At 72.8% G+C, this 57,671-nt stretch carries 44 protein-coding genes, 1 tRNA gene and 1 pseudogene (1 of these 46 running past the window's edge); 39 read left to right on the forward strand and 7 right to left on the reverse strand.

Annotated features, from left to right (window positions below; translation table 11 throughout):
- A partial coding sequence (locus tag DEI91_RS13460) for a TPM domain-containing protein (protein ID WP_111052785.1) occupies positions 1–1,943 on the reverse strand: 1,943 nt, incomplete at its 3' end.
- A gap of 223 nt (positions 1,944–2,166) precedes the next feature.
- On the opposite strand from DEI91_RS13460, the gene DEI91_RS13465 reads away from it, so the two are divergent.
- On the forward strand, positions 2,167–2,370 hold the full coding sequence (locus DEI91_RS13465) for a hypothetical protein (protein ID WP_110825128.1): 204 nt from the start codon (positions 2,167–2,169) through the stop codon (positions 2,368–2,370).
- Between the two features lie 93 nt (positions 2,371–2,463).
- Positions 2,464–3,165, forward strand: coding sequence for a 4'-phosphopantetheinyl transferase superfamily protein (locus DEI91_RS13470; protein ID WP_110890839.1), 702 nt, complete (start codon positions 2,464–2,466; stop codon positions 3,163–3,165).
- Here the strand turns inward: DEI91_RS13470 and DEI91_RS13475 are convergent.
- The 4 genes from DEI91_RS13475 to DEI91_RS13490 all read right to left on the reverse strand — a co-directional run bounded on the left by DEI91_RS13475 (position 3,162) and on the right by DEI91_RS13490 (position 9,434).
- The gene (locus tag DEI91_RS13475; RefSeq protein WP_181439609.1) at positions 3,162–4,478 is read right to left on the reverse strand and encodes a M1 family metallopeptidase; all 1,317 of its coding nucleotides are present in this window, start codon (positions 4,476–4,478) and stop codon (positions 3,162–3,164) included. The two genes, DEI91_RS13470 and DEI91_RS13475, sit on opposite strands and share 4 nt — an antisense overlap.
- Positions 4,479–4,486: 8 nt before the next feature.
- Positions 4,487–8,473 carry a Pls/PosA family non-ribosomal peptide synthetase gene (locus DEI91_RS13480; protein ID WP_111052786.1) on the reverse strand — a complete coding sequence of 1,329 codons (3,987 nt, stop codon included), beginning with the start codon at positions 8,471–8,473 and terminating at the stop codon, positions 4,487–4,489.
- Positions 8,474–8,650: 177 nt separating this feature from the next.
- Positions 8,651–8,722, reverse strand: a tRNA-Arg gene (locus DEI91_RS13485).
- A gap of 130 nt (positions 8,723–8,852) precedes the next feature.
- Positions 8,853–9,434, reverse strand: coding sequence for a hypothetical protein (locus DEI91_RS13490; RefSeq protein ID WP_111052787.1), 582 nt, complete (start codon positions 9,432–9,434; stop codon positions 8,853–8,855).
- Between the two features lie 73 nt (positions 9,435–9,507).
- On the opposite strand from DEI91_RS13490, the gene argS reads away from it, so the two are divergent.
- The 9 genes from argS (at position 9,508) to prmC (ending at position 21,255) form a co-directional block, all read left to right on the forward strand.
- On the forward strand, positions 9,508–11,178 hold the full coding sequence (gene argS / locus DEI91_RS13495) for an arginine--tRNA ligase (protein ID WP_111052788.1): 1,671 nt from the start codon (positions 9,508–9,510) through the stop codon (positions 11,176–11,178).
- 2 nt (positions 11,179–11,180) lie between these two features.
- Complete coding sequence (locus DEI91_RS13500) at positions 11,181–11,975, forward strand: hypothetical protein (RefSeq protein WP_111052789.1); 795 nt, start codon at positions 11,181–11,183, stop codon at positions 11,973–11,975.
- 67 nt (positions 11,976–12,042) lie between these two features.
- On the forward strand, positions 12,043–13,464 hold the full coding sequence (gene lysA / locus DEI91_RS13505; protein ID WP_111052790.1) for a diaminopimelate decarboxylase: 1,422 nt from the start codon (positions 12,043–12,045) through the stop codon (positions 13,462–13,464).
- 28 nt (positions 13,465–13,492) lie between these two features.
- Positions 13,493–14,800: a homoserine dehydrogenase gene (locus DEI91_RS13510; RefSeq protein WP_111052791.1), complete on the forward strand. Its 1,308-nt coding sequence runs from the start codon at positions 13,493–13,495 to the stop codon at positions 14,798–14,800.
- Between the two features lie 76 nt (positions 14,801–14,876).
- Positions 14,877–15,956, forward strand: a complete 1,080-nt coding sequence (gene thrC / locus DEI91_RS13515; protein ID WP_111052792.1) for a threonine synthase — start codon at positions 14,877–14,879, stop codon at positions 15,954–15,956.
- A 32-nt stretch (positions 15,957–15,988) separates the two neighbouring features.
- A complete protein-coding gene (gene thrB / locus DEI91_RS13520) occupies positions 15,989–16,978 on the forward strand; it encodes a homoserine kinase (protein ID WP_111052834.1) in 990 nt (329 codons plus the stop codon).
- A 129-nt stretch (positions 16,979–17,107) separates the two neighbouring features.
- The gene (gene rho / locus DEI91_RS13525; protein ID WP_111052793.1) at positions 17,108–19,267 is read left to right on the forward strand and encodes a transcription termination factor Rho; all 2,160 of its coding nucleotides are present in this window, start codon (positions 17,108–17,110) and stop codon (positions 19,265–19,267) included.
- Positions 19,268–19,270: 3 nt separating this feature from the next.
- Complete coding sequence (gene prfA, locus DEI91_RS13530) at positions 19,271–20,353, forward strand: peptide chain release factor 1 (protein WP_111052794.1); 1,083 nt, start codon at positions 19,271–19,273, stop codon at positions 20,351–20,353.
- A 5-nt stretch (positions 20,354–20,358) separates the two neighbouring features.
- Complete coding sequence (prmC, locus tag DEI91_RS13535) at positions 20,359–21,255, forward strand: peptide chain release factor N(5)-glutamine methyltransferase (protein ID WP_111052795.1); 897 nt, start codon at positions 20,359–20,361, stop codon at positions 21,253–21,255.
- Between the two features lie 111 nt (positions 21,256–21,366).
- On the opposite strand, the gene DEI91_RS13540 is transcribed toward prmC, so the two are convergent.
- Positions 21,367–22,014, reverse strand: coding sequence for an HAD family phosphatase (locus tag DEI91_RS13540; protein WP_258374433.1), 648 nt, complete (start codon positions 22,012–22,014; stop codon positions 21,367–21,369).
- 37 nt (positions 22,015–22,051) lie between these two features.
- On the opposite strand from DEI91_RS13540, the gene DEI91_RS13545 reads away from it, so the two are divergent.
- From DEI91_RS13545 to DEI91_RS13645, 21 genes and pseudogenes are all read left to right on the forward strand, one after another.
- Positions 22,052–22,726 (forward strand): L-threonylcarbamoyladenylate synthase, encoded by a 675-nt coding sequence (locus tag DEI91_RS13545; RefSeq protein WP_111052796.1) that lies wholly within the window; start codon positions 22,052–22,054, stop codon positions 22,724–22,726.
- Positions 22,723–23,970 carry an MraY family glycosyltransferase gene (locus DEI91_RS13550; RefSeq protein ID WP_111052797.1) on the forward strand — a complete coding sequence of 416 codons (1,248 nt, stop codon included), beginning with the start codon at positions 22,723–22,725 and terminating at the stop codon, positions 23,968–23,970. The genes DEI91_RS13545 and DEI91_RS13550 overlap by 4 nt, the downstream gene beginning before the upstream one ends.
- Positions 23,967–24,446 (forward strand): hypothetical protein, encoded by a 480-nt coding sequence (locus DEI91_RS13555; RefSeq protein WP_110825115.1) that lies wholly within the window; start codon positions 23,967–23,969, stop codon positions 24,444–24,446. Before DEI91_RS13550 ends, DEI91_RS13555 begins: the two co-directional genes overlap by 4 nt.
- A gap of 104 nt (positions 24,447–24,550) precedes the next feature.
- Positions 24,551–25,411, forward strand: coding sequence for a F0F1 ATP synthase subunit A (gene atpB / locus DEI91_RS13560; RefSeq protein WP_258367554.1), 861 nt, complete (start codon positions 24,551–24,553; stop codon positions 25,409–25,411).
- Positions 25,412–25,472: 61 nt separating this feature from the next.
- Complete coding sequence (gene atpE / locus DEI91_RS13565; protein ID WP_027465781.1) at positions 25,473–25,709, forward strand: ATP synthase F0 subunit C; 237 nt, start codon at positions 25,473–25,475, stop codon at positions 25,707–25,709.
- 9 nt (positions 25,710–25,718) lie between these two features.
- A complete protein-coding gene (locus DEI91_RS13570; protein WP_111052798.1) occupies positions 25,719–26,282 on the forward strand; it encodes a F0F1 ATP synthase subunit B in 564 nt (187 codons plus the stop codon).
- A 2-nt stretch (positions 26,283–26,284) separates the two neighbouring features.
- A complete protein-coding gene (locus tag DEI91_RS13575; protein ID WP_111052799.1) occupies positions 26,285–27,079 on the forward strand; it encodes a F0F1 ATP synthase subunit delta in 795 nt (264 codons plus the stop codon).
- 107 nt (positions 27,080–27,186) lie between these two features.
- Positions 27,187–28,815, forward strand: coding sequence for a F0F1 ATP synthase subunit alpha (gene atpA / locus DEI91_RS13580; RefSeq protein WP_111052800.1), 1,629 nt, complete (start codon positions 27,187–27,189; stop codon positions 28,813–28,815).
- Positions 28,816–29,718 (forward strand): F0F1 ATP synthase subunit gamma, encoded by a 903-nt coding sequence (locus tag DEI91_RS13585; protein WP_111052801.1) that lies wholly within the window; start codon positions 28,816–28,818, stop codon positions 29,716–29,718. It abuts the gene before it with no gap.
- A gap of 49 nt (positions 29,719–29,767) precedes the next feature.
- Positions 29,768–31,222 (forward strand): F0F1 ATP synthase subunit beta, encoded by a 1,455-nt coding sequence (atpD, locus tag DEI91_RS13590; protein ID WP_110825109.1) that lies wholly within the window; start codon positions 29,768–29,770, stop codon positions 31,220–31,222.
- Position 31,223: 1 nt separating this feature from the next.
- Entirely contained in the window at positions 31,224–31,487 is a 264-nt protein-coding gene (locus DEI91_RS13595) for a F0F1 ATP synthase subunit epsilon (protein ID WP_111052802.1), read from the forward strand.
- A 5-nt stretch (positions 31,488–31,492) separates the two neighbouring features.
- Positions 31,493–32,254, forward strand: a complete 762-nt coding sequence (locus tag DEI91_RS13600) for a YaaA family protein (RefSeq protein ID WP_111052803.1) — start codon at positions 31,493–31,495, stop codon at positions 32,252–32,254.
- 99 nt (positions 32,255–32,353) lie between these two features.
- On the forward strand, positions 32,354–32,944 hold the full coding sequence (locus DEI91_RS13605; protein ID WP_111052804.1) for a hypothetical protein: 591 nt from the start codon (positions 32,354–32,356) through the stop codon (positions 32,942–32,944).
- Positions 32,945–33,868: 924 nt separating this feature from the next.
- Entirely contained in the window at positions 33,869–34,696 is an 828-nt protein-coding gene (locus DEI91_RS13615) for a PP2C family serine/threonine-protein phosphatase (RefSeq protein WP_111052806.1), read from the forward strand.
- Positions 34,697–34,803: 107 nt separating this feature from the next.
- Positions 34,804–36,216 (forward strand): serine/threonine-protein kinase, encoded by a 1,413-nt coding sequence (locus tag DEI91_RS13620; protein ID WP_111052807.1) that lies wholly within the window; start codon positions 34,804–34,806, stop codon positions 36,214–36,216.
- The gene (locus DEI91_RS13625; protein ID WP_111052808.1) at positions 36,189–42,110 is read left to right on the forward strand and encodes an Ig-like domain-containing protein; all 5,922 of its coding nucleotides are present in this window, start codon (positions 36,189–36,191) and stop codon (positions 42,108–42,110) included. Before DEI91_RS13620 ends, DEI91_RS13625 begins: the two co-directional genes overlap by 28 nt.
- A 79-nt stretch (positions 42,111–42,189) precedes the next feature.
- Positions 42,190–43,161 carry a MoxR family ATPase gene (locus DEI91_RS13630; protein WP_111052809.1) on the forward strand — a complete coding sequence of 324 codons (972 nt, stop codon included), beginning with the start codon at positions 42,190–42,192 and terminating at the stop codon, positions 43,159–43,161.
- Positions 43,158–44,561, forward strand: a complete 1,404-nt coding sequence (locus DEI91_RS13635) for a DUF58 domain-containing protein (RefSeq protein ID WP_111052810.1) — start codon at positions 43,158–43,160, stop codon at positions 44,559–44,561. Before DEI91_RS13630 ends, DEI91_RS13635 begins: the two co-directional genes overlap by 4 nt.
- Before the next feature lie 59 nt (positions 44,562–44,620).
- Positions 44,621–46,984, forward strand: coding sequence for a transglutaminase domain-containing protein (locus tag DEI91_RS13640; RefSeq protein WP_111052811.1), 2,364 nt, complete (start codon positions 44,621–44,623; stop codon positions 46,982–46,984).
- A gap of 60 nt (positions 46,985–47,044) precedes the next feature.
- A pseudogene (locus DEI91_RS16925) lies at positions 47,045–47,113 on the forward strand (zinc-ribbon domain-containing protein); the annotation flags it as partial.
- A 69-nt stretch (positions 47,114–47,182) separates the two neighbouring features.
- Complete coding sequence (locus tag DEI91_RS13645; protein WP_220038092.1) at positions 47,183–49,102, forward strand: FHA domain-containing protein; 1,920 nt, start codon at positions 47,183–47,185, stop codon at positions 49,100–49,102.
- A 964-nt stretch (positions 49,103–50,066) separates the two neighbouring features.
- Here the strand turns inward: DEI91_RS13645 and DEI91_RS13650 are convergent.
- Entirely contained in the window at positions 50,067–51,053 is a 987-nt protein-coding gene (locus DEI91_RS13650; RefSeq protein WP_111052813.1) for an asparaginase, read from the reverse strand.
- Positions 51,054–51,148: 95 nt separating this feature from the next.
- On the opposite strand from DEI91_RS13650, the gene DEI91_RS13655 reads away from it, so the two are divergent.
- From DEI91_RS13655 to ispG, 7 genes are all read left to right on the forward strand, one after another.
- Positions 51,149–51,646 (forward strand): OsmC family protein, encoded by a 498-nt coding sequence (locus DEI91_RS13655; RefSeq protein ID WP_111052814.1) that lies wholly within the window; start codon positions 51,149–51,151, stop codon positions 51,644–51,646.
- A gap of 5 nt (positions 51,647–51,651) precedes the next feature.
- Entirely contained in the window at positions 51,652–52,620 is a 969-nt protein-coding gene (locus tag DEI91_RS13660; protein ID WP_146244301.1) for an FKBP-type peptidyl-prolyl cis-trans isomerase, read from the forward strand.
- A 5-nt stretch (positions 52,621–52,625) separates the two neighbouring features.
- Entirely contained in the window at positions 52,626–53,711 is a 1,086-nt protein-coding gene (locus DEI91_RS13665; protein WP_111052816.1) for a 1-deoxy-D-xylulose-5-phosphate reductoisomerase, read from the forward strand.
- Positions 53,712–53,842: 131 nt separating this feature from the next.
- Positions 53,843–55,171, forward strand: a complete 1,329-nt coding sequence (locus tag DEI91_RS13670) for an RIP metalloprotease (RefSeq protein ID WP_181439610.1) — start codon at positions 53,843–53,845, stop codon at positions 55,169–55,171.
- Positions 55,172–55,207: 36 nt separating this feature from the next.
- On the forward strand, positions 55,208–56,740 hold the full coding sequence (locus DEI91_RS13675) for a cytosine permease (RefSeq protein ID WP_111052818.1): 1,533 nt from the start codon (positions 55,208–55,210) through the stop codon (positions 56,738–56,740).
- Positions 56,737–57,345 carry a cysteine hydrolase family protein gene (locus DEI91_RS13680; RefSeq protein ID WP_258374434.1) on the forward strand — a complete coding sequence of 203 codons (609 nt, stop codon included), beginning with the start codon at positions 56,737–56,739 and terminating at the stop codon, positions 57,343–57,345. Before DEI91_RS13675 ends, DEI91_RS13680 begins: the two co-directional genes overlap by 4 nt.
- 66 nt (positions 57,346–57,411) lie before the next feature.
- Positions 57,412–57,671, forward strand: partial view of a flavodoxin-dependent (E)-4-hydroxy-3-methylbut-2-enyl-diphosphate synthase gene (ispG, locus tag DEI91_RS13685; RefSeq protein WP_111052819.1) — the 5' end (the start) only. It continues 871 nt past the right edge of the window; 260 of the gene's 1,131 nt are visible here — the first part of the coding sequence; its start codon is at positions 57,412–57,414; its stop codon lies beyond the right edge, outside the window.

The raw sequence follows: 57,671 nt of genomic DNA on the forward strand, positions 1-57,671 counted from the left end.
CCGCCGAAGCCGCCCCCGCCGAAGCTGCCGCCCCCGTAGCTCCCGCCGCGACCGCCGAGCAGTCCGCCGAGGACGAGACCGGTGACGAGTCCGCCGAGCTGCGGGCCGCCGCGACCGCCGCCCATGCCGCCGCCGGGCCACCCGGTGGTGTCGTCGTTCGCCTCGTCGATGGCGGCCGCCGCGTACTGCTCCGCGGCACGGGCGGCCTGCAGTGCCCGCTGCGGGTCGGTGGTGGCGAGGTCGAGCGCGTCGTCGAAGGCCCGCTCGGCCTCGGACAGGCGGGTGCGTGCGGCGGGGCCGACGGCTCCGCGGTGCACGGTGATGAACTCGCGCGCCTGGCCGATCCGGGAGCGGGCGTCCCGGAGGGCGGCGTCGAGGGCCTGGGTCGCGCGACGATGCTGCTCCTCGGCGGTGCGAGCGGTCGCGAGGGCGGCGTCGATGTCCGTGTTCGCCTTCGTGAGCGCGTCGACCGCCCCGACGGGGTCACGCGGGTCGACGTCGGCACGGAGGACCCGCTCCGACCGCGCGACCGCGGCCGCGAGGTCGGGGCCGCCGGTGCGGAGGGTGGCGGCCGCGGCGACGTCGCCCTCGATGTCGGCGCGCATCGCCTCGGCACGCTCGGCGGCGTCGGCGAAGGTGCGCTCCGCTGCCGTGACGGCGCCGGTGAGCTGCTGCACCTGGGCCAGCGCGTGCTGCCCGTCCCGGACCGCGACGACGGCCTCGCCCCGGTCGCCCGCGGCGAGCGCCGTCCGAGCGGCACCGGCACGCTCGTCGGCGTACGCGAGCACCTGCTCGGCCTGGTCGACGTTGTCGGCGACGGTCGCGAGCGTCCGACCGGTGTACGCCGTCCGGACGCGCTCCAGCGCCGCACGGGCCGCGGCCACGGCGGCGGGAGCGGTCCCGAGGGCGGCGGTCAGCTCGGCGGCGGCGGTGTCGACGCCCGCTTCGAGCGAGCGCAGCTGATCGAACGACTCGGTCTGCGACTCGATGGCCGCGTGCGCCTGCTCGCAGATGGCGATGATTTGGTTCGCCCACTCGGCGCGCTCCTGCGGCGTGTCCGGGACCTCGTCGTCGAGCTGCTGCTGGAGGGCGAAGGCCTTGCGGACCTCGCGCTTGGCGATCGACACGGTCTCGGCGAACGGGGCGGCGGCGTCCTCGCCGAACTGCGCCGCCGCGAAGCCGACCTCTTGTTCGGCCGTGCGCAGTTCGTCGTCGATCGTGACGAGGGCCCCACCGGCGCGTCGCTGGAGTTCGGCGAGGGACTGCTCCTGCTCGCGCCGGGCCGCGACGGTGCGCCGCCGGTTGCGGGCCCGGATGACGAGGACGGCGACGACCGCGGCCAGGACGGCGACACCGAGCAGCACCCACAGCCAGGTGAGGTCGGCGGGCTGCTGGCTCTGCTGGAGTCCGCCGGCGAAGGCCGTCGCCGCGGCGGCCCAGTCGCCCTGCTTGAGGCGGGGGAGCAGGTCGCCGTCGACCGCGCGCTCGACGTCGCTCGAGGTGATCGCCGTCTCGTTGGTCTGCTGGACGTCGTAGTTCCGCTCGTCGACCGCGACGGAGAGCAGGATGCTGTCGGTCTCGATCTGGTTCTGCTGCATGGTCGCGGCACCCCAGGCGGTGTGGTCGCTCGGGTCGGTGAAGGACGGCACGAAGACGACGAACAGCTGTGTCTGCGTCTCCTGGTACAGGTCCTGCACGGCCTGCTCGACGTCGGCCTGCTGGGCGTCGGTGAGGGCGTCCGCGTCGTCGAGGACGTACGCGCCCCTGAGGTCGACCGGCTCGGTGGCGTGCGCGGCCGGGACCGGGGCGACGACGAGCAGCGCGGCGACGGTGGCGGCGGCCGCGCCCGCCAGCAGACGCGCGAGCAGGGGACGTGGCGCCGCGTCGTCCCGGGCAGGCACCCCCGTCGACCCGGAGTCCGCCCTGACCTCGACCGTGCGCATCCGTCCTCCGTCCGTGGCCCTCGTCCAGCTGGTCCGTGGCCGTCGTCCGGAGTCTAGCCAGGCACCTCCTGGACGGGCCGGGGCTGTGGAGCGGGAGGGCGGGCCAGCGCCGGTTGTACCCCACCGGGATCGTCCGGGGCCCGCACACAGTGGACAGTGCTGCGGGCATGTCCCCCGAAACGGGGTAGAGTGATGGCGAGCCAATGAAGGAAGGGGAGCAGCAATGGAGCGAGCGACCACCGCAGAAGTCGTCCCACTCGAGGACGGGTACCACCGCGTGTCCACGCCGGCGAGCGGCGTGATCGGGTTCGTGCGTGAGCGTGACGGACGGTACGAGGTCCTCCGCGGACGCGTGCGTCAGGCGACCCGGTCCGAGGGCCGGTACGCGACGATGAACGTCGCACTCATCGCCCTCACCCACGCCTGACCCGCAGGACGACAGCACGGCCCCGGTCGGTCCCGACCGGGGCCGTCGTCCTGCCCGCACCGGCCGTCCCACTGCGGACCGTAGGCTGCTCGCGTGGGTGAGTCGGGCCTCCAGACCGTGTCGGTGCGGGTGGCCGCCGCAGGGGCGTCGCGAACGGCCGACCGGGAGGCCCTGGTCGCGTTCGTCGCCGAGGTCACCCGATCGGACCCGGCCCTGGTCTCCGTGCAGCAGCGCTGTCCACACTGCGGTGCTGCGGACCACGGCCGGCCGGGAGCCCGGGTCGACGGTCGTCCGGTCGGCGTCGGTCTGGCGCGGACCTCGGGGATCGTCGTCCTCGCCGTCGGGCCGGCGTCGCTCGGTGTCGACGTCGAGCGGGCGTCCCGGGTGACGGCGGCCCCGCTCGACGCCTTCACCGCGGGGGAGCGGCACCGCGCGGTCGCGTCCGGACCGGAGTGCGCGGGGGTGCACCTCACCGCGTGCTGGACGGTGAAGGAGGCGGTGCTGAAGCGTGACGGACGGGGGCTCCGGGTCGATCCCGCACGCGTGGAGGCCGTCCTCGGACGAGTCGGCGACGGGCAGGTGGACCGCGCGCGGTTCGACGGGATGGAGCAGCTCGTCACGGTCGTCGTGCTCGACGCGGACCTGGTCGTGGCCGTCGCCGCGGGCGGTGCTCCGGTCCGGGTCGAGGACCTCCGTGGACCGGGACCCCAGGACGGCGGGGACACCGGGACGACGCCGACGCCGCGACGGCACGGGCGCCAGGGCGGCGCCGTGTCAGGGCGGCGCCGGGGCTAGGGCAGCGGGGGGACGCCCGGTTCGTCGATCCAGGGTCCGAGCGCGCGCAGCACGTGCGCGGGGTCGGTACCGGCGGCCGTCGCGAACGCGCCCACGACGTCCGGCGTCGTCACCGTGCCGTGGTGGTGCCGTCCGGTCACCGTGCGGAGGCCGTCGGTGAAGGCGGCGTCGCCGATCGTCCGTCGCAGGGCGTGCAGGGCGAGCGCGCCGCGCTTGTAGACGCGGTCGTCGAACATGTCCCGGGCGCCGGGGTCCGCGACGACGAGGTCCTCCGGCTGGTCGAGCAGCCCGGCACGGTACGTCGCCGCCAGGTCGTCCGCGGTGGGGCCGCCGCGGTGCTCGGACCAGAGCCACTCGGCGTAGCAGGCAAAGCCCTCGTGCAGCCAGATGTCGCGCCACACGCCGAGCGTCACCGAGTTGCCGAACCACTGGTGCGCCAGCTCGTGGGCGATGAGCCGGTCGGTGCCGTGCTCCCCGTCGACGTGGTTCCGCCCGAAGACCGCGAGGCCGTGCGCCTCGAGCGGGATCTCGAGCTCGTCGTCGGTCACCACGACGCCGTACTCGGCGAACGGGTACGGCCCGAACCGGTCGGTGAACAGGGCGATCATGTCGGGCACCTGGCCGAAGTCCGTCCTCACGGCGGCGGTCAGGTCGGACGGGTGGTGCACGGTGACCGGCACGGCACCGCCGCGCAGCTTCGTCGCGCGGTACCGACCGATCTGCACGGTGGCCAGGTAGGTCGCCATCGGCTCGGTGACGGCGTAGGTCCAGCGCGTGCCACGAGCAGTGCGCTCCCGGCCGAGCAGCGCGCCGTTCGCGATGACCTCGTACCCCGCTTCGCACGTCACCTCGATGCGGTAGGTCGCCTTGTCGTCGGGGCGGTCGTTGCAGGGGAACCACGACGGTGCGCCGACGGGCTGGCTCGCGACGATCACGCCGTCGGTCAGTTCCTCCCAGCCGAGCGTGCCCCAGGGGCTCCGGAGTGGTCGGGGTGCGCCGCGGTACCGCACGTGCACGGTGAACTCGTCGCCGGCAGCGATCGGTGCGGCGGGTGTCACGGTCGTCTTGTGGGTCCCGACCGAGACCTTCTTCGCGCGCACGCCGTCGACGTCGACCCGGTCGACGCTCAGCCCGTGCAGGTCGAGCACGACCTTCTCGAGCGGCTCGTCGGCGGTCGCGCTGATCGTCGCGGTCGCGTCGAGCCGGTTCGTGGCGACGCGGTAGTCGAGTCGCAGGTCGTGGTGGCGGGTCGTCCACCGCCGGTCGCCGCTGTGCGGGGTGTACGGGTCGGCGGTGGGGTCGGTCTGCTTCACGGTGCCGGTCAGTCTGCCACGGCGCCGACCGGCCCCGGGTGCTCGGCGCGCTCGCCGGACCCACTGGCGTCGCGTGGTCCGTCGGCGTCGCCGGACCCGCTCGCCCCGTCGTGCCCGGTGGTGGACGCCGCGGTGCGCCACGGCGGGTGCTCCCACGGGCCGATCGGGTTGCCGGCCCAGAGCGTGCCGCCCGGGACCTGCTCGCCGCGCATCACGAGCGAGGCGGGCCCGACGGTCGCTCCCGGGCCGATGCCGGCAGCGGGCAGGACCACACCGTGCGGCCCGAGCGTCGCGCCGGCGTCGAGCGTCACGGTGTCGAGCTGCATGACGCGGTCGTGGAACAGGTGCGTCTGCACCACGGTGCCGCGGGCGACGGTCGCCCCGTCGCCGATCGTGACGAGGTCGGCCTCCGGCAGCCAGTAGGTCTCGCACCAGACGCCGCGGCCGATCGTCGCGCCGAGGCTCCGCAACCACGCCGCCAGGGCCGGGGTGCCGATGGCCTGCTCGGCGAACCAGGGGCGTGCGACGGACTCGACGAAGGTGTCCTGCACCTCGTTGCGCCAGACGAACGACGACCAGAGCGGGTGCTCGGTGGCGGTGATGCGCCCGACGAAGGCCCACTTCGCCACGGTCGAGACGGCCGCCGCGACCGCACCGGCGGCGATGAGGACCGGGCCGGCGAGCAGCACCGTCCAGCCGAGCCCCACCGTGGTCCACAGGGCCAGGAAGGTGGCGGCGACGGCCACCCCGATCGCGGCGGACACCATGGGTGCCACGAGACGCAGCACCTCCCACGCGCCGCGGGCGACCTTCAGCCGGGTCGGCGGCCGGAACGTGCGCTCCTCGTCGAACTGCGCCGCCGCCCGTCGGAGCCGGACCGGGGGACTGCCGAGCCACGAGGACCCGCGCTTGGCCTTCTTCGGCACGGCGGACAGCACCGCGACGAGGGCCTCGCGCGGCACCGACCGACCGGCGCCGGTCATGCCGCTGTTGCCGAGGAACGCCCGGCGGCCCACCTTCGACCGACCGATCCTCACCCGACCGCCGCCGAGCTCGTAGGTGGCGACCATGGTGTCGTCGGCCAGGAACGCCCCGGACGCGATCTGTGTCAGCGCGGGGATGAGCAGCACGGTGGAGATCTCGGTGTCCCGGCCGACCCGCGCGCCGAGCAGGCGGAGCCAGAGCGGGGTGACGAGGCTCGCGTACAGCGGGAACAGCAGCGTGCGGGCAGCGTCGAGGACCCGTTCGGTGCACCACACCTGCCACCCGGTCCGGGACCGCACGGGGTGCCGACCCTCGACGAGCCCGAGCCCGAGCAGCCGGACCGCGGCGACGACGAGGCCCGCGTACACGAGGCCCGCGACGACCGTGGCGAGCGGCACGCTCAGCAGCGTGGGGCCGACCGCGGCCCCGAGCGAGGTCGGGCGCCCGACGACGAGCGCCGCGACGGCCAGTCCGGCAGTGACGCCGACGACGGGGAGCCCGGCGACGGCGACCGACCCGGCCCCGTACGCGAGCAGCCACCGCTTCGGGGACGCGGGGCGGGCCTCCCGGCCGTGGCGTGCCGACCCGATGCGCTCGGCCGGCGAGCCCGCCCAGCGCTCACCCGCCGGGACCGCGCCGGCCACCGCCGAGCCGGCCTCGACCTCGGCGCCGTCGCCCACGTGTGCTCCGGGCATCAGGGTCGAGCGGCTGTGCACGACCGCGTCCGTGCCGACGTGCACGGGACCCAGGCGGAACACGTCGCCGTCCACCCAGTGTCCGGCGAGGTCCACCTCGGGCTCCACTGCGGCCCGCTTCCCGATCGTGAGCATCCCGGTGACCGGCGGCAGCGTGTGCAAATCGACGTCCCGGCCGATCCTCGCACCGAGGGCCCGGGCGTAGTAGCTGATCCACGGGGCACCCGCGGTCGACGGACCGTCCACGGCCTCCGCGATCCGTTCCGCGAGCCAGACCCGGATGTGCACCGAGCCGCCGCGCGGGTGGTCGCCGGGACGGACCCCGGCCAGGAGCAGGCGGGCGGCGACGACCGTGATCGTCATCTTGCCGGCCGGCGTGACGAACAGCACGAGGGCGATCACCAGGAGCGGCCACGGCAGCACGGGCAGGAACGGCATCGTGGTGGCGTGCAGCACCGCCGCGACGAGTGCCGTCCAGCTCAGCAGGCGCAGCCCACGGAGCACCTGGAGCGGCAGGCCGAGCACCGTCAGGAGCAGCCCGGTGCGCGGCGGCACCGGCCGGACGTCCCGTCGTGCCGCCGCCACCGGCCCGGACGCGTCGAGCGCTGCCGCGAGTGCGCCGATCCGCGGGTGGTCGTAGACGTCGGCCACGGTGGTCGTGGGGTAGCGCTCGCGGATCGCCGACACGAGCTGCGCGGCGGTCAGGGAACCGCCGCCGTGCGCGAAGAAGTCGTCGTCGACGTCGGCGACCGGGACACCGAGGATCGCCGACCACCGCTCGGCGATCCACGCGACGGTCGGCGGCAGGTCCGTCCCGATCGCGCCCGCGAGGGGCCACGGCAGCGCCGCCCGGTCGACCTTGCCGGACGTCCGCGTCGGCAGGGAGTCGACGACGGCGAGGAGCGGCACGAGCGCGGCGGGCAGTTCCTCGCGGAGACGGGTGTTCGCCGCGGCCGTGTCGACGACTGCGCCGGCGACCGGGGCGACGTAGCCGACGAGCACCTGGTTGCCCGCCGGGGTGCGCTGCACGACCGCGGCACCCGCGGCGACGTCGTCGAGGGACTGCAGGGCCGCGTCGATCTCGCCGAGTTCGATGCGCCGGCCGCCCAGCTTCACCTGGTCGTCGGCGCGACCCTGGAAGACGAGCCCCTCGGGGTCGTACCGGACCAGGTCGCCGCTCCGGTACGCCCGCTCCCACCCGAGCTGCGGGAAGGGCGCGTACTTCTCGGCGTCCTTCGCCGGGTCGAGGTACCGGCCGAGGCCGACGCCCCCGATGACGAGTTCGCCGACCTGCCCCGGCGCGACGCGCTGCCCCTCGGCGTCGACGACCGCGAGGTCCCACCCGTCGAGCGGCAGGCCGATCCGCACCGGGGTGCTGCCGTCGAGCAGGGCACCACACGCGACGACCGTCGCCTCGGTCGGGCCGTACGTGTTCCACACCTCGCGGTCCCGGGACGCGATGCGGGCGGCGAGCTCCGGCGGGCAGGCCTCACCGCCGAAGATCACCAGCCGCACGGACTCGAGCGCGTCGTCGGGCCACAGTGCCGCGAGCGTGGGGACGGTCGAGACGACGGTGATGCCGTGCGCGATGAGCCACGGGCCGAGGTCGACCCCGCTCTTCACGAGCGACCGGGGCGCCGGCACGAGGCAGGCGCCGTGTCCCCAGGCGAGCCACATCTCCTCGCACGAGGCGTCGAACGCCACGCTGAGGCCCGCGAGCACCCGGTCGTCCGGACCGAGCGGCGCGGCCTGCAGGAACATCCGGGCCTCGGCGTCGACGAAGGCCGCGGCGGAGCGGTGGGTGACGGCCACGCCCTTCGGCACGCCGGTGGACCCTGACGTGAAGATGACCCACGCGTCGTCCTCGGTCGTGGGCGCCTCGGCGCTCGCCGCGGGGTCGGTGACCGGCAGCGGAGCGCCCCGGCGGTCGCGGAGCACACCGCCGGCACCGATGACGCCGACCACCCGTGCTTCGCCGAAGACGAGGGTGGCGCGTTCCTCGGGGTCGTCGGCGTCGACGGGGACGTAGGCGGCGCCGGCGGCGAGGACGGCGAGGATCGACACGGACAGGTCCCGGCCACCGGAGGGGATGCGGATCCCGACCCGGTCGCCGCGTCGGACGCCGTGGCGGGCGAGGTCGGCGGCGCGCTCCTGCACGAGGGCGAGGAGGCCGCGGTAGTCGAGCGCACCCTCCGGCGTCTCGAGGGCGAGGGCGTCGGGGTGTGCCTCGGCGGTGGCGGTGAGGACGTCGAGCAGGGTCCTGGCCGGTGCGGCGCGGTCCCCGCGGTCGAGTTCCTGCTGCGTGGAGGTCGTCACGCCGCGTGATCCTAGGGCCCGGAGGTGTCCTGCTCGGGAACGCACGTGGCCAGCGACCACGGAGGGTCGCCGCGGCGGACGTCGTGCTGGTGCCCACGGGGGAAGGTCGCCGCAGGCGACGTCGCGCGCTGCCGACCGAGCGCAGCGAGGACGACAGCTTGCGCGGGGATGTGACTGTGCCCCCAGGAGGATTCGAACCTCCGCCCCTGCCTCCGGAGGGCAGTGCTCTATCCCCTGAGCTATGGGGGCCCGGGGTGTCACCAACCGTAGCAGGTCCGGACGCGCCTGACGGACGCCGGTGCGGCTCCCCGGGCGTGCCGTGCCGGACGGGAGGCTCGTCACCCGTCCACCCCGGGCCTCCCGTCCGCCGCGGTGCCGGTCAGGGCGTCGGTGACCCGGTCGGGGCGGTGGCGTCGGGTGCGACGGCCCGCCGGACGGCGTCGACGACGGGCTGCGCCGTGCCGGGCTCGGTGAAGAGGGAGGAGCTGGCGTGGATCCAGTAGGGCCCGGCGAAGGCGTCGGCGCGACCGGTGCCGGAGCGGAGCGAGTAGTAGCCCTCCACGGTGTAGGTCGGGACGGAGCCGCCCTGCTCGAACAGGGCGTCCTCGAGTCGGGTGATCTGCGCGCTCGGCAGGTGCGCGACCGCGACGGTCACGGTGGCGTCCTCGTCCACGCTGGACCGCCACGTGCACACGCGCCCGTCCTGCGCGGCGACCTGCGCGACGGGCGAGTCCGCCGGTGGGCGCGGCGTCCGCACCCGCTCGAACTCCTGCCCGTAGACGGAGAACGTCGTCGGCGGCACGAGGGTGTCGCAGTCCTGCGTGACGGGACGGCCGACCGCGGTGGCGCTGGGGGAGGCGGAGGGGCCGCCGCCGCCCGTGCCGGAGCAGGCCGCGAGCACGAGCGAAGCGGGGACGACGAGTGCGGCGAGTCCGGACGCCCGGAGACTGCGGGAGGTCATGACGGACCATGATGCTGCATCGCTCCCCACGTGGTCCGGGCGGTCGCTGGACGTCCCGGTAGACTCGACCGCCGTGACTCCTGCCGAACTCTCCGCCGCGTACCTGTCGATCCTCACGGGCATCGTCGAGCGCCGAGGCGCTGCCGACACCGTGACGGTCCAGGAGTCCCACGTGGCCCTGGAACGGCCGAAGAACCGGGCGCACGGCGACTGGGCGTCGAACGCGGCCATGCAGCTCGCGAAGCGCCTCGGGACCAACCCGCGCGAGCTCGCGACGGAGATCGCCGGCGAGCTGACCGAGCTCGACGGCGTGGACTCGGTCGACATCGCCGGGCCGGGCTTCATCAACATCACGCTCGAGGCCGCCGCGGCCGGCGAGGTCGCACGCACCGTGGTCGACCAGGGCGTGACCTTCGGGCACGGCGACCTCTACGACGGGGTCCGCATCGACCTCGAGTTCGTGTCGGCGAACCCGACCGGACCCATCCACATGGGCGGCGTGCGGTGGGCCGCGGTGGGCGACAGCCTGGCGCGCGTGTTCCAGGCGCAGGGCGGCCTCGTCACCCGCGAGTACTACTTCAACGACCACGGCAACCAGATCGACCGGTTCGCCCGCTCCCTCCTGGCGTCCGCGCTGGGGGAGCCGACGCCCGAGGACGGCTACGGCGGCGCGTACATCGGCGAGATCGCGGCCCGCGTGCTCGCGACGCTCGAGCCGGGTGTCGACGTCACGGGCATGCCGCGCGACGAAGCGCAGGAGCTGTTCCGGCGCGAGGGCGTCGAGTTCATGTTCACGGACATCAAGCGGTCGCTGCACGACTTCGGCGTCGACTTCGACGTCTTCTTCCACGAGAACTCGCTGCACGAGTCGAAGGCGGTCGACCGCGCGATCGCCCGGCTGCAGGAGCAGGGCCGGATGTACGAGGCGGACGGCGCCCTGTGGCTCCGGACGACCGACTTCGGCGACGACCGCGACCGCGTGGTCATCAAGTCGGACGGCGAACCCGCGTACATCGCCGGCGACCTCGCCTACTACCTCGACAAGCGCGAGCGCGGCTTCGAGCGGAACCTCATCATGCTCGGCGCCGACCACCACGGCTACGTCGGCCGGATGATGGCCATGTGTGCGGCGTTCGGTGACGAGCCGGGCGTGAACCTCGAGATCCTCATCGGCCAGCTGGTGAACCTGCTCAAGGACGGCCAGCCGCTCCGGATGTCGAAGCGCAACGGCACCGTCGTGACGATGGAGGACCTCGTCGACGCCGTGGGCGTGGACGCCGGCCGGTACGCGCTCGTGCGGTTCGCGAGCGACACGGCGATCGACATCGACCTCGACCTGCTGACCAAGCGCACGAACGACAACCCGGTCTTCACCGTCCAGTACGCCCACGCCCGGACGCAGTCCGTCGCCCGCAACGCCGCGGCGTCCGGCGTGGACCGCTCGGTGTTCGATGCGTCGCTGCTCACCCACGAGTCCGAGAGCGCCCTCCTCGGCGCCATCGCGGAGTACCCGCGGGTGGTCCGCCAGGCCGCGGAGCTCCGGGAACCGCACCGGATCGCCCGGTACATCGAGCAGCTCGCCGGCCTGTACCACCGCTGGTACGACTCCTGCCGCGTCACGCCGCTCGGTGACGAGCCGGTGTCGGACCTGCACCGCACCCGTCTCTGGGTGAACGACGCCACGGGCCAGGTGGTCCGGAACGGCCTCGGTCTGCTCGGCGTCAGCGCGCCCGAACGGATGTAGCGGTGACGTCCGCACCCGCCACCGGTCGGGGTCGGGAGCGTCGGGGCCGGAAGCGTCGGGGCCAGACGCGTCGGGGCCGGACGCTGGCGATCGTGCTGGTCGTCGTGCTCCTGGTCCTGGCGGTCGTCGTCGTGGTCGCCGAGTTCGTCCTCCGCGGGGTCGTCGACCGGACGATCGCGGACCAGGTCGAGCAGTCGCTGCCCGACGGCACGACCGGGACGGTGGACGCGCACGTGGACGGCGTCGTCATCCCGCAGCTGGTCGGCGGGACCTTCGACCGGGTGCACATCTCCTCGGACCGGTTGACGGTGGCGGGCATCCCGCTCGCGGCGGACGTGACCGCGCGCGACCTGCCGGTGGACGGCCAGGGCGCCGTGCACGACGTCGACGGCACGGTCCGGCTCGCGGCCGGGGCGGTCAAGGACCTGGCGGCCTACTCACCGCTGTTCGAACGACTCAGGCTCATCGACGGCGGCGTCGAGCTGCGGGGCACCACCTCGGTGCTCGGCTTCGACATCGGCTACGCGGCGGACGGCTCGGTCGCGGTGCAGTCCGACGGTCGGGGCGTCACGATCACGCCCGAGACCGTCCGCATCACCAACTCCTCGCTCGGGTTGGACCTCGACGACATCCCGGGCGTCTCGGACGTGCCCGTCCCGGTCTGCACGGCGCAGTTCCTGCCGGAGCAGCTCCGGGTCCGGTCGCTCCGGGTGACGGAGTCGGCGGCGACGGTGCGCGTCACCGCGGACGAACTCCCGCTCAGCGAGGACGGCCTGCGCACCACCGGCCGCTGCTGAGGACCCCGCGGGCGACGAGCGTCACATGCGCCGGGAGGCCCGTCCCGGCCGGATAGGATCGGGTCCCGTGAGCGAGAACCCCCTTGCGCCGCCGCGGCTGCGGTTCCCGACGGACGCGTCCGAACTCGTCGACCGCATCTGGCCCGCGTCCGCGACGCGGACCGACGACGGCATGCTGGCGATCGGCGGTGTCGCCGCGGACGCACTCGTGGCGCAGTACGGCTCACCCCTGTACGTCGTCGACGAGCGTGACGTCCAGTCGCGCGCCGTCCGCGTACGGAACGCCTTCACCGACGCATTCTCGCGGATCGGGACCCGGGCGCACGTCTACTACGCGGCCAAGGCCTTCTGGACGACGCACGTCGCCCGGTGGATGGCCGACGCCGACCTCCGTCTCGACGTCTGCACGATGGGGGAGATCGCCGTCGCGCTGGCCGCGGGCGTCGACCCGGCGCTGATGGGCTTCCACGGCAACGACAAGTCCGACGCAGAACTCGAGCGCGCGGTGTCGATCGGGCTCGGCACGGTCGTGCTCGACAGTCACGAGGAGATCGGCCGCGTCGCCCGCATCGCCGCCGAGGCCGGTGTCGTGCAGCGCGTGCGCATCCGGATCAACAGCGGGGTGCACGCCTCGACCCACGAGTTCCTGGCCACCGCACGCGAGGACCAGAAGTTCGGCATCCCGCTGTCCGAGGCCGTGCAGGCGGCGGCGGCCGTCCGTGCCGAGCCGTCCCTGGCGTTCGTGGGGCTGCACTCGCACATCGGGTCGCAGATCTTCGACGACAGCGGTTTCCGCGAGGCCGCCCGCCGGCTGATGGACGTGCACGCCACGCTCGTCGCCACCGGTCCGGTGCCGGAACTCAACCTCGGCGGCGGTTGGGGCATCGACTACACCGAGGCGGACTCGGCCCTCGCGCCCGAGGACGTCGCGGACGCCCTCGCCGCGATCGTCGCAGAGGAGTGCGCGTCCCGCGGCATCCCGGTGCCGGAGGTCGCGGTGGAGCCCGGCCGCTACATCGTCGGCCCGCCCGGCGTCACGCTGTACCGCGTCGGCACGATCAAGCCCATCACGGTCGAGACGGACGAGGGCACGTCGGCGACGCGCACCTACGTGTCGGTCGACGGCGGCATGAGCGACAACGTGCGGCCGGCGCTGTACGGCGCGGACTACACCGCACGCCTCGCCCGGACGTCGGAGGCCGACCCGGTGCTCACCCGCGTCGTCGGCAAGCACTGCGAGAGCGGGGACGTCGTGGTGCACGACGAGTACCTGCCCGGCGACGTGCAGCGGGACGACCTGCTCGCGGTGGCCGCGACCGGTGCCTACTGCTGGAGCCTCGCGAGCAACTACAACCACGTCGGTCGTCCGCCGGTCGTCGCGGTCGCCGACGGCGCGGCCCGTATCCTCGTGCGTGGCGAGACCGTCGACGACCTCCTCGCCCGTGACACCGGCGTCGCGCCGGTGCCCGACACCGGTGCCGCACGCTGACCACCCGACCCGGAGAGACACCCACCCGATGATCGAATACCGCAACGTCCGCGTCGCGCTGCTGGGAGCCGGCTCGGTCGGTTCGCAGGTCGCCCGACTCCTGCTCGAGCACGGCGAGGAGCTCGCGACCCGGGCCGGCGCCGGTCTGGAGCTGGTCGGGGTCGCGGTCCGCGACGTGGAGGCGCAGCGGGACGTCGACCTGCCGCGCGCGCTCTTCACGACCGACGCCGAGTCGCTCATCCTCGGGGCCGACATCGTCGTCGAGCTCATCGGCGGCATCGAGCCGGCGCGCACCCTCGTGCTGCAGGCGCTCCAGTCCGGAGCGGACGTCGTCACCGGGAACAAGGCGCTGCTCGCGACGCACGGCCCGGAGCTCTTCGCCGCCGCCGAGCAGGTGGGCGCACAGCTCTACTACGAGGCCGCGGTCGCCGGCGCGATCCCGATCATCCGACCGCTGCACGACTCGCTCGCGGGCGACCGCATCGAGCGGATCATGGGCATCGTCAACGGCACGACGAACTTCATCCTCGACCTGATGGACCGCGAGGGCGCGACCTTCGAGGACGCCCTGGCGACCGCGACGGAACTCGGGTACGCCGAGGCCGACCCGACCGCCGACGTCGAGGGCTACGACGCCGCGCAGAAGGCGGCGATCCTGGCCTCGCTCGCGTTCCACACCTCGGTCCCGCTCGCCGCCGTGCACCGTGAGGGCATCACCTCGGTCACGATCGAGCAGGTCCGCGCCGCCCGCAAGGCCGGCTACGTCGTGAAGATCCTCGCCACGTGCGAGCGTCTCACCGACGTCGACGGTCGCGAGGGCGTCAGCGCCCGCGTCTACCCGGCGCTCGTCCCCGAGTCGCACCCGCTCGCGAGCGTGCACGGCGCGAAGAACGCCGTCTTCGTCGAGGCCGAGGCCGCCGGCGACCTCATGTTCTACGGCGCGGGTGCCGGCGGGGTCGAGACGGCCTCCGCGGTGCTCGGCGACCTGGTGTCCGCTGCTCGTCGCCACGTGATCGGCGGTCCGGGTGTCGCGGAGTCGACCCAGTCCGCGCTGCCGGTGTTCCCGATCGGGACGGTGCGGACCCGCTACCAGATCGCGCTGCACGTGTCGGACGCCCCCGGCGTCCTGTCGACCGTCGCCGGGGTGCTCGCCGCGCACGGTGTCAGCGTCGAGACCGTCGAGCAGACCACGACGGGCGCTGCCGAGGGGACGGCGACGCTCGTGATCGGCACGCACCTGGCGCGGGAGGCCGACCTGGCCGACACCGTCGCCGCGCTCCGCGGCGAGGACGTCGTCCTCGACGTGACCAGCGTGCTGCGGGTCGTCGGCGTCTGACGCGACTCCGAGCCTCCCGACCGACCAGCCAGCCAGCCCAGACCAGACCGCCCCACCGGACAGAGAGAGAAGCCTGATGGCCCACCAGTGGCAGGGAGTCCTGCGCGAGTACGCCGACCGACTCGACGTGACCGACGCGACCCCGATCGTGACGCTCGGTGAGGGCGGCACCCCGCTCATCCCGGCGCGACGACTCTCCGAGCGCACCGGCGCCCAGGTGTACGTGAAGTACGAGGGCATGAACCCGACCGGCTCCTTCAAGGACCGCGGCATGACGATGGCGATCTCGAAGGCCGTCGAACACGGGGCCAAGGCTGTGATCTGTGCGTCCACCGGCAACACGAGCGCCTCGGCCGCCGCGTACGCCACGCACGCCGGCATCACCGCCGCGGTGCTCGTGCCCGAGGGCAAGATCGCGATGGGCAAGCTCAGCCAGGCCGTCGCGCACGACGCGCAGCTGCTGCAGGTGCAGGGCAACTTCGACGACTGCCTCGACATCGCGCGGGACCTGTCGGCGAACTACCCCGTGCACCTCGTCAACTCGGTGAACAACGACCGCATCGAGGGGCAGAAGACCGCTGCGTTCGAGGTCGTCGACGTCCTCGGGGACGCGCCGGACTTCCACTTCCTGCCGGTCGGCAACGCGGGCAACTACACCGCGTACTCACGCGGGTACCGCGAGGACGTCGCCTCGGGTCGTTCGTCGAAGATGCCGCGCATGTTCGGGTTCCAGGCGGCGGGGTCCGCTCCGATCGTCTCCGGCGAGGTCGTGCGGCACCCGGAGACCATCGCGTCCGCGATCCGGATCGGGAACCCGGCGTCGTGGCAGTTCGCGCTCGAGGCCCGTGCGGAGACCGACGGCTACTTCGGCGCGATCCCGGACGAGGCGATCCTGGCCGCGCACCACATCCTCTCCGCCGAGGTGGGCGTCTTCGTCGAGCCTGCTTCGGCCATCGGTGTCGCCGGACTCCTCGAGCGGTCCGACGCGGGCGTGGTCCCGAAGGGTTCGACGGTCGTCATCACGGTGACGGGGCACGGTCTGAAGGACCCGCAGTGGGCGCTCCGCACGCAGGACGGTGGCGAGGTCGCGCCGACGAGCGTGCCGGTGGACACCGCCGCGATCGCGGACGTGCTCGGACTGGTCAGCGCGCGGTGAGCGTCGACCGCTCGTCCGGACCGGGGGAGGGCATGATCGCCCGAGCAGCTGTACCGGCCGGACGGGCGGTCCGCGTGCGCGTCCCGGCGACCTCCGCCAACCTCGGCCCGGGGTTCGACTCCCTGGGGCTCGCGCTGTCGCTCTACGACGAGGTCGACGTCCGCGTCCGTGCCGAACCGGGCGCGATCGTGACGATCGACGGCGTCGGGGCCGGCGAGGTCGCGACGGACGACACGAACCTGGTCGTCCGGGCCGTCCGCCGTGGCTTCGAGCACGCCGGCGTCCCGCAGCCCGGGCTCGAGCTGCACGCGACGAACGCCATCCCCCACGGCCGCGGCATGGGGTCGTCCGCCGCCGCCATCGTCGCCGGGCTGATGGCCGCGCGCGGGCTCCTCGCCGGCGTGGTCGACCTGGACGCGTCCACGCTGCTGAGCCTCGCCACCGAGATGGAGGGGCACCCGGACAACGTCGCCCCCGCGCTCTTCGGTGGTCTGACGATCGCGTGGATGACCGCCGACGGTCCGGCGTACAAGCGGTTGCTCGTGCACCGCGGGGTGTCGCCCGTCGTCTTCGTCCCGACGTCGACGCTCTCGACGAAGCTCGCGCGGTCCCTGCAGCCGATGACGGTGCCGCACGAGGACGCGGCCTTCAACGTCTCGCGGTCTGCGCTGCTCGTGGCGGCGCTCATCCAGAGCCCGGAACTGCTGCTCGCGGCCACCGAGGACCGGCTCCACCAGGCCTACCGCGCCAGCGCGATGCCCGAGACGGACGCCCTGATCGGGCTCCTCCGGCAGCACGGTCTGGCGGCCGTCGTCTCGGGCGCCGGGCCGAGCCTCCTGGTGATGGGGAGCGACCCGGCACAGCGGCTCGCGGCGGCCGGACTGGTCGAGCGACACGCCGAGTCCACCTGGCGGGCGCTCATGCTGGCCGTCGACCTCGGTGGTGCTACAGTGAAGCCGCACCCGACGCTCGAAGCCGAACTCGCGGAGGCGTCGACCATCCCAGGTCGACCGCCACGCTGATCCGGTGCGTGGGGCACTCTCTCCAGATCACCGTTCCCGGTCCGTCGTCTGAACGACGGCCGTTGCACATCCGCAACGGGAACGGTGGAAACTCTCCGCGTTCTGCGGTCGGAAGGAACCATCAGCATCGTGACCGACGTCACCACCTCCACCGGTTCGGTGGAGATCCCCACTGACCTGCGCGCGCTCCGTCTCCCGGAGCTCCAGCGCATCGCCTCCTCCCTCGGGATCACCGGGCTCTCGAAGCTCCGCAAGGGCGACCTCATCGCCTCGATCGAGGACAAGCGTCCGGCCGAGGCACCCGCCACGGTCACGCCGACCCTCGACGGCGCCGGCACCGGCACCCCGGTCGCGGACACCACCGACCAGCCCGCGGCGGAGCCCGCACAGCAGGCGCCGGCGGAGCGCGACGAGCAGCCCGCCGAGCCGGTCGCCGAGGCCCCGGCCCGCGGCCGCCGCAACCGCCGTGCTTCCTCCGGTGGCACCGTCAGCGCCGAGCCGACCGCCGCGGCCGCGCACACGAACGCCGGTCACACCGGCACCGAGGACCTCCTCGCCGGGCTCGACCAGGTCCGCGCCGAGAAGGACGCGCAGGAGGCCGCGCAGACCGGTCAGCGTCGTGGTCGCGGTCGCGACCGCCAGGCGCAGCAGGCCGACGGCCAGGAGGCCCGGGGCGCCACCGCGGAGGTCCAAGTCCCGGCCGCGGACGCCGCCGAGCAGGGCGACCAGGACGTCGCGCAGCAGCACGACGGCCAGCAGGCCGACCAGTCCGACCAGGGCGACCAGGCCGAGGGTGGCTCGCGTCGCGGCCGTCGCAGTCGCGGTCGTGGTCGTGGTCGTGGTCAGAACGGCGACCAGGCCGAGCAGAACGGCCAGCAGCCCGAGGCCGACAAGGCCGAGCCGAAGCAGCAGCAGAACGGCAAGCAGCAGAACCCCGACAAGGGCGAGCAGAAGCAGAACGGCCAGCAGAAGCAGGCCGAGCAGCAGCGCGGCGACCAGCAGCGCGCCGACCAGCAGCGCGCCGCCGAGCAGGAGGCCGAGAACGGTCGCACCCGTCGGCAGCGTGACCGCAAGCGCGGTCGCGGCGGGCAGAACGACGAGTTCGAGCCCGAGGTCACCGAGGACGACGTCCTCATCCCGATCGCCGGCATCCTCGACGTCCTCGACAACTACGCGTTCGTGCGGACCACGGGGTACCTGCCGGGGCCGGAGGACGTCTACGTCTCCCTCGGTCAGGTCAAGAAGTACCACCTGCGCAAGGGCGACGCGGTCGTCGGCGCGATCAAGCAGCCGCAGGGTGGCGAGCAGCAGAGCCGGCAGAAGTACAACGCGCTGGTCAAGATCGACACGATCAACGGTCAGACCGCCGACGAGGCCGCGGCCCGCGTCGAGTTCCAGGACCTCACCCCGCTCTACCCGAACGAGCGTCTGCGCCTCGAGACGGAGCCGGCGAAGATCTCGACCCGCATCATCGACCTCGTGTCGCCGATCGGCAAGGGTCAGCGCGGTCTCATCGTCTCCCCGCCGAAGGCCGGCAAGACCGTCGTGCTGCAGGCCATCGCGAACGCCGTCTCGAAGAACAACCCCGAGGCGCACCTCATGGTCGTCCTCGTCGACGAGCGTCCCGAAGAGGTCACCGACATGCAGCGCACGGTGAAGGGTGAGGTCATCGCCTCGACCTTCGACCGTCCCGCCGAGGACCACACGACGGTCGCCGAACTCGCCATCGAGCGTGCGAAGCGCCTGGTCGAGCTCGGACACGACGTCGTCGTGCTGCTCGACTCGATCACCCGCCTGGGCCGCGCGTACAACCTCGCCACCCCGCCGTCGGGCCGCGTGCTCTCGGGCGGCGTCGACTCAGCCGCGCTCTACCCCGTCAAGCGCTTCTTCGGTGCCGCTCGGAACATCGAGAACGGCGGTTCGCTGACCATCCTCGCCACGGCGCTCGTCGAGACCGGGTCGAAGATGGACGAGGTGATCTTCGAGGAGTTCAAGGGCACCGGCAACATGGAGCTCCGCCTGAACCGGCACCTCGCCGACAAGCGGATCTTCCCGGCCGTCGACATCAACGCGTCCGGCACCCGTCGCGAGGAGCAGCTGCTCTCCGCCGACGAGGTCGCGATCACCTGGCGTCTGCGCCGTGCCCTCGCCGGACTCGACCCGCAGCAGGCGCTCGACGTCGTGCTCCGGAACCTCAAGGAGACGCAGTCCAACGTCGAGTTCCTCGTCCAGATCCAGAAGTCGGTGCCGGCGACCAACGGTCACCACGGCAGCGGCCACCAGGAGTAACGCGTGTTCGAGTCGGTGGCCGGGCTGCTGGCGGAACACGAGGAACTGACGCAGCAGCTGTCGGACCCCGCGCTCCACGCCGACGCAGCCCGGGCGAAGAAGGTCAACCGGCGGTACGCCGAGCTGAGCCAGATCAAGGCCGCGTACGAGGGCTGGCAGGCGGCGGGGGACGACCTGGCCGCCGCCCGCGAGCTCGCGCGCGAGGACGAGGCGTTCGCGGACGAGGTCCCCGGGCTCGAGGAGCAGCTCGCGGAGCGCCAGGAGCGTCTCCGTCGTCTCCTCATCCCGCGCGACCCGGACGACGGTCGTGACGTCATCATGGAGATCAAGGGCGGCGAGGGCGGCGAGGAGTCCGCGCTGTTCGCGGCCGACCTGCTCCGCATGTACTCGCACTACGCCGAGGGCAAGGGCTGGAAGGTCGAGATGCTCGAGCGCACCGAGTCCGACCTCGGTGGCTACAAGGACGTGCAGGTCGCGATCAAGTCGAACGCGACCGACCCGTCGCAGGGCGTGTGGGCACACCTCAAGTACGAGGGTGGTGTGCACCGCGTCCAGCGCGTCCCGGCGACCGAGTCGCAGGGGCGCATCCACACGTCGACGACCGGCGTGCTCGTCTTCCCCGAGGTGGACGAGCCGGAGGAGGTCGAGATCAACCAGAACGACCTGAAGATCGACGTGTACCGCTCCTCCGGTCCCGGCGGGCAGTCGGTGAACACCACCGACTCCGCTGTCCGCATCACGCACCTCCCGACGGGGATCACGGTCGCGATGCAGAACGAGAAGTCGCAGCTGCAGAACCGCGAGGCCGGCATGCGCGTCCTGCGGGCCCGCATCCTCGCGCGCCAGCAGGAGGAGCGCGACGCGATCGCATCCGACGCCCGCAAGTCGCAGATCCGCGGGATGGACCGTTCGGAGCGCATCCGGACGTACAACTTCCCGGAGAACCGGATCGCGGACCACCGAACCGGCTACAAGGCGTACGACCTCGACCGTGTCATGAACGGCGCACTCGAACCGGTCGTGCAGTCCGCCATCCAGGCCGACGAAGAGGCGCGCCTGGCCGCCCTCGGCGACCAGGACGCCTGATCGGCGTGTCCGGCCGGGAGGCCCGCCCCACCTCGGGTCCCCGGCCCGCGTTCACCGCCGACCGGCTCCTGCGCGAAGCGGCAGCAGCCCTGGCCGCGGCCGGCGTCCCGACACCGCAGGTCGACGCGGAACTCCTGCTCGCCTGGGCGACGGACACCTCGCGGGGTGCCGTACAGGCGCGTGCGATGACCGGGGGAGCGATCGCCGAGGGACACGTCGAGCGCTTCCGGCACGCGGTCGCCCGCCGCGTCACCCGTGAACCGCTGCAACACGTCACCGGTGAGGCGCACTTCCGCACGCTCACCCTGTCGGTCGGCCCGGGCGTGTTCGTCCCGCGGCCGGAGACCGAGTCGGTCGTCCAGTTCGGCATCGACGCGCTCCGGTCGACCGCGGTGCCCGAGCCGATCGCCGTCGACCTCGGGGCCGGGAGCGGTGCGATCGCCATCGCGATGGACACCGAGGTGCCGAACGCCGTGGTGTACGCGGTCGAACGCTCGCCCGAGGCCCTGCCGTGGACGCGTCGCAACGTGGACGCCCACGGCGGGACGGTGCACCTCGTCGAGGGCGACCTCGCCGACGCGCTGCCGGAGCTCGACGGCCGGGTGTCGGTCGTCGTGTCGAACCCGCCGTACGTGCCCGACGACGCGGTCCCGATCGACCCCGAGGTCCGCGACCACGACCCGGCGCTCGCGCTGTACGGCGGACCGGACGGGCTCGACGCCGTGCGGGCCCTGACCGAGACCGCGTGGCGCCTGCTCGTGCCCGGCGGACTGCTCGTCGTCGAGCACGCCGAGCAGCAGGGTGCCGGCGTCCGCGCGGTGCTCGCCGCCCGGGGCTTCCGGTCCCCGGAGACGCACGTCGACCTCACCGGACGCGACCGCACGACCACCGCGACGCGCTGACCCGGCCGGGACGGGCCTCCCCACCGGCACGTTCCGTCGCCGCTGACGAATCAGCCGGGAACCGGCGGCGTGGGCGCAGGCCGGACGGCGTGGGCGCAGGCCGGACGGCGTCTACGCGACCGGCGCGGTCTCGTGGGCCGCGACGAACGTCCGCACCGCGCCCCGCAGGTCGGTGTCGTGCTCGACGAGCACGGCGGTGATGCCGACGCTGCGTGCCCCGGCGACGTTCTCGGGCATGTCGTCGGCGAAGAAGGTGCGCTCGGCCGGGACACCGTGGTGGGCGAGCACGCGCCGGAACACCTCCGGGTCGGGCTTCCGCGCCCCGAACGCGCTCGTGGTGTCCAGGTGCTCCTCGAACAGCGGGGGCAGGGAGGGGGCCCATGCGTGCAGCCACCGCCCGGCGAGCGGGCCGTTGTTGGTGAGCAGCGCGACCCGACCGTGCTGCTTCGCGATCCGCACCGCCTCCACCCGGTCCGGTAGCTCGGTCATCGCCGCACCGCGGATGCGAGCCCACTCCGCCTCGGGGACCGGGCACCCCATGGCCTCCTCGAAGGCGGCGAGGTAGGCGTCCGCGTCCGCGTAGTGCCCGGCCTCGGCCCGCTGCTCGTTCCCGGTGTCCCACCAGCGGCGGCGCAGTTCGGTGAAGTCGTGCCCGGTGAGTTCGGTCAGCCCGGCCATCCGGGTCGACCAGTCGTAGCGGACGAGGACGTCGTCCATGTCGAAGAGGAACAGGAGTGGGGGCGCGGGCGTCTCGTTCACGATGCCTCTATCCTCGCGCACTATCATCGTGCAGGTCATGGCTTCCCGATACGACTGTTCCGACCCCGACGGGCTCCTGACCGGCATGCGGCTCGCACGGACCGCCCTCGGTCGGGGCGAACTCGTCGTCGTGCCCACCGACACCGTCTACGGCGTCGCGGCGGACGCGTTCAGCGCCTCGGCCGTGCAGCGCCTGCTCGACGCGAAGGGCCGGACGCGGCAGTCCCCGCCGCCGGTGCTCATCCCGGGCGTCGCGACGCTCGACGCCCTCGCGAGCGAGGTCCCCGAGCCCGTCCGCCAGCTCGTCGACGCGTTCTGGCCCGGTGGTCTCACGGTGATCCTCCGTGCGCAGCCGTCGCTCGACTGGGACCTCGGGGAGACCCGGGGGACCGTCGCGCTCCGGATGCCGGACTCGCGGATCGCGCTCGAGCTGCTGCGTGAGGTCGGTCCGCTCGCGGTGTCCTCGGCGAACTCGACCGGGGACCCGGCCGCGATGGACGTCGACGACGCCGAGCGCATGCTGGGCGACAGCGTCGCGGTGTACCTCGACGGCGGAGCGCTGGCGCCGCACGACGGCGCCGCGGCGTCGACCGGCTCGACCATCGTGGACGCGACCGGCCTGTCCGCGGGGGAGGGCATCCGCATCGTCCGGCACGGTGTGATCCCGGACGACGAGATCAGACGGGTCGTCGGGGACGACCTCGTCCGGTGAAGTTCTACCTGCTCGCGGGGGTCATCTCGGCGGTCGTGAGCTTCCTCGTCAGCTGGCTCGTGTGGAAGCTCGGGATCAAGTACAAGTGGTACCCGAAGGTCCGTGAGCGGGACGTGCACCGGACGCCGACGCCGCGCCTCGGTGGGATCGCGATGTTCCTCGGCGTGATCGTCTCGCTGCTCTGTGCGTGGTTCCTCTTCCCGGTGATCGCGGGACAGGACTACTTCCGGCTCGTCTTCGGCGAGCCGGGCCGGGTGATCGCCGTCCTGGCCGGTGCGACCATCATCGTCGTGCTCGGCGTCGCGGACGACATCTGGGACCTCGACTGGATGACGAAGCTCGCGGGGCAGATCATCGCCGCCGGCATCCTCGCCTGGCAGGGCGTCGCGATCGTCTCGCTGCCGATCGGCAACACCCTCGGGGTCGGCTCGTCGTACATGAGCCTCATCTTCACGGTGCTCGCGGTCGTGCTCGTGATGAACGCCGTGAACTTCATCGACGGACTCGACGGACTGGTGGCCGGCGTCGCGATCATCGCCGGCGGGGTCTTCTTCCTGTACACGTTCTTCATCAACCGCGTCGTCGTCGAGACGGAGTTCTTCTTCAACCTGCCGTCGTTGCTCACCGCGGTGCTGGTCGGGGCCTGTGCCGGGTTCCTCGTGCTCAACTGGCACCCCGCGAAGCTCTTCATGGGAGACGCAGGAGCCCTGCTCGTCGGCTTCCTCATGGCGACGAGCGCGGTGTCGATCACGGGCAACATCGACCCGGCCGCCGTGCGCACCCGGACCGACCTGCTGCCGGCGTTCATCCCGATCCTGCTGCCCTTCGCGATCCTCGTCGTGCCGATCCTCGACTTCGGCCTGGCCGTGATCCGTCGGGTGAGCGCCGGGAAGTCCCCGTTCTCGGCGGACCGGAAGCACCTGCACCACCGGTTGCTCGACATGGGGCACTCGCACTTCCACGCGGTGCTCATCTTCTACGCGTGGACGGCAGTGGTCGCCTTCGGCTGTCTGCTCTTCCTCTTCGTCAACTGGTGGTGGGTCGCCGCCTTCGTCGCGGTCGGCTTCACGGTGTGTGCCATCGTGACGTTCGCCCCACTCGGTCGGAAGCGCGTCGAGATCGCGGCGCAGACCACCGCGTCCGCCGGCGCACCGTTCGACGCCAGCTACGACCCGCTCGACCGCGCCGCCGCGGTCCGTGACACCCGACCCCGCCCCCGCTCGACCTCTGGAGACCCCTCGTGACCGCACCGAACGCGCTCGACCACGTCCGGCCGGTGTTCCGCCGCATCCTCGTGCAGGGTGCCGGCCTCGCCGCCGCGCTCGCCCTCGTCGGCGGTGTCGTCGGGTGGTTCGTCGCCGGCGGCCCGGGGCTCACCGGTGGCCTCATCGGCGCCGTGATGAGCGTCGTCTTCTGCGGGCTGACCGCGGTGAGCGTGCTCCTCGCGATCCGGTTCTCGGGCGGTCAGATGGTCTCCGGCGCGTTCTTCGGCACGATCATGGGCACGTTCCTGGTCAAGTTCGTGCTCTTCATCGTCGTGCTCGTCGCGCTCAAGGACCGGGACTGGGTGGACACCCCGGTGCTCGCCGTCGCCATCATCGTCGGGGTCATCGGGTCGCTCGTGATCGACGTCACGGTCATCGCACGGTCCCGGGTCCCGATCGGGGTGTCCCTCCCCGGAGACCGGACGGACGCTGGGGATCGCGACCCGGCTGCCTGAGAGCCCGAGAAGGCGCACACACCTGATACGCTTCTGGAGCCCGCTGCCGGAGCACGAGCTCGGACGGGCAAGCCTCCACTTCAGTCCACCTCCGCGTGCCATGCGTGCGCGCCCCGACACAGGAGACAGCGCTGCTATCCCACGCTCTTCCCCTGTCCCTCATCGCTGCGGGTAACCCCGTCGCGGCGGGGAGCAGCAAGGCCGCCGAGTTCCATGGTCCGTCGATCAACGAGTTCTTCCCGGACCCGATCTTCTTCGCCGGTACTGCGTTCGAGATGGACCGCATCGTCCTCATCCGCTTCTTCGCGGTGGCCGTGCTCCTCGTCTTCGCGTTCGCCGGAACCCGCGCGCTCAAGCTGGTCCCCAACCGTGGACAGGCCTTCATCGAGTACGCCTTCGACGTCGTCCGTCGCAACACCTTCGACAACCTGGGCGAGAAGGACGGCAAGCGCTTCCTGCCGCTCCTCGCGACGATCTTCTTCGGCGTCCTGTTCATGAACCTCACGGGCCTCGTCCCGTTCATGAACATCGCCGGCACCAGCCGCATCGCGATGCCGATGATCCTGGCGATCGTCGCCTACGTCGCCTTCATCTACGCGGGTCTGCGGAAGCACCCGGGAACGTTCCTCCGGAACTCGCTCTTCCCGCCCGGGGTCCCGTGGCCGCTCTACCTGATCGTCACGCCGATCGAACTCGTCTCGACGTTCGTCCTGCGCCCGATCACGCTGACGCTGCGACTCCTGATGAACATGGTCGTCGGCCACCTCCTCCTGGTGCTGTTCTTCTCGGCGACCTGGTTCTTCTTCTTCGATGCGGAGAGCCTGTTCAAGCTGTTCGGCGTCGGGACGCTCGCGTTCGGCATCGCGTTCAGCTTCTTCGAGATCCTCGTCGCGCTGCTGCAGGCGTACGTCTTCATGCTGCTGACGGCCGTCTACATCCAGCTCGCGCTGGCCGACGAGCACTGACACCCTTCTGACCCCCTACGGGGCCGGCGACCGCCGGACCCGCACCTCGAAAGGAAAACACGTGGACGCAACGACCGTTCTCGCGGAGATCAACGGCAACATCGCGACGGTTGGCTACGGCCTCGCTGCGATCGGCCCGGCCATCGGCGTCGGCATCGTCGTCGGCAAGACGATCGAGTCCGTCGCTCGCCAGCCCGAGCTCCAGGGCCGCCTGACGACCCTCATGTACATCGGTATCGCCTTCACGGAGGCCCTGGCCTTCATCGGCATCGCCACGTACTTCATCTTCACCAACTAAGGTCCCTCGATGCAGAACGCACTCATCATCGCGGCGGAGGAGACCCACAATCCGCTGATCCCACCGGTGTACGACATCGTGTGGTCCGCGGTGGCCTTCGTCATCATCTTCATCGTGATGTGGCGTGTCGTCACGCCGCGCATCACGAAGATGCTCGATGAGCGCACCGAGGCCATCGAGGGCGGCATCAAGAAGGCCGAAGCCGCCCAGCAACAGGCCGCAGCTGCGCTCGACGAGTACAACAAGCAGCTGGCGGACGCACGTGCCGAGGCATCGCGCATCCGTGAGCAGGCCCGTGCCGACGCCACCGCGATCGGCAACGAGGTCCGCGAGCAGGCCACGGCCGATGCCGCACGCATCACCGCGAACGCCCAGGCGCAGATCGAGGCCGAGCGCCAGAGCGCGCTCCAGTCGCTCCGCACCGAGGTCGGCACGCTCGCGCTCGACCTCGCGTCGGGTGTCATCGGCGAGTCCCTCCGGGACGACGCCAAGGCGACCGCCGTCGTCGACCGCTTCCTCGCCGACCTCGAGTCGTCGAAGGGCGCCCAGGCGGCTGCCGGAACGGAGCACTGAGCATGCGTAGCGCCACCCGCGAAGCGATGTCGTCCACCCGGGCGGCACTCGCAGACCTCGGCGGCGCCGTCGACCTGAACGTCGGGACGGAGATCTTCGCCGCAGGGCGGGCGATCGCGCGTGCGCCGCAGCTGCTCAACCTGCTCGCGGACCCGACCGCCGACCCCGCCGGCAAGAAGGTCCTCATCGACCGCGTCTTCGCCGGGCAGAGCGACGCCTCACGCGCCGTGCTGAGCGCGGTCGCGGGATCGCGCTGGTCCTCCCAGGGGGACCTGCTCGCCGGCATCGAGGACGCGGCCGTCCGGGCCGTGGCAGCGACGGCGGACCAGTCGACCTCGATCGAGGCCGAACTGTTCGCCTTCGAGACCGCGGTCCGCTCGGACGCCGGCCTCGAGCTCGCGCTCGGGACCAAGCTCGGCAGCGCCGACCAGAAGGGCTCGCTCGCCGAGCGCCTGCTGGGCGGCAAGGTCTCCGCGCAGACCATCACGATCGTGTCGAACCTCGTGCAGCAGCCCCGTGGCCGTCGCATCGGTGAGATCGTCCGTGACGCCTCGCGGATCGTCGCCGACCAGGCGGACAAGCTCGTCGCCACGGTCATCACGGCGACGCCGCTGTCCGACGAGCAGGCGGCTCGCGTCGCCCGCGGCATCGGTGAGCGGTACGGCCGGGACATCAGCGTCAACCAGGTCGTCGACCCCACCGTCCTCGGCGGGGTCCGGGTGCAGGTCGGCGGCGACGTCATCGACGGCACCGTCGCGTCCCGACTCGCCGACCTCCGTCTCCAGCTCGCACGCTGAGCGTACGGTCGAAGACGCCCCACCCAAGTCCACAACGGGAACTGTCGTCCGCGGCAGCATCACCCTCTCGGAGCCGAAGGGCCCCGGAAAACCACAAGGAAAATCCCATGGCAGACATCACCATCAGCCCCGATGAGATCCGTGATGCCCTGAAGGACTTCGTCTCGAACTACGAGCCGACGAAGGCCTCCACGGCCGAGGTCGGGCACGTCACCGACGCCGGTGACGGAATCGCCCACGTCGAAGGCCTCCCCGGCGTCATGGCCAACGAGCTCATCCGCTTCGCGGACGGCACGCTCGGCCTGGCGCAGAACCTGGACGAGGACGAGATCGGCGCGATCGTGCTCGGCGAGTTCGACGGCGTCGAGGAGGGCATGGAGGTCACCCGCACCGGCGAGGTCCTCTCCGCTCCCGTCGGCGACGCGTTCCTCGGCCGCGTGGTCGACCCGCTCGGCGCCCCGATCGACGGTCTCGGCGAGATCGCCGCGGAAGGCCGCCGTGCCCTCGAGCTCCAGGCCCCGGGCGTCATGTCCCGCAAGTCGGTGCACGAGCCGCTCCAGACCGGCATCAAGGCCATCGACGCGATGATCCCCGTCGGCCGCGGTCAGCGTCAGCTGATCATCGGCGACCGCCAGACCGGCAAGACGGCCATCGCGATCGACACGATCATCAACCAGAAGGCCAACTGGGAGTCGGGCGACGTCGACAAGCAGGTCCGCTGCATCTACGTCGCGATCGGCCAGAAGGGCTCCACGATCGCCTCCGTCAAGGGCGCGCTCGAGGACGCCGGTGCGATGGAGTACACCACCATCGTCGCGGCCCCGGCCTCCGACCCGGCCGGCTTCAAGTACCTCGCCCCGTACACCGGTTCGGCCATCGGCCAGCACTGGATGTACCAGGGCAAGCACGTCCTGATCATCTTCGACGACCTGTCCAAGCAGGCCGAGGCGTACCGAGCCGTGTCCCTCCTCCTCCGTCGTCCGCCGGGACGCGAGGCCTACCCGGGTGACGTCTTCTACCTGCACTCCCGTCTGCTGGAGCGTTGCGCGAAGCTGTCCGACGAGCTCGGCGCCGGTTCGATGACGGGCCTCCCGATCATCGAGACCAAGGCGAACGACGTCTCGGCGTACATCCCGACCAACGTGATCTCGATCACCGACGGCCAGATCTTCCTGCAGTCGGACCTGTTCAACGCGAACCAGCGTCCGGCGGTCGACGTGGGCATCTCGGTGTCCCGCGTCGGTGGTGACGCCCAGGTCAAGTCGATCAAGAAGGTCTCCGGCACGCTGAAGCTCGAGCTGGCCCAGTACCGCTCGCTCGAGGCCTTCGCGATGTTCGCGTCCGACCTCGACCAGGCGTCGCGCCGTCAGCTCGACCGTGGTGCGCGCCTGACCGAGCTGCTCAAGCAGCCGCAGTACTCGCCGTACCCCGTGGAGGAGCAGGTCGTCTCGATCTGGGCCGGCACGAACGGCAAGCTCGACGAGGTCCCTGTCTCCGACGTCCTGCGCTTCGAGGGCGAGCTCCTCGAGCACCTCCGCCGGAACTCGGACGTGCTGACGACCCTGCGCGAGACGAACCAGCTCAGCGACGAGACCGTCGCCGCGATGGAGCGCGAGATCGACGCCTTCACCAAGGGCTTCCAGACCAGCGAGGGCAAGACCCTGGGCTCCGAGCAGGTCGAGTCCGCTTCGGCCGACGACGTCGACCAGGAGCAGATCGTCAAGGGTCGTCGCTAGATGGCGGCACAGGTCCGGGTCTACCGACAGCGCATCAAGTCGGCGAAGACCACCAAGAAGGTCACCCGCGCCATGGAGTTGATCTCGGCGTCGCGGATCCAGAAGGCACAGGCCCGCATGGCCGCGTCCGGCCCGTACTCGCGGGCCGTGACGCGGGCGGTGTCGGCCGTGGCGACGTTCTCGAACGTCGACCACGTGCTGACCACCGAGCCGGCGACCTCGACCCGCGCGGCCGTGGTGCTGTTCACCTCGGACCGGGGCCTGAACGGCGCGTTCAGCACGAACGTCCTCAAGCAGGGTGAGGAGCTCGCCTCCCTGCTCCGCAGCGAGGGCAAGGACGTCGTGTTCTACCTGGTCGGGCGCAAGTCCGTCGGGTACTTCGCGTTCCGGGAGCGTCCGTCCGAGCGCCAGTGGGTCGGCAACACCGACCAGCCGGAGTTCTCGACGGCCAAGGAGATCGGCGACGCGGTCGTGTCGAAGTTCCTCCAGGACACGGCTGAGGGCGGCGTGGACGAGATCCACATCGTGTTCAACCGCTTCCTCAGCCTCGCCACGCAGGAGCCGCAGGTCGTCCGGTTGCTCCCGCTCGAGGTCGTCGAGGGGGTCGAGGCCCCGTCGAACGACGAGCCCCTCCCGCTGTACGAGTTCGAGCCGGACGCGGACGCCGTGCTCGACGCTCTGCTCCCGGTCTACATCGAGAGCCGCATCTTCAACGCCATGCTGCAGTCGGCTGCTTCCGAGCACGCCGCCCGGCAGAAGGCGATGAAGTCGGCGAGCGACAACGCCGACTCGCTGATCCGCGACTTCACCCGTCTCGCCAACAACGCGCGTCAGGCCGAGATCACGCAGCAGATCTCCGAGATCGTCGGCGGCGCCGACGCACTCTCGTCGAAGAAGAAGTAGTGGTCCGCGCAGCTCGCGGACAGAACCCACCCTCAGGAAGGCACCAGCCATGACCGACACCGCCACCACCGCGGTCGAGACGTCGTCGGCGCCCGGTGTCGGCCGGATCGCCCGTGTCACGGGCCCCGTCGTCGACATCGAGTTCCCGCACGACGCCATCCCCGAGATGTACAACCTCCTGTTCACGACGATCACCATCGGTGACTCGTCGCAGGAGATCGGTCTCGAGGTCGCGCAGCACCTCGGCGACGACCTCGTCCGTGCGATCTCGCTGAAGCCGACCGACGGTCTCGTCCGCGGCCAGGAAGTCCGCGACTCCGGCGCACCGATCTCGGTGCCCGTCGGTGACGTGACCAAGGGCAAGGTCTTCGACGTCCTCGGGAACGTGCTCAACACGGACGAGAAGCTCGAGATCACCGAGCGCTGGCCGATCCACCGCAAGGCCCCGGCCTTCGACCAGCTCGAGTCCAAGACCTCGATGTTCGAGACCGGCATCAAGTCGATCGACCTCCTCACCCCGTACGTGCAGGGTGGCAAGATCGGTCTCTTCGGTGGTGCGGGCGTCGGCAAGACCGTCCTCATCCAGGAGATGATCCAGCGCGTCGCGCAGGACCACGGTGGTGTCTCCGTGTTCGCCGGTGTCGGTGAGCGCACCCGTGAGGGCAACGACCTCATCGGCGAGATGGAGGAGGCGGGGGTCTTCGACAAGACGGCCCTCGTGTTCGGCCAGATGGACGAGCCGCCGGGAACGCGCCTCCGCGTGGCCCTGTCGGCGCTGACGATGGCGGAGTACTTCCGCGACGTGCAGAAGCAGGACGTCCTGCTCTTCATCGACAACATCTTCCGCTTCACGCAGGCCGGTTCCGAGGTCTCGACGCTGCTCGGTCGCATGCCGTCCGCGGTGGGGTACCAGCCGAACCTCGCCGACGAGATGGGTGTGCTCCAGGAGCGCATCACCTCGACGCGTGGTCACTCGATCACCTCGCTGCAGGCGATCTACGTGCCGGCCGACGACTACACCGACCCGGCGCCGGCGACGACGTTCGCGCACCTCGACGCCACGACCGAGCTGTCGCGTGAGATCGCGTCGCAGGGTCTGTACCCGGCGATCGACCCGCTGACGTCGACCTCGCGGATCATGGACCCCCGGTACCTGGGTGCCGACCACTACGAGACCGCGACCCGCGTCAAGGCGATCCTGCAGAAGAACAAGGAGCTGCAGGAGATCATCGCGATCCTCGGTGTGGACGAGCTCTCCGAAGAGGACAAGATCACCGTCGAGCGTGCTCGCCGGATCCAGCAGTTCCTCTCGCAGAACACGTACATGGCGAAGAAGTTCACGGGCGTCGAGGGGTCGACCGTGCCGCTGAAGGACACCATCGAGTCCTTCCGCGCCATCGCCGACGGCCAGTTCGACCACGTTGCGACGCAGGCGTTCTTCAACGTCGGCGGCATCAACGACGTCGAAGAGAAGTGGGCGCAGATCCAGAAGGAGAACCGCTGAGATGGCGGGTCTCACCGTGAGTGTCGTCTCGGCTGACCGCGAGGTCTGGTCGGGCGACACCACCATGATCGTCGCACGCACGACGGAGGGCCAGATCGGCATCCTCGCGGGGCACGAGCCGATGCTCGCCACCCTCGCGCAGGGGCAGGTCCGCATCACGCGGGCCGACGGCTCGACCGTCGCGGTCGACGCGGAGGACGGCTTCCTCTCCGTCGAGCACGACACGGTCACGATCGTGGCGCGGCAGGCCGCGCTCGCGTCCTGACCGGACTGACCGTCCTCCTCCCGCCGTCCGAGACGAAGCGGGAGGGCGGGGACCCGGAGCGCACCCTCGACCTGGGGGTGCTCTCCTTCCCGGAACTGGCCACAGAGCGGGCCGCGGTGATCACCGCGGCCCGCTCTGTCAGTTCCGACGAGTCCTCGGCACGGACGGCGTTGAAGCTCGGGCCGAAGTCCGTCTCCGAGCGCCTGCGGAACCTGGTGCTCGACGTGAGCCCGACACTGCCGGCCATCGACCGGTACACGGGTGTGCTGTACGACCCGTTGGCGTCCCTCGCGGCGGACCAGTCGACGCGCCGGTGGTGGGAGCAGCACGTGGTCGTGCAGTCCGCCATGTTCGGTCCGATCGGTGCGGGCGATCCGGTGCCCGCGTACCGGTTGTCCCACGACTCCAGGCTCCCCGGACTCCGTCTGGCCTCGCTCTGGCCCGGCGTGGCCTCAGGGGCGTTGGCGGAGCGGGGGGAGGGGCTGGTGCTCGATCTCCGGTCGGAGGGGTACCGCGCGCTCGGTCCGGTGGCGGGTGCCGTTCCGCTCCGTGTCGTCAGCGTGGGCGGTGACGGTCGACGCAAGGCCTTGAACCACTGGAACAAGACGGCGAAGGGGCGGCTCGTGTCCCTCCTCGGTCGGTCGGGTGCTTCCGTCTCGTCGATGCCGGACCTCGTGGCGTGGGCGCGCGACAACGGCGTGCTCGTCGAACGGGTGGACGACGGCTGGGACCTCGTCGCGGAGAGCCTCGGAGCCGGCGTGGTCTGAGGGGGACCTCCTCTGCACAGGGCGGGTGGCGACGGCGGTCGTCCACGGCATCTCGATCGGCCGTCGGCGTCGCACTCCGGTTGCGTGAGGCTGGGAGGCATGGACTCCACGACAGCGAAGCGACCTGCATCCTCCCCCCGGTACAGCCACGAGATCGCGGCGGCCGTCACCCTTCCCGCAGCGGCCCGTGCGCTCGTCGACACGGCGGCGCTCACCACCGCCGACGCGATCGCGGTGGCGACCGGCTGTGGCGCCCTCGCCACCCGCATCGGACTCCTGCGGTTCCTGGCCGACCCGGACCGGGTGGCATCCGGCACGGTCGCGCCGGTCGACCCGTTCTGCGACGGGATGCCCGCCGCGCTCGTCGGTCGCGGACCGTCGCCCGACCGCGACCGTCTGCGGCACGCGGGGGACCGGTGCGTCGAGTCATGGCGCATCATGACGAGGACGGCCGACGGGGTGCGCGCGACCCACGGGGTACCACCTGTCGTCGCTGTCGCCGGCGTCTCCGGAGCGGTCGGCGTCGCCGGCGCCCTGGCACTCGGCGCCTGGTGTTCCTGGGCACTCGGCTCGGAGCTCCGGGCTGCGACCCGCGCACGCTACGCGCTCGACCTCCGTGCCGACGACCCGCTGGCGATGCTCGTCGACCGGCTGTGTCGGATCCGGCGTCGACCGGCCTGGCGGACGTGAGCCCGAGGTGCACCGCATCGTCTACGGTGGTGGTGCCGACGGAAGGAGCCGCACGTGCACGACGATGACCCGGTCGATGACACCGTGCTCCGCCCCCGTGATCGCCGTGACTCGAGGCACGTCGCACACGGCGGCCCCTCGGGCGCAGTGTCGAGGCCTGCGGTGCGGCCCGCCGACCCGCTCGACCCCCTCGACGCATCAGCCGAGGCCGGGGGCGACACCGTCGTCCGTACGCCCCGTGCGCCGCATCGTGCGACGGACGGCCGGACGCCCGCGGTATCGGTCACGGCTCTGGCTCCCGGTGCCCCCGTGGCGCCCCATGCCCCCGTGGTGCCGCATGCCCCCGCGGCGTCCGGCACGCCCGAGGCACTCGGAGTCCCCGTGGCGCCGGACACCTCCGTGACGGGAGGCCGTCACGCACCGCCAGGACGGACGCCGACGAGTCGTCGCGACGCCAGCGATCGGGGAGCCGGCATCCCGCGTCCGGTCGTGCCCTCCGTCCGGGTCGGCGAACGGGTGTTCCGTCTCGACCGTCCGGTCCTCGTCGGGCGCCGACCTGCGCTGCCCCGGGTCGTGACCGGGCCGGCGCCCGAACTCGTGACGGTCCCGTCGCCGTCGGGACTCGTGTCGTCCTCGCACGTCCTCGTGCACGCCGCCGGCAGCACCGCCGTCGTGGACGACCTGCACTCCACCAACGGCACGGTCGTACGGGCACCCGGTCGACCGCCGCACCGCATGCCGTCCGGTGCCTCGATGGTCGTGCTGACCGGTACGGTTGTCGACATCGGCGACGGCAACACCTTCGAGGTGTTGTCGCCCTTCGTGCGGTCCGTCCCTCCCGGCGGCCGTGACTCGTCCGGACCGTGGCCGTCACCACCCTCTGCCCCCGGTCCGTCCCGAACCCCCAGAGAGCGATCCTGAACCGTGACCGAACTCGGCCGTGCAACCTCTTCCCACGCGATCGCCCTCCCGGACGCCGCGGGCGCGACGCTCACGCTGTCCTGGGGTGCGGCGACCGACGTCGGACGACGTCGTGACCACAACGAGGACAGCTACGTCGTCGACGCCCCCTACTTCGTCGTCGCCGACGGTATGGGTGGCCACCTCGCCGGCGACCGGGCCTCGGACGCGGTGGTCCGACGTCTGGCGGACTCGACCGAGCAGCCGTTCGCGAGCCGGGAGACCATCCAGCGCGCCCTCCTCCTGGCGACGGCCGACATCGAGCGTGCGGCCGGCGGCAACGCGATCGGTGCCGGGACGACCGTCACCGGTGTCGCGCTCGTCGCGGGGCAGGGGAAGCCGGCCGCGCTCGTGTTCAACGTCGGCGATTCCCGGACGTACCGCAGCGAGGCCGGGGGACCGCTGAAGCGTCTCACCGTCGACCACTCGGTCGTGCAGGAGATGGTCGACGCTGGCGTCCTCCGTGCCGAGGACGCCGAGTCCCACCCGGACAGCAACGTGATCACGCGCGCCGTCGGGTTCGGCGAGCCGCCGGAGCCGGACTGGTGGACGATCCCGCTCCGCACGGGTGACCGCTACCTGGTGTGCTCGGACGGACTCACCAAGGAGATCGGCGACGTCGGCATCTCGCGCATCGCCGCGAAGGTCGACGACCCGCAGGAACTCGCCGAGCGGCTGGTGGGCGACGCCGTCATCGCCGGCGGACGCGACAACGTGACCGTCGTCGTCCTGCAGGTCGACGACGCCCCGGCGGCCGACGACGACCTCGAGGACACGCTCCCGCGACGCTGACGCGTCCCGCTGCCGGATGCCCACGTGCATCCGAGCCCGAGCACCGCAGGTCACTGGAATACCACTGCGGTATCCTGACCAAGCCGTCTCGACGGGAAGGAGCGACCATGGCCCGCCGGCTCCCGTCGACCCCTCCGGTCCTGCCCGGCTTCACTCCGGTGCACGTCCTCGGGTCGGGCGGCTTCGCGGACGTCTTCCTCTACGAGCAGGACATGCCGCGCCGCCAGGTCGCCGTCAAGGTCCTGCTCGACGAGGTCGTCGACGACCGCGTCCGACAGATGTTCCAGGCCGAGGCGAACCTGATGGCCCGCCTCAGCACGCATCCGTCGATCCTCACCGTGTTCCAGGCCAGCGTCGCTGCCGACGGTCGTCCCTACCTGGTGATGGAACTCTGCTCCGCCTCGCTCAGCGAACGTCACCGGCGCGAGCACCTGCCCGTGTCGCAGGTGCTGTCGGTCGGCGTGCGGATCGGTTCGGCGCTCGAGACCGCGCACCGCGAGGGCGTCCTGCACCGTGACGTCAAGCCCTCCAACATCCTGCTCACGGCGTACGGCAACCCGGTGTTGTCCGACTTCGGCATCGCCGCCACCCTCGGGGAGGCCGACCCGGACGAACCCGTCGGCATGTCGATCCCGTGGTCCGCGCCGGAGGTCCTCGCCGACGAGTCACGCGGCACGATCCAGTCCGAGGTCTACTCGCTGGCAGCCACCGTCTCGACCCTGCTCGCCGGCCGCAGCCCGTTCGAGGCACCCGGCGGCGACAACTCCGCCGCCGCCCTGATGACGCGGATCGACAAGGGCGGTCCACGCCCCACCGGCCGTGCCGACGTGCCACCGACGCTCGAGCGTGTGCTCGCGACCGCGATGTCCCGGCGTCCGCGGGACCGTCCGGCGACCGTCATGGACCTCGTGCGCGGGTTCCAGCAGGTCGAGGCCGAGCTGGGGCTGCCGCAGACCCCGGCGGAGGTCGCGGTCCAGGCGTGGGCGGTGACGAGCCCGTCGCGCGCCGACGACCAGACCGTCGTCGGCGGACTCGGCAGCCCCGCCCGGCCCGGTCGCCGTCGACGCACGCGCTCCGCGCTCCGCGGTGGTGCCGCCGCGACCGACTCCCGCGGTGTCGGGACCGTGCACCGGAGCGCGTCGGCCGTCCGTCGGCGCGGAGCGTCGCGTGCGACCGCCGTCTGGGTCGCCGTCACCTCGGTCGCGGTCGTCGCCGCGCTGGCCGTCACCACGCTGGTCGTCGTGACCCGGGGCGGTCCGGACGGCGTGCCGGTCGTCTCGGACCTCCGTGCCACGCCCGGTGCATCGTCCGTCACGTTCCGGTGGACCGACCCGGGCCTCCGCCCCGGTGACACGTTCGTCGTGACCTCGGACGGAACGACCAGCCAGCAGTCCGGGACGACCTTCGTCGTCGCCGGCCGGCCCGGCTCGGAACAGTGCGTCCAGGTCGCGGTCAACCACGACGGCCGGACCGGTGCGAGCAGCGGCGAGCGGTGCGCGACGATCGGTGGGGCGTCGTGATCCGCCGGTTCCTGGCAGCGCGGCGCTCGGCGACCCTGACGACGACCGTCGCGGTCGTGGTGGGGGCGGTCGTCGCCGGGACCGCCCTCGTCTCGAGCGGCTACCACGCGCAACGGGTCGACCTGGGCGACGGCACCGTCTGGGTCCCGTCGGCCGAGTTCGGTGCCGTGGGCCGCGCCAACCCCGGCGTCCTCGAGCTGAACACGGCGGTCGACACGTCCTCGGACGCCGTGTCGGTCCTGCAACGGGGCTCGACGGTGTACAGCATCGACGAGACGAAGGGCACCGTCTCCCGGGTCGACGTCGCCGACGCCACCCTCGGGGACGCGGTCACGCTGCCGAGCGGGAGTCCGCGCGTCCTGCTCGCCGGGGCCACCGCCGTGGTCGCGGACGGCGACACCGGGCGACTCTGGACCACGCCCGCGTCCGACCTCGACGAGTTCGACGCGTCGACCGAGCCGGACCTGACCCTCGGAGCGGACGCGGTCGTCGACGCCTCGGACGACCACGTCGCCGTGTACTCGCCCCGGACGGCGACGGCCTCGCTCGTCGCACTCGGCGCGACGCCCACGGTCGAGCAGCGGTGGACGGTCCGGCTGGACCGCGACCACGAGTTCCAGGTCGCCGCGGTCGGCGACCACGTGGCCGTCCTCGACCGGACCGACCGTGTGCTCACGATCGACGGGCGGGAGGTCGAGCTCGGTGACCGTGCGGGCTCCGCTCCGGCGCTCCAGCAGTCCGGGACGGACGGCGACGCCGTGGTGCTCGCCGGGTCCGCGGGCCTCCTCCGCGTCACCCCCTCGGGGACGGTGTCGCGCACGGCCCTCGCCGTCTCGGGGCGCGCCGCGCGGCCGCTCACCGACGGACGGTGCGTGCACGCCGCCTGGAACGGCGGGCAGGCCGTCGACACCTGTGCCGGTCGAGCCCTCCAGCAGCTCGACGGCATGCCGGGAGGCGCGGCGTTGCAGGTCGTCCACAACGGCCGGACGGTCGTTGCGAACGACCCGGACACCGGCCGGACGTGGGCCGTGGACCGCAGTGGCCAGCTGATCGACAACTGGGCGGACCTGGTCGACCGGGAGGCCGACCGGCAGCAGGAGCGGGCCTCCGAGCAGGACGCCGAGGTCGAGGAGGACCAGGCACCGCCCGTCGCCGTCGACGACGACCTCGGGGCCCGTCCCGGGCGCACCACCACCCTCCCGGTGCTCCTCAACGACCACGACCCGAACGGCGACCCGCTCGTGGTCGACGAGGTCGGTCCCGTCGACGACCCGGTCGCGCGCGTCGCGGTGGTCGCGGACGGCCAGCAGCTGCAGATCACGCTGCCGGGGTCGGCGGCCGGCGTCGTCACGTTCCCGTACACGATCAGCGACGGGAACGGCGGCTCGGACACCGCGACCGTCCGCGTGACGGTCCGACCCGACTCCGTGAACGAGGCTCCGCGCCAGGTCCGCGACAGCACGGCGGACGTCGTCCAGGGCGGGCACGTCTCGACGAACGTGCTCGGCGACTGGGTCGACCCGGACGGTGACCCCGTCTACCTGGCGTCCGCCGACCCGTCCGACGGGGACCACACGTCGACGACGCCGGACGGCCTGCTCGACTACCGCAACGACAGCGGGAAGACGGGCGACCGCGTCCAGCAGGTGACGGTCAGCGACGGCCGCGCGCCGGGCCGCGGATCGGTGACCGTCGTCGTCTCCGCCCAGGGGGACGTGCCGCTGCGGGCCGAGTCGTTCCCCGTCAGCGGCTACGCCGACGAAGCCTTCACGGTGGAGCCGCTCGACCACGTCCGCGGCGGGAACGGCACGGTCTCGCTGACGAGCGTCTCGTCGGCACCGGGCCTCACGGTCACCCCGAGCTACGACGTCGGGACGGTCCGGCTGCAGGCGCGCACGGCGGGGACCTGGCAGCTCGAGTACACCGTGACCGACGGCACGCGCACCGCCAGCGGGGTCCTCCGCGTGACCGTGCAGGCACCGCCCGACGCGTCCGCGGCGCCGGTCACGACGCCGAAGACGGTCTTCGTGACGACGCTGTCCTCGAAGGACACCGACGTGACCGCGACCGACTCCGACCCCGCCGGCGGCGTCCTCCTCGTCACCGGCGTCGACGCCCCGCCCGTGGGCTCCGGCGTCCGTGCGAGCGTGCTCGACCAGCACGTCGTCCGGGTGTCCCTGACCGCTCCGCTCGACGGGCCGGTGTCCTTCGGCTACACGGTGACGAACGGGCTCGCGACGGCGACGGGCACGGTGACGGTCGTCGAGGTCCCGAAGCCGGACCGCATCCAACCCCCGGTCGCCCAGCCGGACACCGCGACGGTGCGCGCGGGTGCCGTGACCGACATCGACGTCCTCGACAACGACACGCAACCCGAGGGCGAGGCGATCTCGCTGCTGCCGGACCTGGTGCAGGGTCTCCCGCGGGGCAGCGGTCTGCTCTTCGTCTCGGGGGACCGTCTGCGGTACCTCGCCCCGGCCACCCCGGGCACCTACACGGCGGTCTACCGCATCGCCGGCCCGGACGGGCAGACCGCGGACGCGACGGTGACCGTCTCGGTGCGGGACCGGGACCGCGCCACGAACGCCGCACCGGTGCCGCCGACGGTGACCGCCCGGGTCGTCGCCGGCCAGACGGTCCGGGTGTCCGTCCCGCTCACCGGGACCGACCCGGACGGCGACGCGGTGCAGGTCGTCGGTGTCGCCTCCAACCCGGAGAAGGGGGCGGTCGCGGAGGTGACGAGCGACTCGCTCGACTACGAGGCGGGGGACTACGCAGCGGGGACGGACGAGTTCACGTACACGGTCGTGGACGCGCTCGGCGCCCGGGCGACCGGGACCGTCCGGGTCGGCATCGCGCCGCGGGCCGACCGGGCGGGCAGCCCGGTCGCCGAGCCCGACGCGGTCACCATCCGTCCGGGCGGCAGCGTCACGGTGCGGGTGCTGCAGAACGACTCGGACCCCGAGGGCGGGCGGCTCACGGTCACGTCCGCCGAGCCGACGTCGGCTGACGTGCGCGCACGCGTCATCGGTGGTGAGACCGTCCGGGTCACCCCGCCGGCCTCCGCCACCGAGGGCGACTTCGCCGTCGCGTACACCGTCACGGACGAGCAGGGGGCGACGAGCACCGCCTTCGTCACGGTGACCGTGGACCGGGACGCCCTGCCCCTGCGACCCGAGGTCGACGACACGGTGCTCGACCTCCAGGACGTGCTCGGGCGGCAGACGGTCACGGTCGACGTGCTCCGCAACGTGTTCCTCGCGGAGGGCGGCGACGCGGACCTCCGCGTCGGGCTCGTGCGCGGGTACGGCGACGGCGCGTCCGTGACCGACGACGACCGCATCGTCGTCCGGGTCACCGCCGCCTCGCAGGTCGTCCCCTTCTCCGTCACCCGTCGCGACCACCCGGACGTCGTCGCGTACGGCTTCGTGCACGTGCCGGGGACGGACGACGCGCTGCCGCAGATCGACCGGAGCGCCCCGGCCGTCACGGTGCGGAGCGAGTCGACGGTGCGGATCCCGCTGTCGCGCTACGTGGTGACGGCGAGCGGGAAGACCGCCACCGTCACCGACCGGGGAGCAGTGAAGGCGACGCACGCGGACGGGCGGCCGCTCGTGGTCGACGACTCGACGCTCGAGTTCACCTCGTCGACGCTCTTCTTCGGCAAGGCCTCGATCTCCTTCGAGGTGACGGACGGGTCCGACGCGAACGGCGGTGCCGGACGCGTGGCGACGCTCGTGTTGCCGATCACCGTGACCCCGCGCTCGAACCAGCCGCCCGCCCTGACCGGCACGACGATCGAGATGGAGCCGGGCAGCCGGCGTGTCCTCGACCTCACGAAGCTCACGGACTACCCGTACCCGACGGACCTGGCCGAGCTCCGCTGGTCGGTCGTCGAGCAGCCGGACGGCGGCACCCGTGCGTCCGTCTCCGGTCGGCGCCTGACGATCGACGTCGGTGACACCGCCAGGACGGGCAGTCGTACCGTCATCGGTGTCGGCGTCGCGGACTCGACGGCGCAGGGGCGGTCCGGGCGCATCACGGTCGACGTCGTCGGGTCCACCCGGCCGCTCGTCCAGCCGGCCGCGGACACCGCCGTCGTCCGCCGCGGGGAGTCCACGACGGTCGACGTGCTCGCGAACGACCGTCGGACGAACCCCTTCCCGGGGCGACCCCTCCGCGTCACCGACATCCGGGGACTCGCGGGTGGTCTCCCGGCCGGCGTCTCCGTGAGCCCGAGCGCCGACAAGAGCAGGCTGCGCGTCTCCGTCGCGGCCCGGGCGTCCACCGCGGACACGCACCTGCAGTACCGCGTCACGGACGCCACGGGTGAGGACGCCCGCGCCGTCTGGGGAGACGTCACGATCTCAGTGCAGGACGTCCCGGACGCTCCCGGCACCCCGACCCGGACCGGTTCCGAGACCGGCGGGCAGGTCACGCTGACGTGGGCGACGCCACGGTCGAACAACGCTCCGATCACGGGGTACCGGGTCACCGGGACGAACGGGGTCGCCCAGGACTGCGGGACCGCGACGGTCTGCACCGTCACCGGTCTCGACGCGACGGCCTCGTACCGGTTCCGGGTCGTGGCCGAGAACGCGGTCGGCTCGTCCGACCCGTCCCCGCAGTCCGTCGCGATGAGCGCCGACTTCGTCCCCGCCGCACCGGTCGGCCTCACGGTCGTCGCGGACCCGACCAACCCGGACCAGCTCGACGTCTCGTGGCGCGCGGTCCCGCGCCCGTCGCGCGGCAGCGCCGTCGACGACCACGTCGTGACCGTCACGGGGCCCGGCTTGACCACGACGACCCGGACGGGCACGGCGACCTCGACGTCGTTCTCCGGTGCGACGAGCGGCGCGTCCTACCTGGTCACCGTCTCGGCGCGGAACGACGCCGGCCGCGACGGCACCGTGGTGCAGTGGAACAGTGCGACGGCGACGGGGACCGCCGTCGGTCGTCCCGGCGCCCCGCAGGACGTCCGTGCCGTCACGGGGGACGCTCCCGACAGCCGGGGGAAGTCCGTCGTCACCGTCTCCTGGGGCGCGGCGGACGCCGCCGGCGGGTCCGGCCCGGCCTACCGTGTGTACCGCGTCGCCGTCGGCGCGACGCCGAGCTGCGCCGCCCTCTCCGGTCAGACACCGGTCGGGACGCAGTCCGGCATGACGGACGGCGGTGTCGGCGCCGGAGGCGCCCGCTACGCCGTGGTGTCCGACAACGGACTGTTCTGCGACGTCGCGTACGCCGATGCCGTCACCTACGAGACGCCGGCCGGTACGGCGGACCCGACACTCGAGGTCGTCGCCGGGAGCAGCGCGACGCAGTCGGACCTCCGGGTCACCGCGCCCGGCGGCGACGTCGACCACTACCGCCTGCAGACCGGCGGGAGCGACGTCGACCTCCGCCCGGGACAGCGGTGGACCGGCGTCCCGGGTACGGGGGCCCGCAACACCCCGGCTACGCTCACCCTCCAGGCCTGTGGTGCGCCGGGTGACGCCTTCTGCACCGCGGACGCCTGGAGGGGCACGGGGGTCGCGTTCGACACGTCGAGCACCGTCACCGGGGCGCAGGAGGGCCACCCGCTCGCCGTCGACGGGCCCGCGGTCTCGGACGGGGTGCGCGTCGCCTCCTACACGGCCCGGTGGTTCGCCGACGAGGCCGGCACCACGCCCCTCGAGGGGAACACGGCGAGCACCTGGCAGGCGGGGGACGGGCCGCCGAGCGCGCCCGTCGGAGCCCGGTCCGTCCGGGTCGCGGTCACCCTCGCCACCACGGACGCGACACCGCTCACCGCGACGACGGGGGCCGCTTCGCCGGTGTGGCCCGTCGCCCCGCTGGCGCCGCCGCCCGCCACCGGTACGATGCCGAGCCCGGTCCCCGCCGAGCCGGCACCGTGATCGACGCGCCGACCGGCCCGGGGAGTCCGGACCGCACGCCCGTCCCCGCCGTCCCCACCACCGAAGGAACGACACCCGCATGAGCATGACCCCGGAGCAGGCTGCCTGGTTCGCCGACGTCGCCGGCCGCATCGTGACCAACGTCGAGCAGGTGCTCCTCGGCAAGACGTTCGTGATCCGCCTGGCGGTGACGGCGATGCTGAGCGAGGGGCACCTGCTCCTCGAGGACGTCCCGGGGACCGGCAAGACCAGCCTGGCCCGGGCACTCGCGCAGAGCGTGCAGGGCACGACGAACCGGATCCAGTTCACGCCCGACCTGCTGCCCGGCGACATCACCGGGATCAGCGTGTACGACCAGCGAGCGCAGGAGTTCGAGTTCCACCGGGGGCCGGTCTTCGCGAACATCGTCCTCGCCGACGAGATCAACCGGGCGAGCCCGAAGACGCAGTCCGCGTTGCTCGAGGCGATGGAGGAGGCCGCTGTGACGGTGGACGGCGTCACGCACCGCCTCGCCCAGCCGTTCATGGTCGTCGCCACGCAGAACCCGATCGAACAGGCGGGGACCTACCGCCTGCCGGAGGCGCAGCTCGACCGCTTCCTCATGCGGACGTCGATCGGCTACCCGGACCACGCGGCGACGGTCCGGATCCTCGAAGCCGCCTCGGCTCCGTCGGTGTCCGTACCGCTCGCGAGCGTCGTCCCCGCCGCGACGGTCACCGAGATGGCCGCGCTCGCACGGACCGTCCACGTGGACGCGGTGATCGCCGACTACGTCGCCCGGCTGGTCGACGGCACCCGCGCGGCGTCAGAGGTGCGGCTCGGCGTGAGCGTGCGGGGCGCCATGGGACTCATCCGGGCAAGCCGCGTGCACGCGGCCGTGGACGGCCGCCACTACGTCACGCCCGACGACGTGAAGGCCCTCGCGCAGCCGGTCCTCGCGCACCGTCTGGTCCTCGACGCGGAGGCCGAGTTCGACGGCGTGGACGCGTCGAGCGTCGTCGCCCAGCTCCTCGTCGACACGCCCCCACCGGCCGACCGGGTCCCGCGGTGACCGACCGCCGGCCCGTCGACACGCGCTCCCGCCCCGTCCCGACGCGGTCGCGTCGTGCCGCGCAGGACCGCACCGGGACGGTCGCCGGCCTGACGAACGTCCGCACCCGACTCGTCGGCGACCGGGACGACGTCGCGGCCGACGCCGTGGTGGGTGTGGTCCGCCTGTGGCGCTCCGCCGGGAGGCTGGTCCGCCGTGGCCGGGACGAGGTCGCCTCCGTGGTCACCGGCCTGGGCTGGACCGTGCTGGCGACGACGCTCGTCGCGTTCGTCACCGGCTACCGGTTCGGGCTCCGCGAGGTCGTCGTGGTCGGGTGGGCGGGCGCCGTCCTCGTGGTCATCGCCGCGGTCGCCCTGTTCGGCCGGTCGCGACTCGTCATCCGGATGTCCGCCCCCCAGCACCGGGTGGTCGTCGGTGACGACGCCGGGGTGACGGTCACCGCGGCGAACCCGACGCGTCTGCCCTCGGTCCCGACCACGGTGGAACTGCCGGTCGGCTCCGGACTCGTCGACGTCCCGATCCCCGCCGTCGCGCCGCACGGCTCGCACGAGCAGCTCGTCCCGGTACCGACCGCTCGCCGCGGCGTCCTGGACGTGGGACCGGTGACCGGTGTGCGGGCGGACCCGGTGGGACTCGTCCGCCGCGAGGTCGTCTGGACCGCGCGCGAGCAGGTGGTGGTGCACCCCCGCACCATCGCGATCCCGTCGACGAGCACCGGACTGGTCCGTGACCTCGAAGGGCAGGCCACCACCGACCTGTCGCCGGCCGACATCGCGTTCCACGCCATCCGCGAGTACGCACCCGGTGACGACCCGCGGACCATCCACTGGAAGTCGACCGCGAAGACGGGTGCCTTCATGGTGCGGCAGTTCGAGGACACCCGGCGCTCCCACCTGGTCGTCGGACTCGGGGTCTCCCGCAGCGAGTACCGCGACGACGACGAGTTCGAGCTGGGCGTCAGCGTCGCCGCGTCGCTCGGTGCACGTGCGGTGCGCGACGGTCGGCAGGTCATCGTCGTCGTCTCCGAGCGCACGCCGGAGTTCGCGAAGCGTCCCGTCCGCGCCGTGCACGCCCTCCCGACGGTCACGCCGACGCGGCTCCTGGACGCCTTCGCCCGGGTGGACCTGGCCGACGCGTGTCTGCCGGTGGCCGAGGTCGCCGGCCTCGTCGGACGGGACGTCGCCGGCGTCTCGGTCGCGTTCCTCGTCGTGGGGTCGACCGTGGGGATCGCCGCCCTCCGTCTCGCGGCATCCCGCTTCCCGGTCGGCGTCGAGGTCGTCGCCGTCGTCTGCGAGCCGGAGGCCGTGCCGCGGTCGGTGCGGGTCTCCGGGCTGACCCTCATGACGATCGGGTACCTCGAGGACCTCCGCCACGCCCTGTACCGGTCGGTGGACGCGTGACCGCCCAGCAGACGCGGCTCCGGCCCCGTGGAGCAGCTCGGCGCGCACGCTCCTCGCGCGTGCGTCTCGTCGGCGGGGTGCTCGTGGTCTGGCTGTCCCTCGCCGTCGCGAGCGTCGCGTGGTGGCCGGTGCACCGCGACGTCGCCATGGTCGTCGCCGGCGTCACCGCACTCGTCGTGGGGTCGCTGGTCGGCGTCCTCGGGGCCGTGCTGCGCCTCCCGGCGGCCGTCGTCGCGCTCGCGACCGTCGTCGGGTTCGCCGCCACGGGCGTCCCGGCCGCGGTGCCCGGCGGCGCCGCCGGTCCGCTCCCCACCGGACCCGCGCTCGTCGACCTCTTCGCGGGCGTCGCCCTCGGGTGGCGGCGCCTCCTGACCATCAGCCTGCCGGTCGGGTCCTACGAGGCCCTCCTCGTGCCCTACTTCGTCACGGTGCTGCTCGCCACCGTGACCGGCGTGAGCATCGCCACCAGGGCCTCCCGTCCGGAGTGCGCCGGCCTGCCCGCCCTGGCGCTGCTCGTCGCCGGCGTCGTGGTCGGGCCGGACCGGCTCGAGACAACCGTCGTGCTCGCCGTGGTCCTGGCGGGCATCGCACTCGTGTGGGCGGTGGCGGTGCGGCACGTCCGGCGGGCCGTCGCCGTCGCCGACACCACCGGCGCGCGTGTCCCGGTGGGGCGGGCGATCGTGCGGCCGGCGCTCCTCGGCACGGCCACGATCGCGGTGGCCGCGGTCGTCGCCAGCGGGCTCGGCCTGCTCGTGTCGCCCTCAGCGGCGCGCACGGTCGCCCGCACCGACGTCGTGAAGCCGTTCGACCCGACGGAGCAGGTCAGCCCGCTCAGCGGGTTCCGCGCCTACCAGCAGCAGGACGAGGTCGACCGGCCCCAGGTCACCGTGACCGGACTGCCGGACGGCGCGTTCGTCCGCATCGCCACCCTCGACACGTACGACGGCGTGGTCTACCGGGTCGGCGGACCCGACGGGACGGCCGACTCCGGGTCCTTCGAACGGGTCCCGACGGCCGTCGACACGAGCGACGTCCGCGGCACGCGGGTCGACGTCGACGTGACGGTCGACGGGTACCGCGGCGTGTGGCTTCCGACGGTCGGCGCCCTCGAGTCGGTCGCCTTCCACGGTGCCGATGCGGACGCGCAGCGCTCCGCGTTCTTCTACGACCGCGCCACCGGGACGGCCGCGGTCGTGGACGGTGTGACCGCGGGGACCCGGTACTCGTTGACCGCCGTGCTGCCCGACCAGCCCACGGAGGAGGAGCTCGCCGATGCGAGACCGGGGTCCGCTGCCGTGCCGACACCCCGGTCCGTGCCCGACGCCGTCCGTGACGCCGCCCGGGCCGGTGCCGACGACGGTGCCCCCGACGGGACGCGGCTCCTCGCGGCCCTGCGGACCCTGGCGCGCGACGGCTACGTGAGCCACGGCGTCGGGGACGACCGTCCGAGCCGGAGCGGTCACGGTGCCGACCGGATCGAACAGCTGCTCACCGCGCAGCCGATGGTGGGGGACCAGGAACAGTACGCGGTCGCCGCCGCGCTCATCGCCCGGGAGATCGGCTTCCCGGCGCGGGTCGTCCTCGGCTTCACCCCGGGCGGGGACTCCGGCGCGCCCGTCGCAGCCCCGGCCGGCGACACCACGACGTTCCGCGGTTCGGACGTGACGGCCCGCATCGAAGTGGACACCGCGCAGTGGGGCTGGGTCGTGCTCGACCCGAACCCCGACGTCCGGGAGATCCCGGACGAGACGGACCAGACGCCGGAACCCGTCACCCGACCCGAGACCGTCGTGCCACCACCACCCGCCGAACCGCAACGCCTCGACCAGCAGACGCCGCCCGACGCCGACCGCGAGACGCCGCCCACCCAGCCGGCGTGGCTGCGGATCCTGCTCGCGGTGTTGCCGTGGGCGCTCGGCGTGCTGGGCCTCATGGTGGTCCTGCTGCTGCCCGTCGCTGCCGTCGTCCTCGCGAAGCGAGTCCGGCGGAGGCGACGGCGGCGTGCGCTCGTGCCGAGGACCAGGGTCGTCGGTGCCTGGGACGAGTACCGGGACGCGCTGCTCGACAGCGGGCACGACGTCCCGCCGACGGCCACCCGCAGGGAGGTCGCCGCGAGCGCGCCGGGCGCCGACGGGGTCCCGCTCGCCACCGACGCGGACGCCGCTGTCTTCGGCCCGGTCGACGTCGACGACCGGCTCGCCGACCGGTCGTGGGCCGCAGCCGAGTCGGCGATCGCCGCGCTCGGGGCCGGCCGAGGCCGACGAGACCGCCTCCGGGCCGCCACGTCGCTCCGCTCACTCCGGTGGGGTCGGTCGGGACGGGCGTCGCCGCGGCCGTCCTCGCGGCAGCCGGAGCCACCCCTGCCGGAGCCGGAGCCGCTCCGGAGGTCCGCGGCGGTCGGAGGGCGCTCCGAGCGGCGGTGACTACGATGTCCGGAGGCCGGAAGCACCTGGCGGACGGTCGGACGAGGACAGAGGCACCCTGTGATCAGATGCGAACACTGCGGATCGACGCTCCCGGACGGAGCGATCTTCTGCGGTGAGTGCGGACGAGCCGTCACGACCTCGGCAGCGCGTCGCACGGCACCCGTCGAAGCCGTCGACCGCGGCACCCCGCCCCCGTTGCAGCAGCCCGGTGAGCCCGGTCACGGGGTCGACACCGCCGCCGACGCCTGGTTGCCCGAGTCCACCCTCGACCCGGCGACGCGGGCCTGGTTGACCGGTGCCGACCGTGTCTCGTCGCCGACCGCCCAGACCCCGCCGGAGCACCACCAGGACGGATCGACCGGGGTGGACCGGTCGGCCGAGGCGGACCAGCCGCGTCCGGGCGACCGCCGGACGGGTCTCGCGGACACCTCGTCGGGGACGGAGGACACCAGCGGTGACGACCTCGCCCCCCGGAGTGCCCCGTCGCACGTGCACCGCTCCGGCTCCGGTCTCGGTGACTGGACGGGGCGGTCGACCGCCGACGAGCCCCCCGTCGAACCGACGCTCGACCCCGACGCGTTCCCCGCCGAGACGCTCGCACCGCAGGACGACCCCGAGGTCCAGCGGGCGGACGCCTGGGACGAGCGTGCAGTGGCCGATCAGGACGACCCGACGCCGCACGCGTCCACCGGCGTGGAGTCGACCTGGGCACCGCAGTCGACCCCGACCGCACCGCCGTCCGGCCCGTCGTGGTGGATCGGACGCGCGCCGTCCACCGAGGCGACGAGCGCGCCCGCGGCTCTCGAGCAGACCGACGGCGACGACCCGCAGCTCCAGCGGGCCGACGACGCGCCTCGACCCGGCGACACGGCGGTCTTCCGACTGCCCCCGGAGCGCCGAGCACCGCGTCCGGCGCCGCTCGTCCCGCCGGGCAGCCAGAGCACCGCCTGCCACGTGTGCGGCCACACGCTCGAGCCCGACGACATCTTCTGCGAGGAGTGCGGTTCGGTCCGTCCGGCCGTGACCGCGGCCTTCACCGGACCGGTGATGCCCCTGCCCCTCACCCGTCCGGACTGGGCCGCCGACGAGGACGCCCTCCGTAGTGCCGTGTCGGACGCCCACGACCTCACCGAGGAGTCGGACGGTCTGCCGGACACCGCGTCCGCCGGATCCGGAGAGGGCTCCGACGACGCGGGCTCGTCCGGCGACGGAGCGACCGCTCACGACGATGCCACCGTCCGCGACCGGGGTGACGACGCCGACGTCGTGGTCGACGGCCTCGACCCGCGCGGTGTCGATGGCCCTCCGGCCCGCACGACCGTCCCCGACGACGACGACGCCCGCCAGGGGGCTGCGGTCGACGATCCCGCAGACGCCCCCGAGCTCGGTGTCGACCCCGCCACGGGCGATGCGGACGGTCCGGGGACGGCCGAGGCCGCCCCGGACGACACCGCCGACGACAGCCGGGCGGACACGGTCGCCGAGCAGGCGGACGAACCAGCCCGTGGACCGTCCATGGGCCCGTCGACCGGCCCCACCGGAGAGTCCCGGGCAGGGACGAGCGCACAGCTCTCGCCGGTCGCCGCCCCGCTCCCGCCGGTCGCCGCCCCGCTGCCGCCGGTCGCCGCCCCGTTGCCGCCGGTCGCCCCGCCCCGGTCGGGCGACGGCGCCCCGGCCGCGGTCGCCACGCCGGCGGCCGAGCACACGGGCCCCGTCGGCGAGGACGCGGGCGGTGCGAGCCCGGACGCGGACGTCGAGGCGACCCGGATCGTGTCCCGCGCGCCGGCACAGGTCCCGTTCCTGCTGCACTTCAGCACGGGCGAGCGCCTCGGGGTCCACGGGTCGGCGCTGCTCGGCCGACTCCCGCGCCCCGAGGCGGACGAGCAGTTCGACGGCCTGCTGACGATCCGCGACCCCGGCAAGTCCGTGTCGAAGACCCACCTGGAACTCGGTCGGGACGGCGACGACCTGTGGGTGTCCGACCGCTTTTCGGGCAACGGGACGATTATCCGGCACATCGACGGGTCGATCCGCCGGTGCGAGCCCGGCCGCCGGTACCGGGTCGAGCGGGGCGCGCGCGTCGACATCGGGGAGCAGTTCTTCCTCGTGCAGTGACGCGGAACGGTGCGCGGGTACGAGCTCGTCCCGTGCACTCATGACCGTCGTCCACGACCCGTGTGGCAACGGCGGTCCTCCACAGCCTGCCGTCGGACGCTCCGTCCGAGGGCGGGCAGCGGTGTGATCGGTGCATGGACACACGGACCGCACGGAGCGTCATCTCGGTCGTCGCGGTCCTCGTGGCGGCCCGGGCGCTCGTCGCCACCGGTGGCGACCGCGTCGTGCTGGTCGCGGCAGCGGTGGTCGTCGCGGTGATCGGTCTCGTGCTGCAGTCGAGTGGAGCGGACCGGGGGAGTCCGCCAGTGGTCGTCCCGCCGCCGCCGGAGACCGACAACGAGGGTGCCCCGTGCGCGGAGGAGGCGGAGCCGGAGGCAGAGGCGGAGGCGGAAGTCGAGCCCTGGCCCGAGGCCGGGGATCCGCCGCCCCGGACGGGGACGGCACGGAGACTCGTCGCCGGACGGGACCCGGCGGGACGGATCGTGACGGTCGACGCGAGCGCGGGGGTCGTCGTCCGCGGTCGGGGAGCCCTGGCCAGCGCGGTCTTCGCGGCCCTCGTCGACCAACTCGACCGATGTCGGCAGAGGACGGGTCCCGCCGCGCTCCGTGCCGAGCTCCGGGTGGCGGCGGAGACGGCGGTGCTCGGTGGGCGGACCGTCCGCGCGGGCATGCCGGACGGGACCGCGGCGGCGTCGCTCGTCGCCGACGACGGCGTGCTGCTCGGGACCGTCGTGCTCGTCCCCGGCCTCGCGGCGTCACCGCGTCGGAGGGGTGCGGTGGTGGACGTCACCCGCTACGGGTGCCGGCTCTCGGAGGGACGCCGTGCCCGGGGCGCTGCGGACGCCGACACGGACGACGAGGCCGGGACGGTGATCTCGCCGACGCTGCCCCTCCTCGTCTGTCCCACGGGCGACCACCTGCCCCGCACCGCGGAGGAGCAGCGTCGAGGCCGGACGCCGTCAGGTCAGCGGAGCCCTGCTCCGACACGGACCGCGCCGACGGGCAGACCGCCACCGAGGACGCGCTCGCCGGTCGCCTGCAGCACCTCGTCCGCGGCGGCGGCGTCGACCAGGCCGTTCCGCACGAGCAGCGTCAGGGCCGCGAGCGTCCCCGCGCGGAGGGCTCCGTCGAGCACCTTCACGGCGACGGCCGGCCCGCCGGGCACCCCCATCACCATCACGCCCTCGGCACCGAGCTTCGCCAGCAGACCGAGTCGTTCCACGGTGACGGTGTTCGCCCGTCCGACGCCGTCGATCGCCCACGGGTCCGCCAGGACCGCGTCGGTCAGGGCCGCGGACTCCTCGTCGGCGCGCGCCACGACCCCGGCGATGCCCCGCGCCAGCCCGGTCAGGGTGAGCGGGAAGACCGGAGCGCCACAACCGTCGGTCCCGACGACGTCGACGACCTCGCCGGTGGCGTCCTCGACCGTGCTCCGGACCGCCTGCTGCAGCGGGTGCTCGATGTCGAGGTACGTCGCCTCGTCCCACCCGTGCACCCGGCAGGCGGCGAGCATGCCCGCGTGTTTCCCCGAGCAGTTCATCGCCAGCCGTCGAGGACCGGGCATGCTCCGCGCGGTGTCCCGGTCGAACGGCAGGTCGGGCGGGCAGCCGAGGTCCTCCTCGACGTGGTCGAACCGCTCGAGCATCCGCAGTGCGAGGGACTGGTGGGACGGGGTCCCGGCGTGACTCGCGGTCGTCATCACCAGCTCGGCGCCCGAGAAGACCGCACCGGAACGACGGATCGCCAGCGCCTGCAGGGGCTTCATCGTCGATCGGGGGTAGATGCTCGCACCGACGTCACCGACCGCGTCGAGCACCCTGCCGTCGGTCCCCACGACCACGCCCGCGCCGACGTGTCGGCTCTCGTCGAAGCCGGACCGGTCGAGGACGGCCAGCTCGACCGAGCCGTCGGCGGTGAGAGGATGACGGTCGGTGCTGGTGGCCGTGCGCATGGCGCGATCCTACCGACGACCCACACGACGCCGACGACCCGCACGACGCCGACGACCCACACGACGCCGACGACCCACAGGACGAGAGGACCGCGATGAACGACCACTCCTACGAGGTCTCCCTGCACTGGACTGGGGACCGGGGCAGCGGTACGAGCGGGTACCGCGACTACGGACGCGACCACGTCGTCAGTGCCGCGGGCAAGCCGGACGTCGCCGGCAGCGCGGACCCGACCTTCCGCGGCGACCGCGACCGGTGGAACCCCGAGGAGCTCGTCCTCGCCGCACTGAGCCAGTGCCACATGCTCAGCTACCTGCACGTCGCCGTGACGCGGGGCTTCACCGTGGTCGCGTACGACGACCGCGCCACGGCCACCCTCGACCTGCACCGCGACGGCTCGGGTGAGCTCACCGGCGCCGTCCTCCGTCCCGTGGTGACCATCCGCGAGGCCGACCGGCTGGAGGACGCACGGGCCGCGCACGCCGACGCGAACCGGCTGTGCTTCATCGCACGGTCGGTGGCGTTCCCCGTCCACCACGAGCCGGAGATCGTCGTCCTCGGAGCCGACGCAACGGGAGGTACGGCAGGATGACCCGTGTGAAGCGTCTCCGCCTGCTCCCGATCGCCCTCGTGCCCGCCGTGGTCCTCGGCCTCGCCGCCTGCTCGGGGTCGGGCTCCTCGGACGCCTCGGCCTCCGCCACGTCCACCCCCGGCGCCAGCGCCACGCCGATCACCTCCTGCCCGGAGCCGGGCAAGGCGTCCGACTCGATCGAGGTCACGGGCGAGGTCGGCGGGTCAACGGCACCGAAGGTGACCTTCGACGACGGCCTCACCGCCGACCCCGCACAGGCGACCCGCGCCGTCAAGGGGAAGGGCGCGGCCCTGGCGGACGGCGACTTCGTCCAGGTCGCGTACTCGGCGTACAACGCGGAGGACGCGGAGAACCTCGTCACCGTCGGCTTCGACCAGGGGAACCCGCAGGTCCTCTCCGTGGGCGGCACCGGCTTCGGCGCCCTCCTCGCCTGCGCGCACGTCGGTGACCGCGTCGCCGTCGTCGGTCAGGCCGCCGCCCTCGGCTTCAACACGAGCGGGTCGATCGTCGTCGTCGCGGACGTCGTCCAGCAGACCCCGACCAAGTCGACCGGCACGCCGCAGGACCAGGACCCGGCGCTCCCCACGGTCGAGGACAAGGCGGACGGCGAGCCCGAGATCACCATCCCGGACACCGACGCACCCACGAAGACCACGGCCGAGGTCATCAAGCAGGGCGACGGTGACGTCGTGGAGGACGGCGACACCGCGCTCGTGCAGTACAAGGGCGTCGCGTACGAGGGCGGCAAGGAGTTCGACTCCTCGTGGTCGAAGGGCTCGCCGACGACCTTCACGATCTCGAACAGCGGGCTCATCCCCGGGTTCGTCAAGGGACTCGTCGGGCAGAAGATCGGCTCGCAGGTCATGATCGTCGTCACGCCGGAGGACGGCTACGGCGCCAACCCGCCGGAGGGCTCGGGCATCCCCGCGAACGCGACCCTCGTGTTCGTCGTCGACCTGCTGGCCAAGGGCTGAGCCCGGTGTCGGGCCGCCGCCGCGTCGTCCTCCTCGGCAGCACGGGGTCGATCGGCACGCAGGCGCTCGACGTCATCGAGCGGAACCCCGACCGCTTCGAGCTCGTCGGCCTGACCGCGGGCACGGACGCCGACGGCCTCGCCGAGCAGGCCGATCGGTACGGCGTCCGTGACACCGCGCTCGGGGCCGCGGACGCCGAGCGACTCGTCCGAGGCGTCGCGGCCGACGTCGTGCTGAACGGCATCACCGGGTCGGTGGGGCTCGGCCCGACCCTCGCGGTCCTCGAGACCGGAGCCACCCTGGCGCTGGCGAACAAGGAGAGCCTCATCGTCGGTGGTCCCCTCGTGCAGGCGGCCGCGGCACCCGGGCAGATCGTCCCGGTCGACAGCGAGCACTCCGCGATCGCCCAGGCGCTCCGGTCGGGCAGCGACGCCGAGGTCCGTCGGCTCGTGCTCACCGCGAGCGGTGGACCCTTCCGTGGGCGCTCCCGGAAAGAACTCGTGGACGTCACGCCGGCGCAGGCGCTCGCCCACCCCACGTGGGACATGGGCCTCGTGGTGACCACCAACTCGGCGACCCTGGTGAACAAGGGCCTCGAGGTCATCGAGGCCCACCTGCTGTTCGACGTGCCGTACGACCGCATCGACGTCACGGTGCACGCCCAGTCGGTCGTGCACTCGATGGTGGAGTTCGTCGACGGGTCGACGATCGCGCAGGCATCGCCGCCGGACATGCGGCTCCCGATCGCGCTCGGGCTCGCCTGGCCGGACCGGGTGCCGCACGTCGGGGTGCCACTGGACTGGACGACCGCGAGCACCTGGACCTTCGAGCCCCTCGACGCCGAGGCGTTCGGCGCGGTCGACCTCGCCAAGCGGGTGGGCACGCTCGGCGGCACGTTCCCGGCGGTGTTCAACGCCGCGAACGAGCAGGCCGTCGCCGCCTTCCACGCCGGCGCGATCGGGTTCCTCGACATCGTCGACACGGTCGCTCGGGTCGTCGACGCCCACACCGCGGGGGAGCCGTCGCTCGACGGCGTCCTCGCTGCCGAGCGCGAGGCCCGGCAGCAGGCCGACCGCATCCTGGCCCGCTGACGCGAGCCGGGCCTCCCGTCCGGTCGGTCGGACGCGCGGTCTGCTCGTCCGGGGGTCCCACCCGGGAGGCGGGCCCTCCCACCCAGGTCGCGCACGGCTCCGTCATGGCGAGCGTCCCGTACCCTTTCCCGGTGACCGTCGGAACCGTCCTGCTCTTCGTCCTCGGCGTCGTCGTCTTCGTCATCGGCCTGCTGGTGTCGATCGGCCTCCACGAGCTCGGCCACCTGGCCTTCGCGAAGCTCTTCGGCGTCAAGGTGACCCAGTACTCGCTCGGCTTCGGCAAGGCCATCTGGTCCTTCCGTCGCGGCGAGACCGAGTACGGCATCCGGCCGATCCTGCTCGGCGGCTACATCTCCATGGTCGGGATGCTCAAGCCGCGCGCCTCCGGACGGGAGATCACGAACACGGGCATGTACTCGGCGTTCGTGCAGGACGCCCGGGCCGCGAGCGCCGAGCAGATCGCGGAGTCCGGTGGCGACGACTCCCGGGCCTTCTACCGGCTCACGCCCTGGAAGCGGATCATCGTGATGGTCGCGGGGCCCGCGATGAACCTGGTGATCGGGATCCTGCTGTTCGGGGTGCTGCTGGTCGGCTTCGGGGCGCCGACGACGACGTTCACCTCGCGCGTCGACTGTGTCCTGCCGACCAGTGCGCGGACGACGTGCACCGAGGGCGACGCGGTCTCGCCCGCGAAGGAGGCGGGGCTCCGGTCGGGTGACGTCGTCCTGTCCGTCGACGGGGTCCGCAACCCCACGATCGCGCAGGTCTCGGAGACGTTCCAGCGCTCCGCCGGCGAGACCGTCGAGGTCGTCGTCGAGCGCGACGGCGCGGAACGCACCCTGCAGGTGACCCCGCAGCTCGCCACCCGCGACGTCTACACCGAGGACGGTACGGTCGCGAAGGACCGCGACGGGACGACGAAGACCGAGCGCGTCGGTGTCGTCGGGGTGAGCATCGGGCAGACGCTCGTCCGGCAGTCGCCCGCCGCGGTGCTGCCGGCCACCGCTGCGCAGATCGCCGCGTCGGCACATCTCGTGATCGACCTGCCACAGCGGCTCGTCGCCGTGTGGAACGCGGCCTTCGGCGCACAGGAGCGGGCGCAGGACAGCCCGGTGTCGGTCGTCGGCGTCGGCCGGGCGATCGGCACCGTGTCCTCGATGAGCGGCGTGCCCGTCGTCGACAAGGTGTACACGATCCTGGGACTGCTGGCATCGCTCAACATCGGGCTGTTCGTGCTGAACATGGTGCCGCTCCTGCCGCTGGACGGCGGGCACATCGCGGGGGCGGTCTGGGAAGCGGTGAAGCGTCGTGCCTTCCGGCTGTTCGGGAAGGCGGACCCGGGGCCGATCGACCTGGCGAAGACGATGCCCCTCACGATGGTCGTGGTCGTCCTCCTCGCCGGCATGAGCGCGCTCCTCATCTACGCCGACCTCGTCCGACCGGTCGACCTGTTCGGCTAGCGCGAGCGGAGCCGTCGGCGCACTACGCTGGCGCGCATGAGCGCAGAACCCGTGGCCCGTCCCGAGCCGTCGAAGGGGTCGACCACCGGGCGGACCCGGACCGTCGAACAGCAGGGCACCGACGTCATCGGCGAAGCCGACCGGAAGGGCCGGCCCCGCGGGTTGTTCTGGCCGTGGTTCGCGGCGAACATCTCGGTGCTCGGTCTCGCCTACGGGTCGTTCGTGCTCGGCTTCGGGATCTCACTCGCACAGGCGCTGGTGGTCTCCGTGGTCGGCGTCGTGTTCTCGTTCCTGCTGTGCGGCATCGTCGCGATCGCCGGCAAGCGCGGCTCCGCACCGACGATGGTGCTCAGCCGCGCGGCGTTCGGCGTGCGGGGGAACCGCCTGCCGTCCTTCCTCAGCTGGGTGCTCACCGTCGGTTGGGAGACCGCGCTCGCCGCGCTCGCGGTGCTCGCGACGTCGACCGTGTTCCGCGAACTCGGCTGGGACGACGGCGTCGTGACGAAGACCGTCGCGCTCGTGGTGGTCGCGGCCCTCGTCGTCGGCGCCGGGATCGCCGGCTTCGACGTCATCATGCGGCTGCAGACCTGGATCACGGTCGTCACGGCGGTGCTCACGGTCGTCTACGTGGTGCTGGCGCTGCCGTCGATCGACCTCGGCACGCTCACCGCCCTCCCGTCCGGCAGCGCGCAGAACGTCATCGGCGCCCTCGTGCTCGTGATGACGGGCTTCGGGCTCGGCTGGGTGAACGCGGCGGCCGACTACTCCCGGTACCTGCCGCGGTCCGCCTCGACCCGGGGGGTCGTCGGCTGGACGACCTTCGGCGGCGCCCTCGCCCCCGCGGTCCTCGTCGTCATCGGCATCCTGCTGGCCGGTTCCTCGCCCGACCTCAGCGCTGCGGTCGGTGCCGACCCGATCGGCGCGCTGACGACCCTGCTGCCGGTGTGGTTCCTCGTGCCCTTCGCGCTCGTCGCGATCCTCGGGCTCGTCGGCGGTGCCGTCCTGGACATCTACTCGTCCGGCCTCGCCCTGTTGAGCGCCGGTGTGCGGATCCCGCGGCCGGTCGCGGCAGCTGTCGACGGGGTGTTCATGGTCGCGGGCGCGGTCTACGTCGTGTTCTTCGCGACGAGCTTCATCCAGCCGTTCCAGGCCTTCCTCGTGACGCTCGGCGTGCCGGTGGCCGCCTGGTGTGGCGTGTTCGTCGCCGACGTGCTGCTCCGGCGGCGGGCCTACGCGGAGGGCGAGCTCGACAGCCCGCGCGGTCGGTACGGCGACGTGCGCTGGACCGCGATCGCGCTGGTCGCCGCAGGGACGGTGCTCGGGTGGGGGCTCGTCACGAACACCTACGGGGTGCCCGCCTGGTTGAACTGGCAGGGCTTCCTGCTCGGACCCGTCGGTCTCGGCGGACGGGACGGCGCCTGGGCGTACGCGAACCTCGGGGTCCTCGTCGCGCTGCTCGTCGGGTTCCTCGGGACCGTGCTGCTCGGCCGGGGAACGGTCCGTCGGCAGGAGGCGCTGCCCGTCACGGAACCGGTGTCCCGCGTGCCAGCAGAGGAACTGCGCCCGTGACGGACGACGCACCGAGCGGCCCCGGCGCACCGGGCGGCCCCGACGCACCGGGCAGGGCTGATGCACCGGACACATCCGATGCGTGGCTCGTCGTGATCGACATGCAGCGGGTCTTCACCGGCGACAGCCCCTGGGCGGCACCGCGGTACGCCGAGGCGTCGCTGGCCGTCGAGCGGCTCCTGCCACACTTCGCGGGCCGCACCGTCCTCACCCGGTTCGTCGCCCCGGAACACCCCGCGGGAGCGTGGCAGCCGTACTACCGCGAGTGGCCGTTCGCGCTCGTGCCCGACGCCGACCCGCTGTACGCACTGACCGAGCCGTTCACCGCGCTGGCAACGGACGGCGCGCCGGTCGTCACGGAACCGACCTTCGGCAAGTGGGGGACGGGCCTCCGACGGGTCACCGGGGACCGTCCGCACCTCGTCCTCACGGGGGTGTCGACCGACTGCTGCGTCCTGTCGACGGCGCTGGCCGCGGCCGACGCGGGCGCCCGTGTGACCGTCGTCGCCGAGGCGTGCGCGGGTGCGAGCGACGACGACCACGCCCGCGCACTCGCCGCGATGCGGCTGTACGCGCCGCTCGTCACGGTCGTCGACTCCCTGTGAGCCGGCCGCACCGCGTTCCGTGGACGAGCGCGTAGAGTTCCCACCGTGCCCGCAGTGAACCTCGGAATGCCGAAGGCCCCCGAAACCCTGGCCCCGCGTCGCAAGTCCCGGCAGATCCGGGTCGGCAAGGTCCTGGTCGGTGGCGACGCCCCCGTGTCCGTGCAGTCGATGACCACGACGCCGACCACGAACATCAACGCGACGCTGCAGCAGATCGCCGAACTCACCGCGTCCGGGTGCGACATCGTCCGCGTGGCGGTCCCGAGCCAGGACGACGCCGACGCACTGCCGATCATCGCGAAGAAGTCGCAGATCCCGGTGATCGC

Source organism: Curtobacterium sp. MCBD17_032, from assembly GCF_003234855.1.
GTDB lineage: Bacteria > Actinomycetota > Actinomycetes > Actinomycetales > Microbacteriaceae > Curtobacterium.

What these genes read in the sequence shown, in the direction of transcription:
- DEI91_RS13465 (WP_110825128.1), top strand. Translation starts at nt 2,167, where the DNA reads ATGGAGCGAGCGACCACCGCAGAAGTCGTCCCACTCGAGGACGGGTAC.
- DEI91_RS13490 (WP_111052787.1), bottom strand. Translation starts at nt 9,434, where the DNA reads ATGACCTCCCGCAGTCTCCGGGCGTCCGGACTCGCCGCACTCGTCGTC.
- DEI91_RS13510 (WP_111052791.1), top strand. Translation starts at nt 13,493, where the DNA reads ATGATCGAATACCGCAACGTCCGCGTCGCGCTGCTGGGAGCCGGCTCG.
- thrC (WP_111052792.1), top strand. Translation starts at nt 14,877, where the DNA reads ATGGCCCACCAGTGGCAGGGAGTCCTGCGCGAGTACGCCGACCGACTC.
- thrB (WP_111052834.1), top strand. Translation starts at nt 15,989, where the DNA reads ATGATCGCCCGAGCAGCTGTACCGGCCGGACGGGCGGTCCGCGTGCGC.
- DEI91_RS13545 (WP_111052796.1), top strand. Translation starts at nt 22,052, where the DNA reads ATGGCTTCCCGATACGACTGTTCCGACCCCGACGGGCTCCTGACCGGC.
- DEI91_RS13570 (WP_111052798.1), top strand. Translation starts at nt 25,719, where the DNA reads ATGCAGAACGCACTCATCATCGCGGCGGAGGAGACCCACAATCCGCTG.
- DEI91_RS13575 (WP_111052799.1), top strand. Translation starts at nt 26,285, where the DNA reads ATGCGTAGCGCCACCCGCGAAGCGATGTCGTCCACCCGGGCGGCACTC.
- atpA (WP_111052800.1), top strand. Translation starts at nt 27,187, where the DNA reads ATGGCAGACATCACCATCAGCCCCGATGAGATCCGTGATGCCCTGAAG.
- DEI91_RS13585 (WP_111052801.1), top strand. Translation starts at nt 28,816, where the DNA reads ATGGCGGCACAGGTCCGGGTCTACCGACAGCGCATCAAGTCGGCGAAG.
- atpD (WP_110825109.1), top strand. Translation starts at nt 29,768, where the DNA reads ATGACCGACACCGCCACCACCGCGGTCGAGACGTCGTCGGCGCCCGGT.
- DEI91_RS13595 (WP_111052802.1), top strand. Translation starts at nt 31,224, where the DNA reads ATGGCGGGTCTCACCGTGAGTGTCGTCTCGGCTGACCGCGAGGTCTGG.
- DEI91_RS13605 (WP_111052804.1), top strand. Translation starts at nt 32,354, where the DNA reads ATGGACTCCACGACAGCGAAGCGACCTGCATCCTCCCCCCGGTACAGC.
- DEI91_RS13620 (WP_111052807.1), top strand. Translation starts at nt 34,804, where the DNA reads ATGGCCCGCCGGCTCCCGTCGACCCCTCCGGTCCTGCCCGGCTTCACT.
- DEI91_RS13630 (WP_111052809.1), top strand. Translation starts at nt 42,190, where the DNA reads ATGAGCATGACCCCGGAGCAGGCTGCCTGGTTCGCCGACGTCGCCGGC.
- DEI91_RS13650 (WP_111052813.1), bottom strand. Translation starts at nt 51,053, where the DNA reads ATGCGCACGGCCACCAGCACCGACCGTCATCCTCTCACCGCCGACGGC.
- DEI91_RS13655 (WP_111052814.1), top strand. Translation starts at nt 51,149, where the DNA reads ATGAACGACCACTCCTACGAGGTCTCCCTGCACTGGACTGGGGACCGG.
- DEI91_RS13675 (WP_111052818.1), top strand. Translation starts at nt 55,208, where the DNA reads ATGAGCGCAGAACCCGTGGCCCGTCCCGAGCCGTCGAAGGGGTCGACC.